Source organism: Corallococcus sp. AS-1-12, assembly GCF_020036995.1.
Lineage (GTDB): Bacteria > Myxococcota > Myxococcia > Myxococcales > Myxococcaceae > Corallococcus.
The window spans coordinates 1-57671 of the sequence record NZ_JAIQDD010000029.1; the positions used below are offsets into that span (position 1 = coordinate 1).

Genomic DNA, 57671 nt, shown 5'->3' on the forward strand with positions numbered 1-57671 from the left:
GCTCCTGTCCCCCTTGTCGCTTGGCAGCCGGCCAACTGGCCTCGCTATTCCGCGCAGACCTCCTGTCGGACAGGTTTCCGCGGCCCAGGTGCGCTCATGAGCCGAGCCCCTCCAATCCGTTCCGATTGTCGGACCGGTTTCCGCGGCCTATGGACCGGAAGCTCCCGTGAACCGAGGCCCTCCAACTTGTTCGACTGTCGGACCGGTTTCCACGGCTCGGGTGGACCAGCAGCCCACCAGAGGTCCTTCAAACCTTTATGACGGGTCGGAGTGGCTTCCGCAGCCCGTGGACCGAAAGCGCCCGTGAGCCGAGGGCCTCCAAACTTGTCCGACTGTCCGACAGGTTTCCGCTGTGCCCGGGTGGACCGGGAGCTCTCGTGAGCCGAGGGCCTCCAACTTGTCCGACTGTCCGACAGGTTTCCGCTGTGCCCGGGTGGACCGGAAGCTCTCGTGAGCCGAGGGCCTGTAAACTGGTCCGACTGTCGGACTGGTTTCTGCGGCCTGTGGACCGGAAGCTCCCGTGAGCCGAGGCCATCCAAACTTGTCCGACTGTCGGACAGGTTTTCCGCCGCCCGGGTGGACCGGGAGCCCTTCAGCAGAGGTCCTTCAAACCTGTATGACTGGCGTGGCTTCCACGGCCCGGTGAGCCAGGAATTCCCGTGCCGGGGTCCTTCAAACTTGTCCGACTGTCGGACAGGTTCGTGGGGTGCACCGCTGCCGGGCAGCCTGAGCGGGGTTCTCCCTCCCCTGTGGACAGCGTGACGCTCAAGGGACCTGGCGCGGTGCTCATGCTCGCGCGCACGAGCACGCCGGCTCAGCGCCCCGTACGACGCCGCGCCCGCGCTCGCGCGGCCTCCAGTGCGGAGTCCACCCCAGCGGGCGGTTTCGGAGGCTCGGGCTTCTGCTCGGCGGGTTCATCCTGGACAGGCCTGGGCGGCGTCGTGGTGGGCTTCACGTCCGTGCGGGGTGCTGCCATGGGCTCACTTGCGATGGCTTCCTTCACGGGCCTCTCCCGCGCTGCTCGCACTCGCGGCGCGGAGAGGAACCTGCGCACCGCGACCTCCGCCAGCATCGCCGCCAGCGCGAACGCGACCAGCCAGGGCGCCAATGCCACGCGGCCCTCCGACTCCGGCGCCTCCGCGAACAGGCCCGTCATCGACAGCCGCTCCTGACCTCCACCCACCGCCGCCAGCGCTCGCAGGAGCTTGAGGCCCTCCTTCGCGCTGCCCGGCTCGAACTCCGGCGCGTACGGCAGCGCCACCGGTGGCGCCCTCAACACGCGCCCCCCCCACTTCACCACCGGGTGCCAGGTGCCGCTGCCCGTCAGCGGATACTCGACCACCAGCCGGTCCTCGTCCTCCCAGTGCAGCGGCTTCTCCACCCCGGAGCGCCCGTCGCCCGACAGCAGCACCGCCGTGGGCAGCGCGCCCGGCATCGGCTCGCCCGGCGGCAGGTCCAACGTCACGCGCAGCAGGTTGCCCTGTCGCTCCGAGCGCACCACCGCCTCCTCCTTCGGCGTCGGCCGCCCCATCGACCAGCGCACCACCGCCTCCAGCGTCGCCCGCAGCGCGCTCCACTCACGCAACTCCCCCGTGTACCTGCCGTCCACCTCCGCCGTGAGCGCCACCGTGCGCCCCGCGCCATGCGGCCACAGCGCCAGCACCGGCGCGGCGTTCGTGTCCAACGTGCGCAGCGCCACGTTCGCCCTCGGCTTCAGGTAGGTGAGGTTGTAGCCGCCCACCTGCGGCAGGCCCGTCGTCGGCAGCGGCCCCAGCAGCGGCAGGTCCGGCGCCGCCTCCAGCGACGCAGGCTCGTCCACGAACGTGGCCCTCGCCACCGCGAGCGTCTCCTGGCTGAAGATGCGCGGCAGACTCATCGCGTCCTCCGCGAAGTAGATGCGCCCAGCGCCGCGCCGGGCCACCTCGCGCAGCAGCTCCGCGTCCGGATCCGTGGACTTTCCCAGGCCGATGACCGACACCGTCACGTTGGCCGCTCGCAGCGCCGCCAATGTCTCCTGGTAGTCGCCCGGCTCCTCGGAGTCCGCCGCGTCGGAGAACAACACCACGTGCCGCGTGGGCTTTTCGCTGCGGAGGATCTCCTTGCTGCCCGCGCGCAGGGCCGTGCCCACGTAGATGCCTCCGCCTCCGCTAAAGCCCCGCGCCACCTGGTCGAACGGCAGGCCCCTGCTCACCGGACTCAAGGGGAAGATTTCATGCGGCTCCGTGTCCACCATGTGCACGGAGGCCTCGTCGTTCGCGTTGAGCAGCGTGAGCGCCGCCGTGACGCCCTCGGCGGCCAGCTCCATCTTCGTGCGCCCGTCCGGCACCTGCATGCCCATGGAGCAGCTCGAATCCATGAGCACGCTCATCGCCACCGACGCGCGCCGCTGCTCCTCGCGCATCTCCAGCGACACGGGCAACAGCGGCTCCACCGGCGAGCGCCGGTAGCCGCCCTCGCCGAAGCTCGACCGCCCTCCCGTCATCACCAGCCCGCCGCCCGCCTGGTCCACGTAGTCCGCCAGCGCGTTCAACCCCGTCTCGCCCAGCGCGTTGGCGTCCACGTTCTCCAGCACCACCACGCCCACCCCGTCGAGCGCCTCCAGCGACAGGTGGAACGGCGCCTTCACCTCCAGCGCCATGCCCGTCGCCGCCAGCGCCTTCGCCAGCGTGCCCGACGGCTGCGCGGTGAGCAGCAACACGCGCGGCGGCCCCTCCACGCGCAGCACGCCCACGCCCACGTCGTTCTCCGGGACGCCGTCTCCGGGCACCTCCACCGTGAGCCGGTAGCGCACGAGCCCCGGCTCCTCCAGGAGGTCGCGCAGGGGCAGCAGGTTGGGCCCGGGCTTGAAGTCATACGGCCCCTTCACCAGCACCTTCCCGTCGCGCTCCAGCCGCACGGTGCCGGTGACGGCGGAGGTGGCCTGCACCACGGCGGAGAACTGGAAGGGCTCGCGCACGGAGACGGTGGCGGGCACGTCCAGCGACACCACGGCCACGTCCAGCGCGGGCTCCGGCCGGGACACCTGCCGGTAGTCCACCGCGATGCCTCGCGCCGCCAGCCGCCGCGTCGCGCCCCGGGCATCCGCTCCCGTGGCCCGGCCGTCGGAGACCACCAGCACCCGGCCCGTGCGCTCGGGCGGAATGAGCGCGCCCGCCGCGTCCAGCGCGGCCGACAGGTCCGACGCCTCCGCGTCCACCGGCCGCGTGAAACCTCCGAACCGGCCCACCTCCGACAGCGGGGACTCCACCCGCGCCTCACGGCCGAAGGTGATGACGCCCACGCGGTCGCCCGGCCGGCGCTGGGACTCCACCAGCGAGACGAGCTCCTGCGCCACCCGGTCCACGTCCAGCGGCATGGAGCGCGAGCGGTCCACCACCACCGCCACGTCGCTGCCCGCGTTCGCCAGCCGCAGCTCCGGCCCGGACAGCGCGCCCACGCCGAGCACCAGCAGCGCCCACCGCAGCACCATGGGCGGGCCAGGCCTCCGGCCGTAGCGCCACAAGAAGAGGCCCAGCGGCAACAGCAGCAGCCACGCCTGGGGAAGGGTGAAGGTCATGCCTTCCTCGTGACGTAGAAGTCCGCCAGCAGCGCGGCCAGCAACACCGCCAGGGGCCAGCGGGCGCGCTCATGGCCGCTGTTCCCTTCCGAGTCCTCACCCGCTTCCTTCGCGGCCACGTCCACGCTGCCCCGGCCCCGCAGGTCCGACTCGCGAGCATCCAGCGCCAGCACCTCCAGCGAGTCCACTTCACGGCCGTCGCGCTCCAGCACGTAGCGGCCGGGACGGGTGGGCGCGGGCAGGCTCAGCGCGCCCGCGCCGAACACGGGCTTGCGGCCCGAAGGCCCCTTCAGCGCGTAGCGCGCACCGGCCTCCGTCACCACGGAGAGCGCTTCGCCCAGGTTGAGCTGACGCCGGGGGAACCCCTCGCGAAGCCGCCGCGCTTCACGCACCACGTTGCCCAGGAGCACGGGCCAGGCCGTGGTCCGCTGGAGGTTGGAGCGCGCCAGGTCCACGTTGAGGTGCAGCCGTCCGCCCTCCTCTTCCGACACGAGCACGGCTTCGCCCGCAGTCATCAACGGGCGCCCCGGAGGGTTCGCGCCCGCCGTCCACCGCACGCCCGAGAGCTGCACGTCGTCCATCAGCGTGCTGCCCTTCTCCGTGAAGAACGGCCCCACGAAGGTCCGCAGCGGCCCTTCCGCGCCCAGCGTCACGCGGGCCTCCGCGCGCGCGGGGCCGACGGACAGCACCGGCGCGCCGGGAGCAGGAGGGCCATGCGCCACATCGGGCGACACCGCCAGGAAGCGCTCCAGCGCCTGCTTCGACGCGGGCGACAGGCCCTCCGTCAGCCCCACGGCCACCGGCATCACGGGGGACGGGGGCAGGCGCACGTGTCCGTCCTCGGGCAGCGCGTCGTCCGGCAGGGACACCTCCACGTCGCCGGCTTCGCGGAACGTGAGGCGCACGGTCGCGGCACCTTCTTCCGGAAGCGCGATGCGCTCCGTGCGTTCGGTGCCTTCGCGTGCGCCCGGTCCGGGGGCCGCGCGCACGCGGGCTTCAATCTCCGAAGGCCCCGCTCCGAAGCGAGCGACCCGCAGCGTCACCGTGGCCCGGCCGCCTTCATCGCGCCGCTGCGCGGAGACCAGCGCCACGTTGCCCTGGGAGCGGCCCAGCGCCGTCCAGCGCACGGAGGGAGGCACGGTCGCGTCCTCGGAGGGCGGCGCGTCGGTGAAGAAGTGCACGCGCTTGCCCGGGCCGGCCAGCTCCTGCGCCCACAGGAGCGAAGCCGTGACGTCATGATCCGGGCCGCGCGCATCGAAGGACTCCAGAGCGCCCAGGGCGCGCGACGCCTCGGCCTCCGGTCCAGCGAGGACCTGGGGTGCCACGCCGCTCGCGAGCACCGTGACATGGGTCGCGCGTTCCGACTCCACGCGCTTCGCGGCTTCGGTGCGCACGTACTCCAGCACCGTCTTGCCCTCCGGAGTCCGCGCGGACATGGACAGGCTGCCATCCACGACGAGCACCAGGTGACGACGGCGAGCGTCCTCTCCCAGCCGCACGTCCGCCAGGTACAGCGCGGCGGCCAGCACGGCGAGCGCCTCCAGCAGCAGTGACGCCTCGCGCGTGAAGCGCTCCCACCGGGGTCCGCCCTCCGCGCGAGGACGCGGCGTGCGCCACAAGAACAGCGCGCTCACCACCACCGGCTTCTGCCGGCGGCGCAGGAAGTACGCCGCGACCAGCGGCACCAACGCGCCCAACGCCAGCAGCCCCCAGGGAAGCCCGAAGCTCACGCCCCGCCCCCCGCGACACTTCGCACGCGACTGCACCCGCCATGGTGCACGTTGGCGCGAAACGCCCGGCACTCCACGCTGCTCACACCCCGCCTCCCACGACACTTCGCACGAGGGTGCACCCGCCATGGTGCACGCTGGCGCGAACCATCCGGCGCTCCATGCGGCCCTCCTCCATGCACACCCACGCCCGCCCCCTGCACGCGAATGCACCCGCCATCGCGCTCCATGCCACTCGCACCGACGCTCACGCCCCGCCTCCCGCGATGAACAACGCGCGCAGCGGCCCCGCCACCTGCGCGCGCAGCCCTTCCGCCGCGTTCACGGTGAGCAGCGTTCCCCGCGCCCGCACCGCCGCGCTTCGCAGCGCTCGCTGGTGCTCCGCGAAGCGGCGGGCGTAGGCGGCCAGCACTCCGTCCGTCAGCAGCTCCTCCAGCGCCACGCCACTCTCCGCGTCCACCAGCCGCGCTCCCTCACCGCCCGTGGGCTCCAGGTCCTCCGCGTCCAGAACCTGCACCAGGAACAGCGCCGACGCTCCTCGCGACAGCCGGGCGCACAGCGCCTCCAGGTCCGCCTCGAAGAGGAAGTCACTCACCACCACCCGCACGCCACACGGCCGCAACGGCGGCAGCCTCCCCAGCGCCGACGCCAGGTCATCCCGCGCCTCGAACTCCGCCCCTCGCAGCGCCGCGCGGCACGCCGGCCCCTGCACCCGCTCCGACCGCGCCCCTCCCCACAGCAGCGTCGGCGTCAGCCCCTGCCGCCCGCCCACCTCCACCGTCAGCAGCGCCACCTCCCGCGCCCCCGCCGCCTTGCGCGGCGACAGCCCCATGCTGCGCGAACCGTCCAGCACCACCTCCACGCGCGGCGACACCTCGTCCTGCCGCACGCGCAGCACCAGCTCTCCCGTGCGCGCCACCGCGTTCCAGTCCAGTTGGCGCAGGTCGTCCCCCGGCTGGTACGCGCGGAAGTCGTGCAGCTCCATCGCGCTGCCCGCGGACGTGGCGCGCACCTCGCCCACCCGTCCCCGCTGCGGCAGGCGCGGCAGCGCCAGGCTCAACCCCGGCGCCAGGCGCGCCACCTCCGCCTCATCCAACCTCGCGCTCACTGCTGGTGGGCCCGCCGCTCGCGTTCAGCGAGCACCCGGTCCGCGGCGAACGCCGCCAGGAACGCCACCAGCGCCACGCACAGGAGCAGCTCCGGCGGCAGCTTGAGGCCGCTCGGGTCGCTGTAGTCGAACTTGCCGAAGTTCAGCGTCCCCAGCACCGGGTTGAGCAGGTTGAGCAACTCATCACGCCCCTCCAGGTTCAGGAACACCGCCAGCAGCGGCGGCACGCCCGCCCCCAGGACTCCCACCAGGATGTAGAGCAACCGCACCGACACCGGCGACGCGAACCGCCCCGAGCGCGGCATCCTCCCCAACAGCAGCGCCACCGACAGGTACAGCACCCCGTAGAGCGCCAGCGCCGCCTGCGCCATCCCCATCCGCAGGCTGCTCGCCGACCCATCCGACAGCCACAGCAGCCCTCCGCACCCCACCGCCCACCCCACGAGCAGCAGCACCGACAGCCGGAAGCCACGCAGCGCCCCGGGCCTGAACAGCGTCCACGCCCGGGTGCCCGCGCGCAGCGGCCGCGACTGCCCGTCCACGTCCGTCGCCATGAAGAGGGTGGCGAAGATGAGGTGCAGCCCACCGAGGATGCCCATCACGCCGGGGATGTCGTCATCCCGGTCCATGAGCCACCACATCGCCGTCATCCCCACGAACGTCAGCACCACCTGCGCCACCAGCGCCCGCCGGGGATGGCGCGTGTAGTCCTCCGTCACCAGCGACAGCCGCGCCACCGCCGTCTCGAACACCAGCCACCCGTTCGACACGAGCGCCCAGAACGCCGCGCCCAGCCCCAGGAAGAAGCTCCGGTCGAACGAGAACCCGCTGCCGCGCTCGTTCGTCACCACGAAGGTGAACGTCAGCGCCTGGAAGAACGTCACCACCAGCACGCCCACCAGCGCGAGCCGCACCGCGGCCCGCCCCATCCGGCTGTCCGCCAGCGTCGCCGCGCACACCGACACGAGCGTGAGGAACACCATCCACGCGCCGCCCAACACCAGCACCATCAGGATGGTGGGCAGGTCGATGCCGTTGAGGAAGTAGCTGAACAACAGGAACGGCCCCACCGCCGACGCGTACAGCACCGCCTGCACCAGGAAGGACGTCACCTTGCCGCGCAGGATGCGCCGGGGCCCCAGCCCCGTGAGCAGGAGCAGCGACCACGTCTCGTCCTCGCGCTCGCGCGCCAGGGAGCGGTACGCGTTGAAGGGGATGAGGCCGAAGTGCACCAGCGCCAGGCACACGAAGAAGGAGAAGAAGTACGTCCGCCCCTCGCGCGTGTAGTTGCTGTCGTGCGTGTTCGCGAACGCGATGAGCGACAGCGCCAGGCACGCCGCGAGCAGCAACCCGAAGCTCACCCAGAAGACGCGCGTGCGCAGCCCCTGCCGCACCTCCTTCACCACCAGCGGGTTGAGCCGGTCGCCCCACTTCTCCCACCGGTCGGACGCCACGGCGGGGACTCCCGGAGCGGGGGCGGACTCGGCCGCGCCCGACGCGGGACTCGCTTGCGTGCTCACGCCACCCTCCCCTTCGTCACCGTCATGAACGCGTCCTCCAGGTTGCGCTCGCGCGGGCTGAACGCGCACACCGGCAGCCCCTGCGACACCAGCGCCGCGAGCAGCGCCGCCGCGGCCGCCTCCGCCTGCGCCGGCCCCGCGTCCGCCTCCAGCTCCAGCCGCACGCGCAGCGCGCTGGCCTCGCGAGCCACGTCCTTCACGCGCGGCTGCTCCAGCAGCGTGCGCTCCGTGCGCGACCAGAGCGCCTCGGCCTCGTCGCCCTGCGTGGCCAGTCGCACCGTCAGCTCCATCACGCGGGACGAGCCCGCGCTCTGGCGCAAGAGGTCCTCCACCTTGCCCTGGGCCAGCAGGCGCCCCTGCTCGATGATGACGCAGCTATCGCAGATCTCCGCCAGCTCCGTGAGGATGTGGCTGGAGATGATGACCGCCTTGCCTTGGTCCGCCAGCGCGCGCAGCAGCTCCCGCAGCTCGATGCGCGCGCGCGGGTCCAGCCCGTCCGCCGGCTCGTCCAGCAGCAGCAGCCTCGGGTCGTGGAGCAGCGTGCGCCCCAGGGCCACGCGCTGGCGCATGCCCTTGGACAGCTCCGTGGTGAGCTTGTGCGCCAGCGGCCCCAGCCCGGTGAACTCCATCACCGACTCCACCCGCTGCTTTCGCAGCGCGCCCTTCAGCCCGTACGCGCGCGCGAAGAAGTCCAGGAACTCCCTCACGGTGACGTCGTCGTAGGTGCCGTAGCGGTCCGGCATGTAGCCCAGGAGCGGCCGGGCCCGGTCCGGCGCGTCCACCAGCGACGTGCCGTCCAGCAGCACCGTGCCCGCGGTGGGCACGTCCAGCGTGGCCAGGATGCGCAGCGTGGTGCTCTTGCCCGCGCCGTTGGGCCCGATGAAGCCCAGGATGCCGCCGGCCTCCAGTGAGAACGACACGTCGTCCACCGCGCGCAGCGCCCCGTAGTCGCGCCGCAGCCCCTTCACCTCCAGCAGGCTCATCGTCGTGCCTCCTCGACCTGACCGCGCACCACGTGCAGCGCGGCCTCCAGCTCCACGTCCAGCGCCGCCGTGGGCGTGAAGCCGCGCCCGCCCAGCCGCGCCACGAACGTCCCGTCGCCCAGCTCCCGCACCAGGGGCGTCACCCCGCCCTGCAAGCGCATGAGCGGCTCGTGCGCCAGGCCCAACAGGTCCTCGTCACCGACCTCCGTCTCCCGCGGCGTGGCCAGCCCCTCCGCGCCGTCCGCCAGCTCCGGCAGCGTCCAGAGCCGGCCGTCCAGCTTCAACGTGCCGCCCTGGAGCGGGGCCCCCAGCGCGTTCTGCACCCGCACGCCGCCGTCGGCCTTGCGCACCGTCAGCCGCGCGCGCGAGGGCACCACCGCGACCTCGCCCCACTCGCGGTAGCTGCGCGAGGGCAGGAAGCTGTTCTTCACCACCAGCCCGTTCGTCCAGTCCAGCAGGCGCGGCGGCTCCTCCGGACCCGACGAGGACTCCGAGGTCAGCAGCACGCTGGAGGCGGGCATGCGCACGCTGTCCTCCGCGAGGTTCGCGTACCAGGCGTTGAGGCCCACCGTCACCGCGCGGGACCGCTCGCGGTCCAGCAGCGTGAGGCTGTAGCGCGCGGCGTGCACGCGGAAGCCGTCCACCAGCACGGACCACGCCACCAGCCCCAGGCTCGTGAGGAGCGCCAGCGCGGGCACGGCGATGAGCACCGCGAGCGGTCCCTTGCGCCGCGCCAGCACCCACCCGCCGGGCCCCACCGCCATCACGAAGAGGAAGATGAGCAGCAGGAAGCGGCCCACGGGCGCGCGGGCGCTCGACAGCAGCGGCAGGCGCCCATCGTCGAGCATGCTGTAGCGCTGCCACCGGGGCGGCGGGCCCGCGGGCACCACCACGGCCGGGGACTGCTTCGCGTCCTCCCCGAGGATGAAGCCGCAGCCAGGGGCCTGCTTCCGGCAGTCGCGGAACTGGCGCACGAAGCCGAAGCCATAGGGTGACAGCTCCGCCTTCTCATCCTGGAGCAGCGGGAAGCGCAGGCGCGGATTCGCGGGGGGCTGGTCGAGCACCAGCCTGCCGCCCGTCACCGCGAACGTCTCCAGCACCGCCCAGACGTCGTCGGGCACCTGGTCCGCCGGCACCGCCACCAGCACCGCGTCATAGCCCGCGTAGGCCGCCAGCTCGCGCGGCGCGGTGTGCGGCTCCACGAAGCGCGTGGCGACGAGCGGCTCCGTGTTCTCGGACGCGCGGCTCAGGCCGGTCGCGGCCTCGAAGGCCTTCACGTCGCCCAGCACCATCACGCGGGCGCCCCGGTAGCCGTCCAGATAGAAGCCCCGGGACACGGTGTCCATCCCGGGCGAGTCCAGGTGGAGGGTCCCGGACTGCAGGTCCGCGGGCACCATCAGCCACGTGACGGTGCGCTCGCGAGGGCCCAGCTCCAGCGAGCGCTCCATGACGCGCCCCTGCGAGTGGATGGACAGGCGCACCGGGCGCGGCTGGCCGCCGGTGTTGTGCACCGTCACCTGGATGGGCGTGTAGCCCCGGTCCGGCACGAGCGTGACGACGCGCATGGAGGCCTTGAGGTCGCCCTGGGTGGCGAGGCTCTCCGTCGTCTCCACCACCTCGCGGTAGCCGCTGCCCTCAGGCTCCGCCTCCCGCGCCTCCACCGCCGGGCTGGTGGCGAACGCCGCCGTCCCGCCGGGAGCGCCCGGCAGCCCCGTCCAGAGCAGGGCCCCCAGGAGCACGGCGAAGGCCAGGGGCGCGCGCCTAGCCACGGGGCACCTCCGGGGTGGCCTTGAGCAGTTCGCGCACCACGTCCGGCGCGGACACCTTCTCCAGCGACGCCTCGTAGGCCAGCACCAGGCGGTGGTTGAGGGCGGCGGGCGCGGCGGCCACCACGTCGTCGAAGCCCACGTTGGGCCGGCCCTCGAGCAGCGCGCGCGCGCGGCCCGCGGCGGCCAGGGCCAGCGCCGCGCGAGGGCTCGCGCCGAAGCGCACGAAGCGGCGCACGGGCTCCGGCGCGGAGGGCTGACGCGGGTCGGACGCCTCCACCAGCCGGCCGATGAAGTCCGCCACCGGGCCGGGCAGGTGCACGCGGTCCACGGCGGCGAACAGGCGCGACAGGCCTTCGGCGTCCAGCACCGGCTCCTGCGCGGGAGGCGCGCCGCGCACGCGCGTGGTGAGCAGGGTGCGCAGCGTCCTGGCGCCCACGGGCGGCACGAGGATGCGGAAGAGGAAGCGGTCCAACTGCGCCTCGGGCAGCGGGTACGTGCCTTCGAGCTCGATGGGGTTCTGCGTGGCGAGCACGAAGAAGGGGTCGGGCAGGGGCCGCGTCTGGCCCAGCACCGTCACGGACCGCTCCTGCATGGCCTCCAGCAGCGCGGACTGCGTCTTGGGGCTGGAGCGGTTGATCTCGTCCGCGAGGACGAGGCTCGCGAAGAGGGGACCCTCGCGAAAGACGAAGTCTCGGCGCGCTTCGCCCTCCAGCACGTAGGTGCCGGTGATGTCGCCGGGCAGCAGGTCGGGGGTGAACTGGATGCGGCGGAAGGGCAGCGACAAGAGCCGCGCCAGGGCCTTGCACAGCTCCGTCTTGCCCAGGCCGGGCAGGCCCTCCAGGAGCACGTGGCCCCGGGCAAGCACCGCCGTCACGACCTGCTCGACGACCGTCTCCTGGTCGAGCATCACCTGGTTGAGCCCGGCCTTGAGCCGGGACGCCACATCCGCCGCGCCCTGCGCTTCGGCGGGACTCAGAAGCTCCGCTGCCACGTCGTTTCCCCCTTCTGGACTACGGACCACCGAAGTACCGCTTCACCAGGTCGCGGTTGCGAGGCAGCAGCGGACCGGAGGTCGGTCCCGCCGTCGCATCGCCCGTCGCGCCCGTGCCCTTCGCGCTGGACGGCCCCGCCTGCCCCGTCCGGGCCCGCGGATCCGCTGCGCGAAGGCCCCACAGCTCCTCCGCCTCGCCGCCGTTGCCTTCCGGCAGCGGCTGGAACGCGAGCCGGTTCGGATCCATCTCCGCCTCGCCGCCGAAGACGAGCGGCTGGCTCTCCCCGCCCCGGCCCACGCCCGCGCCATCGCCCGTGCCCTGCCGTGTGTTCCGGCTCGCGTGCTGGCTGCCCTGCTGGCCCTCGCCGTCGCCCTCTTCCCCTTCGCCCTGGCCTTGCCCCCTCTGGCCCTGCCCCCTCTGTCCCTGTCCGGACTGCTGCCGCCGGGTGGGACGCCGGGCCTGGGCGCCGCGGGTCCCTCGCGCTGCGTTTTCCTCACCGAAGCGCTGGGCCAGGGACTGCTGCCGGCGCTCCAGCGTGCGGCGCAGGTCGGCGAGCTGATCCGGCGAACCGGAGGCCTGCGCGCGGGCGGAAGCGCGGGCCTGGGCCTCGCGGGACGAAGCACCCGAGCCCTGCGTGTCGCCGCCCTGCCCCTGCGTGTCGCCCTCCTGCTCACCGGCGCCCTGCCCCTGGCCGTTCCGCTCGGACGTGGGAGCGTCCTGCTCACCGGAGGCGGAGTCCTCGGCGTTCCCGTTGGCGCGAGCCTCCAGCGCCATCAGCGCCTGCTCCAGCGACTCGCGCTCCCGGGTGGCGGCCTCCGCACCGCCAGCGGCGGCGAGCGCGTCCTCCAATTCAGCGGCGGCCTCGGAGGCGCGGTTGAGCTCGGCGGCGGCCTCGGAGGCGCGCTCGGCGAGCCGCTGCTCCAGGGCATCCGCGGCCTCCCAATCCGCGGAGTCGAAGCGCCCCTGCGCCACCTCCTCGGACAGCCGGCGCAGCTCCTCCTCGACGTCGGGCCCCAGGGGCTCCTCGCGGGCCAGGGCCTCGGCCTGGGCCTGCACGGCGGCGACCTGGGTCGCGGCGGCGGCGTTGATGTTCGACGCGCGCGGCGCCGGCAGCGGCACGAGCAACCCCACGGCGAGGAACACGAGCGCGCCCAGCAGCGCGCCCACGGGCCGGCGCCAGGGAACCTCCGGAGGCTTCACCTGCTGGGCGAACTGGTTGAGGCTCAGCTCCCACTCGCCGACGGGCCGCTCCAGCCGCGTGAGCAGCAGGCCGCCCGCGTTAGCCGAGCGGTCCGCGAGCACCGCCGCGTACTCCAGCGACACGCCGCGCGACCGGGCACGAACGAACCACCACGCCAGCCCCGCGACGACGAGCGGAGGCACGGCCCACACAGCCAGGTGGCGCAAGAGCAACCGCGACACCACGCAAGCGGTGGCCAGGGCCCAGAGGGGGGCGATGCCCGCGCCCGTCCAGGCGACCACGTTGAGCCGCCGCTGCACGCGCCGGATGGGCGCGAGCACGAGAGACTGGAAGCGGCGTTCGTCACTGGCGGCCATGCGTGGAAGCCAGTGTCGGACACCCGGCCCACCGTTCACAAGCGACGCCCGGGAACGGTCGAATCCCGCCGTGGACGGTCGGGAGGACGGAGCGGGCAGCCTCTCGCGTCATGAGAAACCGTGGCCGGTTCCGCTGTGCTAGAGGGACGGAGCCTGCCTCTGCCGGAGCCTCCCCATGCTGACGTCCCTGCGGATCCAGAACTTCCGCTCCCTCCGGAACCTCACGGTTGAGGGACTGACCCGTGTCAGCCTGCTAGTGGGAGCCAACAACACGGGTAAGACGTCGGTGCTCGAGGCCGCTGAACTGGCGCTGGCGGGCAGCTCGCCTTCCGTAATCGCGCGTGCGCCTTCGAGGCGAGGGGAGGTCAACGTCCGCATTGAGGACGGGACTGGAGTGGTTTCGCGTCTAGAGGTTGCCCACCTCTTCTTCGGCCACGACCTCAAGCTTCGCCCTACGTTTCGAATCGAGGCATCCACACCCGAACCATGTTTCTTTGAAGGACGCATTGAGCCGTATTCACCCAATGCCGCGCTCACCGTCGCGGAACAGGTTGCATCCGGGCTGCAACTTGAGGCTCCCCTTGGACTCACGGTGGAGAGCGATCGGTTTGTCGCGGTAAGTCAACCTCTCTCAGAGCAGGGGTTGCTGCCCAACGCGTTCCAAACCGCTCGAAGGCTGGCAGTGAACCCAGCCGCTCCTCCCCCACGAGTGCATTTCATCCAGACATCCGCCCCGCCGCTGATGACCATTCGAGAGCTCTGGGACGATGTTGTCCTGACTCCAGAAGAAGCATTGGTCACCCAGGTTCTCCAGATCATCGAACCTGGCATCGAACGGATCGCCGCACTCGCTGGAAGTTCTGGTTTTTCGGCAGCGACCATCTTTATCAAGCTGAAGGACTCCGACCAGCGCATTCCCCTTGCCAGCATGGGTGAGGGAATCAACCGGCTGTTGGTGTTGGGCTTGAACCTCGTTAACGCAGCGGGCGGCTATCTGCTCGTGGACGAAATCGACACGGGCCTCCATCACTCCGTGATGGTGAGGATGTGGCGGCTCGTGACGGAAGCTGCAAAGCGACTGAACGTGCAGCTCCTCGCGACGACCCACAGCCTGGACTGTGTTCGAGCTCTCGCTGCGCTCTACGAAGAGCAGCAGGGACTCCGAGACATTATCTCCGTTCACCGCATTGAACGGAACGCCGAGCACAACGTGCCGTACTCGGCGGACGAACTCCTCGCCGCCGCACGACACGAAATGGAGATCCGGTGAGCCCGCCGTCTCCCAAGAGCCCTTACCGCTTGATGGTCGAGGGGCCAGACGACAAGCACACCCTCGTCCATCTATTGAAGCGGCACGGCTACGACTGGGACGATGCAACGCTCAAGCGTCCCTATGTTGAGGACGTGGGTGGCGTGGAGAAGCTGCTCGAAAAAACACTCCTGTCCACCGCGCTCAAGACACATGACCGGCTCGCACTGGTCTTCGACGCGGATTTGCCTCCGTACAACCGCTGGCACCAGCTCAAGACCTGCCTCGAACAACTCAGCATCACGGTCCCTGATGCCCCCGAGCCCGGAGGAACCCTCCTCTCCGGCCTTCGTCCCAACTCCCGACTGGGCATCTGGGTCATGCCAGACAATGCCCTGCCCGGCCGGATCGAGGAGTTCATCGAGAAGCTCGTCCCTGCCGATGACACCCTCTGGCCCCACGCACGAACAACCACCACGGATGCGCTGAATCAAGGCGCTCCACTGCGTCCCCAGGACCACGTGAAGGGCGCCCTCCATGCATGGCTCGCATGGCAGTTGGACCCGGGCCTCCCATTCGGCGTCGCCCTCGCCAGCAAGGTCCTGAGCCACGACTCGCCCGAAGCTCAACGTTTCGTGGCCTGGTTCCACCGCTGCTTCTCCTGAACCCGTGCGACCTCCAAATGCGGCGGTTACTGTGCCGCCCCCATGAACTTCCGATTCCTTGGTCGCAGCGGTCTGAAGGTCAGTGAAATCTCCTTTGGCAACTGGCTCACCCACGGCTCCCAGGTGGAGGAGGACGCCGCGGTCGCGTGCGTGAAGGCGGCGCTCGACACGGGCATCACCACCTTCGACACCGCCGACGTCTACGCCGGCACCAAGGCGGAGGCCGTGCTCGGCCGCGCCCTCAAGGGCCAGCGCCGCGAAGGCTACGAGCTGTTCACCAAGGTCTACTGGCCCACCGGCCCCGGCCAGAACGACCGCGGCCTGTCGCGCAAGCACATCATCGAGTCCATCCACGGCTCCCTGCGCCGCCTCCAGACGGACTACGTGGACCTCTACCAGGCCCACCGCTTCGACGCGGAGACGCCCCTTGAAGAGACCATGCTCGCGTTCGCGGACATCGTCCGCCAGGGCAAGGCGCTCTACATCGGCGTCTCCGAGTGGACCGCCGAGCAGATCTCCGCCGGAGCGAAGCTCGCCCGCGAGCTGCGCGTGCCCTTCATCTCCAACCAGCCCCAGTACTCCATGCTCTGGCGGGTCATCGAGTCCAAGGTCATCCCCACCTCCGACGCCGAGGGCCTGGGCCAGATCGTCTGGTCCCCCATGGCCAAGGGCGTGCTCTCAGGCAAGTACCTCCCCGGCAAGCCCCCGCCCGCGGACACCCGCGCCGCCACCCAGCAGGGCGCGTCGTTCATGACCAACTTCATGACGGACGACGTGCTCACCCGCGTCCAGCAGCTCAAGCCGCTGGCCCGGGAGGCCGGCCTGTCCATGGCGCAGCTCTCCATCGCCTGGGTGCTCCAGAACAAGAGCGTCTCCTCCGCCATCATCGGCGCCACGAAGCCGGAGCAGGTGCTCGACAACGTGAAGGCCACCGGCGTGAAGCTGGACGCGGAGCTGATGCGCCGCATCGACTCCATCCTCGGCCCCGTCGTGGAGCGCGACCCCGCGCAGACCACCAGCCCCAGCCGCAGGCCCTGAAAGTCGTACGGCCGCCCACCCCGCAGGACAGGCGCTCCCACGCCCGCCCCGCCCCGTGCCCGCCATATGACATCCGCGCCCTGGTTTCGCCGCGCCCGTCCCACGGCACGCGACAGCGGGGTGAACTCCCCCCCGTTCCATTTGACTTTTAAGTCGGGGGGAACAAGAGACTGCGCCGCGCGTTAGAGCGGTCCCACTCTTGAACCGGGCATTTTCCACATGACGTCCTTCCTCCTCCTGGCCCAGGCGGCCCAACCCGAACTCGGATGGTTGAGCAGCAAGCTGCTCGGGGTGACGCTGGGCAGCGCTGAGTGGGTGCTCTGGCTGCTCGTGTCGCTGTCCATCCTCTCCATCGCGGTGATGCTGGAGCGCGCCGTCTACTTCTCGCGCCACCGGCTGCCCAACTCGGAGGCCCTGGCGGTGCGCCTGGCGCGCGGCGAGTTCGACGCCGTGGCCGGCGAGGTGAAGAACCAGAAGGGCATGGAGGCCGCCGTCATCCGCGAGGCCCTGGCCTCCGCGCCCCAGGGCCCCGACACCGTGGAGCAGGTCATCGCGTCCACCGTCGCCCGCGAGCGCCCCCAGTACGAGCGCGGCCTGTCCATCCTGGGCACCCTGGGCAACAACGCCCCGTTCATCGGCCTGTTCGGCACGGTGCTCGGCATCATCAAGGCCTTCAACGACCTGGGCGCCATGAACGCCAAGGGCGGCGCCATGCAGCAGACGGTGATGGCCGGCATCTCGGAGGCGCTCGTCGCCACCGCCGTGGGCCTCGCCGTCGCCATCCCCGCCGTGGTCGCCTTCAACATCTTCAACCGCCAGTTGAAGACGCTCACCAGCCGCACCACCGCCCTGGGCCACGCGCTCGTGGGCGCCATGAAGGCGCGCAAGCCGGGCGCCGCGGGGGGCAACTAGCCCATGGCCGGCGGCGCGAACGACAGCGACGAGGAAATCTCCGGCATCAACGTCACCCCGCTGGTGGACGTGGTGCTGGTGCTGCTCATCATCTTCATGGTGACGGCCAACTTCATCGTCCGCGAGACGGTGGAGGTGGACCTGCCCCGCGCCGCCAACGGCGGTGAGACGGTGCAGGGCCTGGTGAACGTCGTCCTCGACAAGGAGGGCAAGCTCTACTTCGACGGCGCGGAGGTGACGGAGGCGGACCTGTCCCGCCGCGTGACGGAGGCCGTGGCCAAGGACAAGGACACGCGCGCCATCATCAGCGCGGACCAGACGCTCGCCTACGGCCGCGTGATGCGCCTCATCGACGTGGTGAAGGGCCAGGGCATCGCGAAGTTCGCCCTCAACATCGAGAAGGACGCCGCCCCCGCCCGGGCCGCGCCCGCCACGCCCTGACACGAGGCTGAGCGACGATGAGCCAGGCGGTCCTCGACCCTTCTCCCCTGCCCCAGCGCGACCGCTCCACGCGGTTCCTGCTCGTGTTCGTCCTCGTGTCGCTCGCGCTGCACGGGGTGGGCTTCGGCCTGCTCTCCACCCTGGAGGGCCGCAAGCTCGCGGCCATCCAGAAGCCGGTGGAGCTGGTCATGGTGGAGGTGCAGAAGCCGCCGCCCCCGCCGCCTCCGGAGGAGAAGCCGGAGGAGCCCAAGCCGCCGCCTCCGCCGCCCCCGAAGGTGAAGGTGAAGCCGCCGCCCATCAAGGTCGCGGAGGCGCCCAAGCCCCCGCCCCCCACGGAGGCCCCGCCGCCGCCCAACGACACGCCGCCGCCGGAGCCGTCCGCGAAGCCGCCGCCCCTGGTGGTGGGCATGACCCTGTCGTCCACCACCAGCGCGGGCTCCTTCGCCGCGCCCGTGGGCAACACCGCCTACGGCAAGGCCAACGGCCCCGCGAAGGCGCCCCAGGACGTGAAGGGCTACTCCGCGCCGAAGTACGTGCCCGTGTACCAGGTGGACACGGAGCCGTCGGTCGCGTCCGAGGTGAAGATTCCCTACCCGGACGAGGCGCGCCGCGCCGGCATCGAGGGCACCGTCACGCTGTCCATCAGCATCGACGCGGAGGGCAAGGTGAGCAACGTGAAGGTCATCTCCGGGCCCGGCTACGGCCTCAACGAGGCCGCGCGCGACGCCATCCGCCGCTTCCGCTTCAAGCCCGCCATCAAGGGCGGCGAGCCGGTGGCCACGGAGATGAAGTACTCGTACACCTTCCTGCTGGACTGAAGGCCGCGCGCTACTGCGTCTTGAGCGCGCGGCGCATGATGTCGCGCAGCGCCGCCAGGTCCTCGTCCGGCATCGCGGCGATGAGCGGCGGCGGCGAGACCAGCCGCGCCATCAGCCGGCCGCGCAGCTCCGCGCCCGCCTCCGTCAGCACCAGCATCTTCACGCGGCGGTCCTGCTCGCTGCTCTTGCGCTCCACCAGCCCGCGCGCCTCCAGCCGGTCCACCAGCCCCGTCACGTTGGACGCGTCACACGACAGGTAGTGCGCGAGCGTGCTCATCGCGAGCGCGCCCTCGCCCAACTGCCTCAGCACGTGCGCCTGCACCGGAGACAGCTCGAACTCCGCCGCCAGCGCGGGGAAGTTGCGCATGTGCGTGTGCATCAGCTCGAAGAGGAGCGTCCACGCCTCCTCGGGCAGCCCACTCCCGCCCTCCGACACGTCGGTGGACGCCGGCCGGCGCGTCACCTGCTCGCTGGAACCGTCGCTGAAGCCGTTCATAGTGAAGTTACGTTAAGTCATCAGACGCACATAAACAATTGACATCATCAACCATTGACCGCTACTACATTCCGCATATTCCAACATCCGACAGTGCGGATTACTTCAACGCCGCGCCAAGGTCGGGTAGAGGACGCAACGCAGTCGTCCCCAGGACGGATCCGCCTCGCGCTTCCGCGGGTCGGTGAGGAGGTCGAGCGGTATGAGTCCCTTTCTGGCGCTGTCCCTGTCGGCCACCCTGGCAGCGGCGCCCGTACTGACGCTGGATGAGGCGCTGGAGTCCGCCCGCCAGCAGAACCTCGATTTGAAGATCGCCCAGGAGCGCTTCGAGCAGGCATCGCTCGCGACGCGCAAGGCCTGGTCGGGCTACCTGCCGAACATCAGCGTGGGCGCGTCCATCACGCGCAACAACGTGGCGGCCATCATCCCCGCGGGCCCCATCGCCCCGGTGGACATCACCATCCAGCCGCTCATCCAGCAGGGCGCGCAGGCGGAGATCCGGCAGGCCATCATCGCGCCGCAGTTGTGGGCGGGCATCGCGGCCTCCTACAAGTCCGTGCGGCTGGCGGAGCTCAACACGCAGACGGCGCGCCGGCAGGTGCTCTTCGGCGTGGCGCAGGCGTACTACGGCGCCGCGGCGCAGCAGGAGGCGCTGCGCGCGCAGGAGCGGCTGCTGGAGCTGAACCAGGCGCGGGAGAAGGACACCCAGGCCCGGTTCGACGCGGGCACGGTGACGCGCGTGGCGCTGCTGCGCGCCCAGTTGGACCGCTCGCGCGCGGAGCAGGACCTGGTGCGCGCGAAGAACGCGCTCGCGGGCCTGAAGCTGGCGCTGGGCACGCTCATCCAGCGCGAGCCGGACTTCGACCTGGCCCCGCCGCCGGAGCCGACGGTGCCCGCGCAGGCGTCGCCGGACGAGCTGGTGAACCAGGCCATCCAGGACCGCTCGGACGTGCAGGCCGCGGAAGTGGGCCTGAAGCTCAGCCGCATCAACAAGACGGGCGTCATCCTGAGCTACCTGCCCACGCTGGGCGTCACGGGCGCCTACCGCATCGCGAACGCGGCGGGCTTCACCGGCCAGAACGAGACCTGGGCCATCACCTTCGGCGCGAGCTGGACGCTGTTCGACGGCGGCCTGCGCGAGGCGAACCTCTCCGAGGCGTCGTCGCGCGTGCGCGAGGCCACCGTCACCCAGGCGCTGGCGCAGGCCCGCGTGAAGGAGGAGGTGCGGCGCTCCAAGCTGGACCTGGAGAACGCGCTGGCCAACCGCGCCAAGGCCGAGGAGGCCCTGGAGCTGGCGCGCGAGTCCAACCGCCTGACGGACGTCAGCTTCAAGGCGGGCGTCGCCACCTACCTGGAGGTCGCGGACGCCAACACCGCGCTCACCAACGCGGAGGTGGGCTTCGTGTCCGAGCGCCTCCAGGCGTCGCTCGCCGCGCTGCGCCTGCTCAACTCGCTGGGCTCCTTCGAGTCCGGTTCGGTGAGGAAGGACGCGGCCGCCCTGGGCGAGCAGCCCGGCGCGGGCGCCCCCCGGCAGCCGCAGCCCGCCCAGGAGCAGCCGGCGGCCCCGCAGCAGCCCGCGCCCCAGCAGTAGGCATGGCGTGAGGTGGAATTCCCGGCGCCTGCTTGAGGGCGCCGGGTCCCCTGCCCTCCCGGGCGGGAAGCAGGTGCTTCGTTGTGGGGGTTCGTCACCGGCCCCACCCTCCTCTGTAGGACCCGTTTCCACGAGGAGGGAACCATGGCGGATGCATCCTGGGGCAACTGCAAGAACTGCCGTTTCTTCGCGGGCAACAGCGACGAGCCGAGCGACGACGCGACGCAGAGCTGCAACCAGCCGGAGCTCAAGCAGTTCGCGCTCGTGGTCTCCGGCGACAGCGGCTGCAACGCCTACGAGGCCCGCGCGGGAGAGACAGTGCCCGTCTACGAGGAGCCCGCGCCCATGCACTGAGGGCCCACCGGTCCTCGCGATGCCACGGCGGCCCCTGGCGTTCAGGTGCCGGTGGCGTCGCGGACCTGGGGCAGCGCCGGTTCAGGCGGGTGCGCGTAGTAGATGCGCTCCATGAGCTTGCGCTGGTGGACGAGCGGCTTGTCGTACTTGTCCAGCCGCATGCCCTTGTGGCTGTAGGGCGTGTCCGCCACGGTGGGGATGAAGCGCGCGTCATCGCGCACCTCCCACCAGGTGAGCCCCAGCGCGGCCTTCGCCGCCACCGGCAGCAGGGGCCTCAGCGCGGGCACCGTCGTGCGCAGGAAGGAGAAGACGTGCAGGCGCGTGGTGCGCGCCGTCTCCGGCACGAAGAAGATGTGCGCCTGCGTGATGAAGGGCCGCGGCGCCCCTGAAGGCGTGACCCAACTGACGGTGTAGACGCTGCGCACCGGGTCGAAGCGCGTCACCCAGTCATTGCGGAAGACGTCCCCCCGGCCCACCGCGAGCAGGCGCATGATGGGCGCGGGCCGCTGCGGGGCGCGGTAGTGCACCTCCGTGTGGTCGTCGTGGTTGTGCGCCTCGAACTCCACCGCGCCCGCCTGCGCGCCGCTCCACCCCAGCCGGGTGTGGACGAAGGGCGTGTGCTCGTCCTCGCTGAAGTTGTCGAGCGCCACGTGCAGCGGCGCCTGGAACAGCGTGGAGAACGTCCCGCCGAAGACGTAGTCCCCGCCGGACAGCTCCGGCATCGCGGACTCCGGGGTGTCCGCGTGCGCGAGCCAGAGGTAGCCGTGGCGCTCCACCACCTGGAAGCTCCTGGCCTCGCAGTGGCGCAGCTCCGGCTGGCTGGGGTTGGTGCCGTGGCCGCGCGCGTCGAAGCGCCAGCCGTGGTACGGGCACTGGAGCTGCCCGTCCTTCGTCACGGTGCCCTTCGACAGCGGCGCGAAGCGGTGCGGACACGCGTCCGACAGCGCCGCGGCCCGCCCGGAGGCGTCCCGGAAGAGCGCGTAGGCATGGCCGGCCAGCTCCACGCGGACGGGCTGGCGGCGGAGCTGGCGGGAGGGAAGCACCGGATGGAAGTGCCTGACGACGTCGGGGGTAGGCTCCATGGCGCGCGCAGTATAGCGGTCTGTCGCGGCGGACCCAGGTGGGTGGCGTAGACTGCCTGGCCGTGAATGCTCCCGTCCCTCCCCGCCTCCGCGTGCACTGGTTCGCCGTGGCGACCCTGGCCGTGCTGGTGGCGCTCGCCGCGGGAGCGTGGCTGTACGTGCGCGGCGCACTGCCGGCGCCGGTGCCCCCCGCGTCCGGCCCCTTCGGCTACGCGGACTATGCGCAGGCGCTCAACCACGTGCGCCCCAGCGGGGACCTGGACTTCCAGGGCCTTCAGCGCGACCGCGCGGCGCTGGAGCGCTTCGTCGCGTCGCTCGCGGCGGTGTCGCCGCACCGGCGGCCGGAGCTCTTCCCGACGACCCAGGAGGCGATGGCGTATTGGATCAACGCGTACAACGCGCTGGTGCTCCTGCAACTCGTGGAGCGCTACCCGAGCGGCGTGGAGGCGTCCTGGTTCGGACGCTTCTACTGGGGCCGCACGTGGCCGGTGGGGGGCGAGCGGCTGACGCTGTACGCCCTGGAGCAGCGCATCCTCCTGGGCAGGTACGCCGACCCGCGCGTGCACTTCGCCCTCTTCCGGGGGACGCGCGGCGGGCCCCGGCTGGACGGCGCGCCCTACCAGCCGGAGTTCCTGGACGCCCAGCTCAACGACGCCAGCCGCCGGTACATGGGGGACGCGCGGAACGTGAAGCTGGAGGACAAGACCGTGCGCCTGGCGCACCTGTTCGAGGAGCGGAAGCAGGACTTCCTCAACGCGCTGCCGGAGGGCCGGGGCGGCAACGTGCTCCAGTTCGTCTGGGCCTTCCTGCCGGACACCTGCGAGGAGCGCCCGGGCTGCGACACGCGCGGCGACCTGGACCGCGCCTGCGGTCCGGACCTGGACAGATGCCGCATCGACTTCGTCCCCGAGGACACCTCGCTGCCCGACGCCGCGAGCACCGCCGAGCAGCGGCGCTGACACGGCCCCTTCTCGGCTAGCGTCCCGCCATCGCGGAAGGAATACGCGGGAGGCACCGGGACATGACGATGGGAGCGGTGTGGCTGGCGACGTGGCTGGCCCTGGGGAGCGCGGACCTGAAATGGGAGCCGCAGGCGAGCGGGACGACGGTGCGGCTGCGCGGCGTGAGCGCGGTGGACCCCCGCGTGGCGTGGGCCAGCGGCGACAAGGGCACCGTCGTGCGCACCTCCGACGGCGGCAGGACGTGGACGCGGGCACCCGTGCCGGACGCGGAGGCGTTGGACTTCCGCGACGTGGATGCCTTCAGCGACCGCACCGCCTACGTGCTGTCCATTGGCGCGGGCGACAAGTCGCGCATCTACAAGACGACGGACGGCGGCGCGCACTGGACGCTCCAGTTCACCAACGCCGTGCCCGGGGCCTTCTTCAACGGCATGGCCTTCTGGGATGAACAGCACGGCATCGCGTTCAGCGACCCCGTGGACGGGCACTTCGTCGTCATCACCACGGAGGACGGCGGCGCGACGTGGAAGCCCGTGCCGCCAGGGGCGCTGCCAGCGGCGCTCGCGGGCGAGGCGGGCTTCGCGGCCAGCGGCACGAGCATCGCCGTGTACGGCAAATCCGACGTCTGGTTCGGGCTGGGGGGCTCCGCCGCGCGCGTGCTGCACTCGGCGGACCGGGGCAGGACCTGGGGCATCGCGCCCACGCCGCTGGCCACGGGGGAAGGCGCGGGCGTGTTCTCGCTCTCCTTCTGGAGCCCCATGGCGGGCATCGCCGTGGGCGGCAACTACAAGCAGCCGGAGGTGGCCACCGGCAACGCGGCGCTCACGCTGGACGCGGGCAAGCGCCAGTGGACCGTGCCGGAGAAGCCGCCCGGGGGCTACCGCTCCTGCGTGGCGCAACTCACGCGCGAGCGGAAGATGTGGCTCATCGCCGTGGGGCCCACGGGCTCGGACGTGTCGAAGGACGCGGGCAGGACGTGGGAGCCGCTGGACGCCACCGGCTTCCACGCCGTGTCCACGCCGCCGCGCACGCGGGACACCGCCTGGGCCGTGGGTGAGGAGGGGCGCATCGCGAAGCTGACCTTCGCGGCGCCACCGGCTCCCGGGAAGCGCTGAACCGGAGGCGATGGGCGCGGGGAGCCTCCTCCCCGCGCCGCGTGCGTCACTTCACCAGCAGCGCCGCGCCGATGATGCCGCTGTCGTCACCCAGCTCCGCGTCGGCGATGAGCAGGCCCTCGCGCGACACGCGGGAGGACCACTGCTGCACGCCGTCCAGCACCTGCCGCTTGATGCCCGGGCAGTGCGTCAGCACGCCGCCGCCCAGCACCAGCCGCGACGGGTTGAGCACCGTCACGTAGTTGGCCACCGCGAGCGCCAGGAACTGCGCCGCGCGCGAGTGGATCTCCTTCGCCTTCACGTCCCCCTCGTCCGCCGCCGTCTCCAGCGTCACCGGGGTGATGGTGTCCGGGTCGTCGTGGGTCAGCTTCTCCAGCACGCGCGAGCTGCCGGACGCCAGCAGCTCCTTCGTCTGCGCGATGAGGTTGTGGCCGCCCGCGTACGCCTCCAGGCAGCCGTGCTCACCGCAGCCGCACAGCCGGCCGCCGGGCACCACCTTGATGTGGCCCAATTCGCCCGCCACGCCGCCGCCGCCGTTCACCAGCCGCCCGTCCGAGATGATGGCGCTGCCCACGCCGGAGCCCACGAACACCACCAGGATGTCCTGGGCGCCGCGCCCCGCGCCCGCGTGCAGCTCGCCCCACGCCGCCGCGGACAGGTCGTTCACCACCTTCACGCCGAAGCCCAGCCGCTTCGTGAGCATCTGGGCCAGCGGCACGTCCCGCCAGCCCAGGTTGGGCGCCACGGAGATGACGCCCGTGTCCTTGTGGATCTGCCCCGCCGCGCCCACGCCGCAGCCGTCCACCTTCACGCCGGACTTCTTCACCGCCTCTTCCGCCGCCTGCGCGATGGTCTCCACCACGCCCTGCGGCTTGCGGTCCTGCACCGCCACCTTGGCGCTCGCGAGGATTTCACCCTTCCCGTCCACCACCGCGGCCCGGGCGAACGTCCCGCCCAGGTCGATTCCCAGCGTCGGCATGTCCCGCTCCTCCGTTACGTGCGTGCGTGTGCTTCGCGTGGCGCACCGGCGCTCAGACGCCGACGTCCTTCTGCGCCTGGGCGACCGTCTTCTCGATGAGCGCCTGGATCTCCTTCACGCGGGCCTCCGTGCTGGCCTCGTAGCGCAGCACCAGGATGGGCTGCGTGTTCGACGCGCGGATGAGCCCCCAGCCGTCCGGGAACGTCACGCGCACGCCGTCCACGTCCACCACCTTGTGGCCCGCGTCGCGAAGGATCTCCGTGGCGCGCTTCACCATGGCGAACTTCTTCTCCTCCGTCGTGTCGAAGCGCAGCTCGGGGCTGGCGAAGGTCTTCGGCACGTCGGAGAGCAACTGCGACATGGACTGCTTCTCGTGCGTGAGGATCTCCAGCAGGCGCGCGGACGCGTACACCGCGTCGTCGAAGCCGAAGTAGCGGTGCTTGAAGAAGATGTGGCCGCTCATCTCACCGGCCAGCTCCGCGTGCTCCTCCTTCATCTTCGACTTGATGAGCGAGTGCCCGGCCTTCCACATCACCGGCTTGCCGCCGTGCTTCGCGATGTCGTCGTACATCGTGTAGCTGCACTTCACCTCGCCGATGATGGCCGCGCCCGGGGCCTCCTTCAGCACGTAGCGGCTGAAGAGCACCATGAGCTGGTCACCCCAGAGCACGTTGCCCTGGTCGTCAATGACGCCGATGCGGTCGCTGTCGCCGTCGTACGCGATGCCGACCTCCGCCTTGACCTCCTTCACCTTCTGGATGAGGTCCTGGAGGTTCTCCACCACCGTGGGGTCCGGGTGGTGGTTGGGGAAGTCCGCGTCCATGTCGCAGAACAGGGGCACCACGTCGAAGCCCATGCTCTCGAACAGGGGCACCGCGATGGCGCCGCCCGTGCCGTTGCCCGCGTCGATGACGATCTTCATCCCCTTGCGGCCCACCTTCACCGTCTGGCGGATGAAGTGGTTGTAGGGCGTGATGATGTCGAAGGGCGAGACCTTGCCGGGCTTGTCGGAGGTCGCGAAGTCCTTCGCCTCGATGAGGCGGCGCAGCTCCTTGATTTCGGGGCCGTGGAAGGTCGTCTTGCCGGCGCCAATCTTGAAGCCGTTGAACTCCTTCGGGTTGTGGCTGCCGGTGATCATCGCCAGGCCGTCCACGGGCAGCGTGTTCGCCGCGAAGTAGGTCAGCGGCGTCGGCACCACGCCCACGTCGTAGACGTCCAGGCCGGTGGCGGTGAGGCCCTTCGCGAGCGCGTCGCGGAAGCGCGTGGAGGACTCGCGGCAGTCGCGGCCCACCACGATGGAGGTGCCGCCCTTGCGGCGGATCATGGTGCCCAGGCCCAGGCCCAGGAGCTCCACCACCTCGATGGTGAGGTCCTTGTCCACCAGACCTCGGATGTCGTACTCGCGGAAGATGTGCGCGTTCATGGCAGTGTCCCCACCCTCGACAGGAACCGGGAGGGCGTAACGGAAGGCGTCGGACACTACACGAGCGGGCCCGGGGGCTGCACACACCCGAACGGGCCCGGCTGACTGTTGAACGCCCGGCCCCCCGGGGAGGGCGGAACCTACCCCCGGCGGAGGCTGATGGCCCCCATCAGGCCATGGCCCCGGGGGCCTGGGCTCCGCCACCGGCCGGCACCCGCCGCCGCAGCGCCTGGTAGTGCTTCAGCCAGGACGTGTTCAGCGGGTCCAGCTTGAGGGCCTCCGCGTAGCGCTCCAGCGCGGCCGGGACGGCCCGTTGGACCTCCAACGCGTGCCCCTGGGTGAAGAGGGCGCGGGCCTTCTTCTCCACCTCCGGCCGGGCGGCGAGGAAGGCGCTGCGCAGGGCCTCCATGGTGGGCTCCGGGACACCCGCGGCCACGCAGCGGGCCAGGCCGCCCAGGTTGCCCCGGGTGGCGTCGTAGCCGACGCGGGAGATCGGCTCACCGAGCATCCGCTGCGCGGCCAGCACGCGCACGCGCAGGGCCTCCAGGGCCTGGCGCTGGCCGGTGGGCAGCGGGCGGTGCTGGAAGGCGAGCAGGCGGCGCAGGGCGGCCTGGGCGCGGCGGTCGATGTCACCGAAGTCGGCGTCGTGCTTCGCGCCCAGCAGCGTGTAGGGGTCCCGGGCGACGGCCTCCGCGCGGGACAGCAGCCGGGCGAGCTCCGCGTCGGGCGCGGGCTCCGCGTCCTCCATGAGGGCGCGGGAGAGCAGCCGGCCCAGCGCGGGGAACTCGTCGGAGAAGTGGACGAAGACGCCCGCGGGCACGTTCCAGGTGCGCGCCTCGTCGAAGGTGACGTGGCGGACGACGTCGCAGGCCCCCAGGGCCGTCTCGCCCCGGAAGGACACCTCCACCGTCAGCCGCGCGGCGAGCGGGGGCAGCGAGCCCTGGCACTCGGCGAAGAGGCCCTCGGGGGCGACGTCGCTCACGGAGACGGGCTGGAGGACCTCGCCCGGCGTGAGGCCCAGGCGCACGCGCAGGTCCGCGGGCGCGTCCGTGCGGGGCGCGGAGGCCTCCAGCGGCGGCACGGGGTTCACCAGCGGGATGGGCGCGGCTTCAGGGACGACGTCCACCAGTGGAATGGGCGGAGGCGACAGGACGGACGCGGGCTCCAGTGAAGGCGCCAGGGTCATGAACGGGATGGCCGCGGCGCCCAGCGTGGACGTGGGGTTCACCGCGGCCTGCGCCGTGACGTCCAGCGGCGACGCCGGATCCACCAGCAGGATGGGCGCGGCCGTCTGGAGCGGGTTCGGCTCCACGAGGCCAAGCTGCATCGTCCTGGCCGGCGCCTGGGACGCGGCAGGCTGCACCAGGAGGATGGGGGCCGGCGTGGCACCAGCGGCGGCGGAGCCCGAGGAGCCGGCCTGGGAAGCGCGCGGCGGCTCCGCTTCGGCGTCCCCCAGCAGCGCCACGGCGGAGGCCCAGAACGCGGCCACCTCCGCGCGCATGCCGCCTTCACCGGGGCGTACGTCAGGCGGCGCGCCATCCGCCGCGCGCAGCGCCGCGTCCTCCACGGACGTGGCGGCCATGCCCCATTCGGGCACGTCCTCCACGATGTCGAAGTCGTCCGCCGCGTCGCGCGCCCTGGCGGTCTCCTCCGCCGCGGCGACCTCCTCTACTTCGGACACGTCCTTGGGAGCATCCGCGGACGCGTCGCGCACCGGCGCCTTCATGCCCAGCGCCTCCGCGAGCGCGACGCGGAAGGCCCACGCGCTGTCGAAGCGCTCCTCCGGCTTCGCGGCCAGCGCGCGCAAGAGCACGGTGGACAGCGCGGGCGGCACGCTCGCGTTGAGGGCGTGCGGCGGGAACAGCGTCACGTCCGCGGAGCGCCCCAGGCCGAACGGCAGCCGGCCCGTCACCAGCAGGTAGCCCGCCACGCCCATGGCGTGCAGGTCCGCGCGCGGACCGCCACTCATCCCCGCGCACTGCTCGGGCGCCATGAACGTGGGCGAGCCCACCGTCACGCCCTGCGCGCGCTCGTCCTGCGACAGGGCCGCCTCCCGCACCGCGCCCGCGCCGAAGTCGCGCACCCGCACGCGCCGCTCGCCCTTCGCGTCGCGCGTGACGAACATCGAGTCCAGCGTGAGGTCCCCGTGCACCACGCCCCGCCCGTGCGCCGCCTCCAGCCCCGCGAGCGCCTGCTCCAGCACCTCGCCCGCCTCGGCCGGCGACAGCGGCAGGGGCATCGCGCTCAGCGACTCACCCTCCGGCGCCTCCTGGAGCACGCACGGCAGCCCCTGCGGGCCGGGGCGCACGTCCAGCACGCGCGCCACGTGGCGGTGCACGACGTTGCGCTGCGCCAGCGCCTCCGCGATGAACCGCGCGCGGACGGCGGGACGGGCCGCCAGGTGCGCGTGCAGCACCTTCACGGCGAACCGGTGCCCCGTGGGCACGTACTCCGCCAGGTACACCGACGCCACCGCCCCCACCTCCAGCCGGCGCTTCAAGAGCAGCGGCCCGTGCCGCTGACCCTCCAGCGAGTCCCCCGGCACCGGAGGCCGGGCAGCGACGGGGCACGCCTCCCCATCCCGGTGTTCGCTCACGCAGCGCTTGCAGCCCATCGCCATCCCCGCCTGTCGCCCCGGAAATGGGGCGGACCCGGCATGGACTTGCAACCCGCGCGCCTCGTGCGTGGGGCCCGCTTTCGTCCGCGCGGCGACACTCCAACACCCGCGAGTGCCAGCGAACCCCGCAAAACGAACCAGGGCGCCCTGTAGAAACGACAGGGCACCCCGGGAAGAAACGTGTGGAGTGAAACAGGAGGCGGAGTCGCCTCCAGGCCTACAGCAGGCGGGTGCGCTTCTTCGCCTTGAGGGCCTCGACGACCTTGCGGACGTCCTGGCTCCGGTCCTTGGGGACCACGAGCACGGCGTCACCGGAGTCCACCACCACCACGTCGTGCATGCCCACGACGGACAGCGTGCGCTTGTCGGACAGCACCACGCAGTTGGTGCAGTCCACCAGCACCGCGTCGCCGGAGACGACGTTGCCCTGCGCGTCCGCGGGGCGCACTTCGGGGATGGCGGCGAAGGAGCCCACGTCGGACCAGCCGAAGTCGCCGTCCAGCACCGCGATGTTCTCCGCCTTCTCCATCACGCCGTAGTCGATGGAGATGGAGGGCAGCTTGGGGAAGACGCGCTTGAGCACGGCCGGGAAGGTGCGCTTGCCCGCGGCCTTCTGGAGCGCGTCCAGGCCCTTCTGCATCTCCGGCATGTGCTTCTGGAAGGCCGCCAGCATCACGTCCGCGCGGAAGACGAAGATGCCGCCGTTCCACAGGTAGTCGCCGCCGGCCAGGTACTCCTGCGCCGTCTTGAGGTCGGGCTTCTCCTTGAACGCCTTCACGCGGCGCCCGCCGCCCTCCAGCGCGTCACCGACCTGGATGTAGCCGTAGCCCGTCTCCGGGCGCGCGGGCTTGATGCCCAGCGTGACGATGTGGCCGCCTTCCGCGATGCGCGCGGCTTCCGCGAGCGTGCGCTGGAAGCCCTTCACGTCCGCGACGTGGTGATCCGACGGCAGCACCGCGAGCACGCCCTGGGGGTCGCGCGCGGCCACCTGGAGCGCGGCGAGCGCGATGGCGGGCGCGGTGTTGCGCGCCACGGGCTCCACCAGGAGGTTGCCCTTGGGCAGCCCCTTCACCAGCTTCGCGGCCGTCTTCGCGTGCACGGGGCCGCACACGATGAAGGTGTTCTTCACCGGCGCCAGGCCCTTGAGGCGCTGGGCGGTGTCGGTGAGCAGCGGCTGCTTGGAGGCCAGCGGGAGGAACTGCTTCGGACGGGCCTGGCGGGACAGCGGCCAGAAGCGGGTGCCGGAGCCTCCGGCCATGATGACGGGATAGAGGGCCATATGCGGGTGCGAGCTCCTAGGGGCACGTCGGGCCCGGCCCGGCGCGCACGGCGGCGCACCATAGCGCTTCGCGCCAGCGGAGGAAGGGGGCTGCTCGCCGCTCAGGCTGGCAGGACCGCGATGGCCTCCACCTCGAAGAGCATCCCGTCCAGTGCCAGCCGGGGGACGGGAATCAGCGTGCAGGTCGGCTTCATGCGGCCGTTCCAGGCCGCGTCCAGTTCAGGGCCGATGATGCGCAGCTTCTCCTCCGTGTGGTCCACCACGAGCATCGTGAGCTTGGCGACGTCACCGACGCCCGCTCCCACGGACTCGAGGGCCGTCCGGATGTTCCTGAACGCCTGCCGCACCTGGAGGCGGAAGTCGGGCTCGAGCGCGCCCGTCTCATGCTCTCCCCCCTGCCCCGCCAGGAAGACCAGCCGGGTGCCGGGCGCGACCTGCGCCACGTGTGAGAAGCCATAGGGCGCCGGGTCGAACAACCCCTTCGGATTCGTCAGCACCACGGTCGGCGTCTTCGAGGAGTCTGAGCTCTGTCCCATGCCCCACCGTCTCCCATCTGGCCCGACGATGTGAAGGGGGCCCGGCCGCCTGCCCTCCGAGGGATGGGGCGCGACAATGTGGGCAGAGTTTTGACCCGCCCCCGAAAAGCCAGTCTCATGCCCCGGCGTTGAGCCTCAAGCCCACATCCACCGGATGGACGCTGGCCTTCACCGTGCTGCTGGCGGTGGGGTTGTCCCTGGCGCCATTGCCGGAGAAGTACCGCCCCCTCCCCAGCCTCCGTCAGGAAGGTTCGCTCGGGCCCAAGCTGGCGGCGATCGCGCTGCCCGCGTCCCTGCGCGGCGTGAAGGCCCCGCGCCCGCCCTCGGACACGATGGTCCCGGACGCCCCGCCCGCCGCGGTCGCGGAGGCGGACACCGCCGCCAACGACACGGATCCGCGGGCGGGCCCGCAGGTGGGGGAAGCCCCGGCCGTGCCCGGCATCGGCCTGGAGGAGCTGAGCGCCCCCACGCTGGCGACCGCGCGGGAGCTGGAGGCGCTGCGCGAGCGGATGGGCGCGAAGCACGTGGACATCGAGCTCAACTGCCGCAAGACGCGCGCGGACGGGACCTGTGAAGAGGACGGCCTGGCGCCGTTCATGAAGGCGCTGGGAGACCTGCGCGCGGACGCGCGGCGCACGCCGGTGCGGGTGGTGCACCTGGGCGATTCGCTGATCGCCTCCGACTACATCACGGACGTGGTGCGCGACCGGCTCCAGGAGCGCTTCGGTTCGGGCGGCCCGGGCTTCCTCTACATCCACCGGCTGGCGAGCGCCGGCCGCGCCACGCGCGCGGGCACCGCGAGCACGGACGGCTGGAAGATGGAGCGGCTGGTGGACACGCACTGGCCCAGGGACCGCGTGGGCTGGACGGGCGTGGCCTTCTCCACGAGCGGCCCCGCGCAGGCCACCCGCTACTCGGTGGAGGGCGCGCGCGAGGCGGAGCTGTTCTTCCTGGCCCAGCCCGCCAACGGCGCCGTGCAGGTGGCGGTGGACGGAAAGAACACGCAGCGCATCCAGACGCGCGCGTTCGGGCCCAGGGCGGAGGCCGCCTTCGCGCGGCTCCGGATTCCCGAGGGCGCGAAGACGCTGACGCTCACCGCCAGCGGCAAGACGGAGCTGCACGGCGTGTCGGTGGAGTCGGGCACGCCGGGCGTCGTCTACGACACGGTGGGCCTGCTGGGCGGCATGGCGGAGGTGTACCTGCGCGCGCAGCCCCAGGCGTTCCGCGCGCAGCTCAAGCACCGCAAGCCGTCGCTGGTGGTGCTGATGGTGGGCGGCAACGAGGCGTTCTTCCTCTCCCGCGAGCGCACCACGCTGGACGAGGTCCGCACGCAGATGAAGGAGCTGGTGTCGCGCGTGCGCTCGGCGGTGCCGGACGCGGCGTGCCTGGTGATGTCGCCCATCGACGCGGGCGTGCGCACGCTGAGCGGCGAGCTGATCACCCGCCGGCACTCGGCGGAGGTGGCGGAGGTGTTCCGCGAGGAGGCGCGCGCGGGAGGCTGCGCCTTCTACGACACGCTGGCGGCGATGGGCGGCGAGGGCTCCGCGCTCAAGTGGCTGGAGTCCGGCCTGATGCTGGAGGACCTGGTGCACCCGCGCGTGCGCGGCTCCAACCTGCTGGGCCACCTGTTCGACCTGGCGCTGCAGCGGGCCTTCGCGCGCACGCATCCGCCGCGCGTGCCCGGCACGGACATGACCGGCCTGCGGGACGCGACCCCGGCGCTGCGCCGCACGTTCGAGTCGCTGGCCCGCCGCGAGTCCGGCGCGAAGCTGCGCGTGGGCATCGCGCAACTGGGCGCGTCGCACACGGCGGCGCACTACTTCTCCGACAAGGTCCGCGACGCGCTGACGAAGCGCTTCGGTGACGCGGGCCGGGGCTTCATCGCGGCGGGCAAGCCGTCGTCCCGGCTGGAGGCGGCGCGCGTGACGCGCACGCTGGACGGCGCGTGGACGGTGGAGGACGCGAAGAGCACGCCCGGAGGCGCCTCCGGAAGCATCTGGGGGCTCACCGGCATCCGCGCGGTGGGCGCGCCCGGCGCGAGCCTGGGCATCTCCTTCTGTGAAGGCTGCGCGGAGGACAAGAACCGCCAGGGCCGGCTGGACCTGTACGCGCTGGACGCGCCGGGGGCCGCGGCGCCTGAAATCACGGTGGACGGCGAGGAGCTTCCGCCGGAGGCGCCGCCGCCGGAGCCGCTGACGCAGCCCACGGTGCGCATCCGCTCGTTCCCGGTGACGGGGGTGGCGCACTCGGTCCAGGTGAAGGTGCCGGAGGGGGGCGGGAGCGCGACGGTGCTGGGCGCGTCACTGGAATACGACACGCCGGGGCTGGTGTACGACGCGCTGGGGTTGCCCGGGGCCACGGCGTTCACGGCGCGGGACATGGATGCGCCGGCGATGGACGCGCAGTTGACCGCGCGCCGTCCGGACCTGCTGGTGTTCTGGTACGGCACCAACGAGGCGGAGCTGCCGGGGCTGGACGCGAACGGGCTGCGCCAGGACTACGCGGCGTTGATTACGCGGATGCGCAAGGCGACGGGGGCGGAGTGCCTGCTCATCGGGCCCACGGACCGGCTCCAGCAGGACGCGAACGGCCGGTGGGATGAGGCGCCGTCGCTCGCGAAGGTGCTGAACACGCTGCCGCTGGTGGCGAAGGACGCCGGGTGTGCGTACTGGTCCGCGCGCGCGGCGATGGGCGGTGAGCGCTCCATGCAGCGCTGGCAGCGCCAGCCGGAGCCGCTGGGCCACGCGGACGGGGTGCACCTGACGCCGCAGGGGTACGCGGTGCTGGCGAACGCGTTCGTGAAGGACCTGATGGCGGCGTACGAGTCCACGAAGAAGGGCGGCGAGCCGACGGCCTCCGCCGCGGGAGCGCCCTGAGCCGTGCTGTCCCACAGCCTCCAGTACGTCGTCTTCGTCATCGCGGTGTTCGCGCTCTACTGGGCGGTGCACCGGCATTACTGGCCGCGGATGCTGTTGCTGCTGGCGGCCAGCCTGCTGGTCTACGTGTCGTTCCTCCAGGTGCCGCTGACGGCGTTCGTGGGCGGGATGCCACCTGGCGAGCTGGTCGTGAAGCTGGTGCCGCTGTTCATCTTCATCGCGGGCGTGACGGTGGACCACCTGCTGGTGAAGGGGATGGGGGCCACGGAGCGGCCGGGGCTGCGCAAGGCGCTGGTGGTGCTGTCCATCGTCTCCAACCTGGGGCTGCTGGCGGGCTTCAAGTACCTGGAGCTGCTGCGCAGGACGGTGGCGTCGCTGTTGGGTCCGTGGGGCGTGGAGGTGCGGCCGGAGCCGTTCCATCTCCTGTTGCCGGTGGGCCTGTCGTTCTTCGTGTTCCAGTCCATCAGCTACACGGTGGACGTGTACAAGGGGAAGGCGAGCTCCGAGCACTCGTTCGTGGAGCACCTGCTCTACATGTTGTTCTTCCCGCGCGTGTTGAGCGGTCCGATTGTCCGCGCGTCGGAGCTGATGGCGCACTTCCGGGAGGTGCCCACGCTGTCGTCGGACGACGGGAACAAGGCGTTGTTCCGCATCGCCGTGGGGCTGGTGAAGAAGCTGGTCATCGCGGACGTGCTGGGCAGCGGCATCGTGGATCCGGTGTTCGGCAGTCCGCACGCGTACTCGTCGGCGGAGTGCGCGGTGGCGGCGGTCGCGTACACGTTGGAGCTGTACTACGACTTCTCGGGGTACTCGGACATCGCGATCGGGGTGGCGTCGCTGTTCGGGTTCAAGTTCCCGGAGAACTTCGCGCGGCCGTACCTGGCGAAGAACCTGTTCGAGTTCTGGAACCGCTGGCACATGAGCCTGTCGTCATGGCTGCGGGACTACCTGTACATCCCGCTGGGCGGCAACCGGCGGTCGAAGCCGAGGGTGTGCTTCAACCTGATGATGGTGATGGTGCTGGGAGGCCTGTGGCACGGGGCGGACTGGCGCTTCGCGGTCTGGGGCGCGGTGCACGGCGTGGCGTTGTGCGGGGTGCGGTGCTGGTGGTGGTTCAAGGGCAAGCAGCAGGAGCCGGGCCCGGTGCGCGTGGCGGTCGGGATGTTGGCCACGTTCACGCTGGTGGTGTTGACGCGAGTGGTGTTCCGGGCGCCGGACATGGCGCACGCGGGTGAGTTCTACGCGCGGATGCTGGCGGGAATCCCGGGCCTGGCGAACGTGGGCCCGCTGGTGTGGAGCATGCTGGCCATCGCCGTGATTGCGCACACGCTGCCCATGAAGCTCTACGACACGGCGGCGCTCGTCTTCCTCAAGCTGCCCGCGCCCGCGAGAGCGGTGGTGCTGGTGCTCCTGGGCCTGGGCATCCGCCAACTGTCCACGCTGGAGACCCGGCCGTACGTGTACCTGCAGTTCTGAGGACGCACCGTTCGCTCAGGGCACGTACGGATACCGCGCCAACACCTTTCCCTCGGGTGAGACGGCGTACAGCTCGAATTCGTCGAACGCGAGCACGGTGCCGGGTGCCCATCCGCACCTGTCAGGTCGAGGGTTGATGCGGACGAAGTACATCCCCCGTTCCTCACCCACGATGACCTCCATTCCCTTCGCCGAGAAGGCGCAACTCCTGGCGTACTCCTTGGGATAGCGGGAGAGCCTCCGCTGCAATGCTGCGTGCGCGGCCAGGACCGCGGGCCCGTCCAGGGTCGCCAGGGGCTGAAGGTCGTCAGGCCACTGGATGCCTTCCGCGACAATGGGCGCGCGCACTCCCGCATCCGAGCCTGCGGAGGCAGCGGGAAACGCGGGGTTCTTCACGATGGAATGCGCTGACCGGGCCGGCTCCGTTCCTCCGTCCTGGAGAAGCGACACGAGGAGAAGCAGGGCGTGGGGTCTCAGCATGGGTGTCTCCTCGAGTGGAGCCGTGAACCTTCTACCACTCCAACGCGGGGATGCATTCCGGAGGACCTCCACGAGGGCTGAGAGGGCCAGGAGGCGTCCCGGGCTGGCAGGTCGATACCCGTTCCCAGTCCCTGCGTTGCTCATGCCACCGGTACATCCAGCCGGCCTGATTCCACTTGTAGAAGCGGGGTGAGTCCCGATGCCCTGTGGCAAGCCATCCCCAGGCCGGAACCAACTCACCACGCGAGTCCCTGATCAGCTTCCCGCTGGGGGTCGCGCCATAGGTCACGACCACCCATCCGCCCTGCTCCATCCTCATCGCGGGAAAGACCTTCAGGTCGCGGCTGCTGACAGGGGTTCCGCAGGGATGGTTGTGAGCGAACCCGAAGATGGGCACATCGGATCCGAACTCCTCGTCATCCACGCCGCCATAGGCAGGCCGGCAACCGGAATCCTCTCCCACGAAGCTCCGGATGGGCCAGGAGACACGCCAGTCTTGCGGCGTCTTGTAGATGGAGACGCAGTATTCGACGGCATCCCGGCGCTAACGCCCCGTGTTCGAGTCGCAGGCATCCGCCAGTTGTCCACGCTGGAGACCCGGCCGTACGTGTACCTGCAGTTCTGAGGACGTTGCCATCCTCGACGGAGCCGGGATGGCAACTTGTAAGCCGCAGTTACAAGTTCGCTTCAGTTCACCTGGAGGGTGAACAGGGTCACCCGGTTGTCGGCGGTCAGGCCCACGCGGTACCGCCACGTCGCGGTGCCGAACTGCACCAGGTACGTGTAGATGCGGTCGTCGCCCTTCGTCTCCCGCTTCGCCAGCACCAGCGGCCCCGCGGGTCCGAGCGTCTGCAACAGGGACTGGAAGACCGGCCCGGCCTCCTCGAAGTACCGGTCCGGCACGTAGGCGAACATCGACGGCTCCCAGGCTCCCTGCCGCGTCTTCTCCAACAGCTCCGTGAGAAACGCCGTGACCTCCGGCTCCGTGTCCGGAATGGGCTTGAGCGGCGGCACCGCGAGCGCCGGATTCACGATGGCCGCGATGCCCTCCACGAACAGCATCGGGTTCGACCGGTCCATGTTCGCCAGCACCACGATGGACAGCCCGTCCCCCAGGAAGCGGGCGTAGGCCGTCCGGAAACCCTGCCACGCTCCCGTGTGCTGGTGCAGCGGCTGGCCGTTGCGCTCCAGCACCTCCCACCCGAAGCCGTACGGCCAGGGAGCGCCGCTGTTCAACTTCGCCGGTGACAACATCTCCTTCCAACTGCCCCGCGACAGGACGTCCCGCTTCTCCACCGCCTCCTCCCAGGCCAGCATGTCCTTCAGCGAGAAGTAGAGCGCGCCATCCCCCGTCGTGTTCAACGACTGCGACACCCAGCGCTGGTTCCTCACCACGCCACCCACCAGTTGGTAACCCGCCGCGCGGTTCGGGATGACGTCCGCCTCGCTGATGCCGCGCGCCGTCTTCATGCCCGCGGGCTTGAAGACCTGGCGCCCCAGGACCTCCTGGTACGTCATGCCCGCGACGCGGTTCACCAGGATGCCCAGCAGCACGTAGCCGGAGTTGCTGTAGCTCCACCGCAGCCCCGCCGGGAACTGCAACGGCAGTGAGTAGATGAACTCCGCGAACTCCTGCTCCGTGTAGTCCTTGCGCTCGTCGAGCAGCCCCTCCAGGTCCTTGATGCCAGACGTGTGCGTCAGCAGGTGGCGCACCGTGATGGGCTTCCACGTCGCGGGCGCGTCCGGAAAGTACTTCGTCACGCTGTCGGACAACGACACGCGCCCCGCCTCCACCTGGAGCATCACCGCCGTCGCGGTGAACATCTTCCCCAACGAACCCGACTGGAAGAGCGTGTCCGTCTCCACCGGGACCTGGTGCTCCAGGTTCGCGAACCCATATCCCTTCGCCAGCACCACCCGTCCGTGACTCACCACCCCCACGGCGAGCCCCGGCACGCCCAGCCGCTTCTGCTCCGCGCGCACGAACGCGTCGATGCGCTCGCGGAGCGACTCACGTCCACGGAGCGGGTCCTGGGCCTGGGCGGGACGGGCCACCAGCAGGCCCATCAGGAAGACCACCGTCAACGCGAGCGACTTCAGGGAAGGGCGCATGGGTTTCCAGTCGGGGTTCCCCTTCAGGAGTCCGCGTCCACGCGAACGATGCACGCTCCGCGATATGAACAGCTCGCCATGAGCCGTGCGCCATCCAGGGGCCCTCCCCCGCCTCCGTTCCGCTTCCGCCGGCGCCTGCTGGCGGTGATGCTGCTCGCGGGCCTCATCCCCCTGGCGCTGCTGGGCGCCCTCGCCCAGGGCGTGCTGGAGCGCGTGCTCTCCATCTCCATCGCGCCCGTGGAGGCCGTGCTCGACGACGTCTCCGACGAGCTGAGCCGCCGGGGGCTGCCGCCGGACGCGCTCGACGAGGCCCGGTTGAACCTGGCGCAGGCGGAGCTGGCGCGGCGGGCCCTGGTGCGCCGCGTGCCCGTGTTCATCGCCGCGGTGGGCGCGTTCGCCGCCGTCGTGCTGGCCGTGTCCGCCGTGCTCCTGGGCCGCGTCCTCACGCGCCCCATGGCCACGCTGTTGGACGGCATGCGGGCCTACTCGCGCGGAGACCTGTCCGTCCGCCTGCCCGTGCCCGAGCCCGCTCGCGACGAGCTCCAGTTCCTCCTGGGCCAGTTCAACCGCATGGGCCAGGAGCTGCTGGACCAGCGCGAACACCTCAAGGCCGCCGAGCAGATCGCCGCGTGGCAGGACGTGGCCCGGGCGCTCGCCCACGAGCTGAAGAACCCCCTGACCGCAATGAGGTTGTCGCTCGCGCGTCTGTCCCCTCGGGATGCCGACACCCCGCCAGACCCGACGCGCCTCGCCGAAGCCGTGGCGCTCCTCCAGGAGGAGGTGGACCTGCTCATGCGCATGACCCAGAGCTTCTCCACCTTCGCGCGCCTGCCCGCCCCCCGCTTCCAGGACGTCGCGCTGCGTCCGCTGCTCTCGGAGGTGTGCGCGCTGTACGCGGGCACGTCGCCGGTGCCCGTGGTGCTGGACCCCGGCCAGGAGGTGTCCCTGCGCGCGGACCCGGACGGACTGCGCCGCCTCTTCGGCAACCTGGTGAAGAACGCCACCGAGGCCTCTCCACCAGACGCCCCACCCGTCCACGTCGCGCTGCACGAAGCGGCGGACGGCCGGGTGCACGTCACCGTGAGCGACGGCGGCAGCGGCGTCCCGGGCGTGCTGGAGGGCCCTGCCCTCACCCGGGGCCTGTTCAGCACCAAGCCCGGCGGCAGCGGGCTGGGTCTGCCCATCGCGCAGAAGATCGCCCACGAGCACGGCGGCACCTTGAGATTGGAGCCGGGCGCCCAGGGTGGCACCCGGGCCCAGGTGGTGCTGCCCTCCGACGCTTCCCAGGTGACCGCATGAAGACCGGCGCCCGCATCCTCATCGTCGACGACGACCCCGGCGTCATCCGGGCCGTGCGAGGGCTGCTGCAGGACGGAGGCTTCTCCACCGTGGAGGCCCGCTCCACGGCGGAGGCCTCACGCCTGCTCGAAGCCCCGGACGCGACGCCCGCGCTGATGCTGTTGGACCTGCGCATGCCCGGTGAGACGGGGCTGGAGCTGCTGGCGCGCCTGCCCAAGCCACTGCCCGTCCCGGTGGTGGTCCTGTCCGGCGAGGCGTCCCCTTCCGAAGCCGTGCAGGCCCTGAAGCTGGGGGCCACGGACTTCGTGGAGAAGCCTCCGTCCCCCGAGCGCCTCCTCACGGCGCTGCACAACGCGCTGGCCCTGGGCGCGCTGCGCGAGGAGCGCGAGCGGCTGCTGGACGCGCTGGCCCAGCCAGGGAACCTGGTGGGCGAGAGCCCGGCCATGGAGTCCCTGCGCCAGCTCATCGCGCGCGTGGGCCCCAGCGACACGGCGGTGCTGATCACCGGCGAGACAGGCACCGGCAAGGAGCGCGTGGCGCAGGCGCTGCACAAGGCCTCCGGGCGCAAGGGCCGGCTGGTGGCGGTGAACTGCGCGGCCATCCCCTCCACGCTGCTGGAGAGCGAGCTGTTCGGCCACGAGCGAGGCGCCTTCTCCGGCGCGGTGGCGCGGCGCGCGGGCCGCTTCGAACAGGCGCAGGGCGGCACGCTGTTCCTGGACGAACTGGGGGACATGCCGCTGGAGCTCCAGGCCAAGCTGCTGCGCGTGCTGGAGACACGTCAGGTGGAGCGGCTGGGCGGCACGCTGCCGGTGCCGGTGGACGTGCGCATCCTCGCGGCCACGCACCAGGACCTGGGCCGCGCCGTGAAGGAAGGCCGCTTCCGGCAGGACCTCTTCTTCCGGCTCAACGTGTTGCCGCTGCACCTGCCGCCGCTGCGCGAACGCCCCGAGGACCTGCTGCCCCTCGCGCGAGTCTTCGCCGCGGAGCTCGCGGGCCCCAGGACGCCGCTCGTGCTCGCGCCGGGAGCGGAGGCCGCGCTGCGCGCCTACCCGTGGCCCGGCAACGTGCGCGAGCTGCGCAACGTCATCGAACGGCTGAACCTGCTCCGGGGCGACGGTCCGCTGGAGCTGGGACCGGACGCGGTGGCGGCTCCCACGGGCACCGCGCCCATGCCGCGCAGGGCGCTGGGGGACAAGAGCTACCGCGAGCACGTGGAGGACTTCGAGCGGGACCTCATCCGCGCCGCGCTCCGCGAAGGTGAAAGCATCGCCGGGGCCGCGCGCCTCCTCCAGGTGGACCGGGGCAACCTCTACCGGCGCATCAAGGCCCTGGGTCTGCCCGTCTCCTCGTGAGCCGCGCGATGTCACGGCCACAACCGCCCGACACATCCGGATGTGTCCATGACATCCGCCCGTCCGCTCGCCCTCCGTCGTTCCGGGCACTTGCCGTGAGGCCCCACCTGGAACGGAGCATGCTCCTGCCGCCCTCCATGAACCGTCTCGCACTGGCGCTCTGCTTCATCTCGCTCACGGCCATGGGCCAAACCCCACCGGATGCCGGTGGCTCCTCCGCACCTTCGGACCGCAACGCGGCCGGCACCTCCACCGCCGACGACACGCTCCGCCACGCTCAAGAGGGCAACCCTTCCGGCACTTCATCCGAGGGCAACGTCACCGCGCAGGACTCCAGCGACTCGACGTGCCCGGAGGGCTTCACCGAGGACGATGGCGACCTCTCGGACTCCACGGTCCTGGGGGCCCTGCAGGTGGAGGTCGATGGCCGGGGACTCACGCCCACGGGGCTGGAGTTTCGCGGGCTCCAGCGGCTCACGGATACGCAGGTCCGCAAGCTCGTCGGCGCGCCTCCCACGGAGGAGACCTCGCGTCCCCTGACGGCCACGCAGGTGCAGTCCCTGCTGCACCGCCTGGCACGCACCGGCCTCTTCGCGCGCGTGGAGCCCCGCGTTCGCGTCAGCGACCCCGGTCCGGCCCTGCTCGAGGTGACGTTGCAGGAGAACCCCACGCTCACGTCGGTGGAGTTCGAAGGCCTTCAGGACCTCCGGCCCGACGAGCTGTGGGATGCGCTGTTCGAGCGGTCCTCCCCTCCCCTCGACGAGGACGACGCGGAGGACGAGGTCACCACGCTGCGCGTCCACAAGCGCCACGGGAGGGTGAAGGTCGTCAGCCCCTGCCCCGCGCCGCGCCCGCCCCGCACGTGGCTGGCGCGGAGGGAGGGCGGTGCGTTCCGTCCCGGCATCATGCTGGGGGGCCTGGACGCCGCGCTCGACCGGCTCCTCAAGACCCTCCGCGAGGACGACGGCTACCTGCTCGCGACGGTGTCCGCCACGCTGTCCCCCGCGGGCCGGCTGGTCGTGACGGTGGACGAAGGCCGGTTGGAGTCCGTGGAGGTGCGCGGCGTGGACGAGCCGATGGCCTCGCGCGTGCGGGAGGCCCTGGGCCTGGAGCCCGGCGACGTCTTCCTCCGGAGTGACGCCCGCCGCGCCATGGAGCGCATGGAGTCGCGGCTGCCCTTCCTGCGCGCGGTGGACAGCGAGGACCTCCAGGACGACCGCACGCGCGTGCGCATCGTCGAGGAGCGCGAGGCCGACGGCACGCGGCACTACAGCACCAAGGAGGAGCCCCGCCGCGGGTCGCGGCGCCACGAGCGCGTGGAGTTCGAGCTGGGCTGGAGCCGGATGTTCCACGGAGGCTCCGGCGCAGGGAGCGACGGCCTCTCGCTGGAGGGGAAGCGGCTGATCGTGCACGTGCGCCCGCGTCCTCCGGACCTGGACGTGGACCTGCTGCCGGTGCACACGCAGGTGACGGGCTTCGCCCCGGGGCTGTCCGCGAGCCTCCGCATCTTCGACCCGCGGGACCGCGTGCACACGACGCTGGAGGGCGCGTTCTTCATCCCGCTGCGGCTGGGCGGACAGCGCATCCCGGACGACCCGGAAGGCACGCGCAGCCAGCGCCGCGTGAACCTGCTGGGCGGCGCCAAGGTGCAACTGCCCGGGCTGGGCCTCGAGGAGCTCGGCGCGCAGGTGCACGACTTCATCGACACGCTGGACCGCTGGCGGCTGGGGGACTTCGACTCGTACTTCTACTCGTTCCTCATCAACCGGCCGGACCGGGACTACTTCCGCCGTCAGGGCTTCACGGCCTTCGCCACCTGGCGCTGGGCGGAGTCGTGGCTCGCGGGCGTGGAGGTGCGCGGTGACACGATGAGCTCGCTCCAGTCCTTCACGCCGCCGCTCAGCCTCTTCCGGAGCGACGACCCGCCGTTCCCGAACGCGCCGGTGGACGAGGGGCGCTTCCGCTCCGCGGTGGTGCGGCTGGAGTACAGCGGCGCCGCGGAGCGTGGCACGCGCGTGGGCTCCCTCTTCCGCACGCCAGAGACGTCCCTCTTCGAGCGCCACAAGAGCTGGAAGCGCGAGCCCGCGCTGCGCGGCTTCGTGACGCTGGAGGTGGGTGAAGGCCCGGGCGCGGGCGGCGCGGACGCGCGCTTCTGGAAGCTGGTGGGCGACGTCGCCATGGACGTGCCCATGAACTGGCACACGGGGCTGAGCCTGCGCCTGCGGGCCGCGACGGGGCACGACCTGCCGCTCCAGAAGCAGGAAGCGCTGGGAGGCTGGACCGCGCTGCGAGGCTTCGGCTTCAAGGAGTTCCGGGGCGGAGACAGCTCGGTGCTCGCGAGCGCCGAATACCGCTGGCACGGCCTGGGCATCTTCGCGGACCTGGGGTCGGTGCATGCCGCGAGCGCGTGGTCGGATCCGCGGCTGGGCCTGGGCGGAAGCCTCCACCTCGGTGACGCCGTGCGCTTCGAGGCCGCATGGCGCATCGACGAGAAGGCCCAGCTCACCCCCGAGGCGCGCCTGCTGTTCAACCGGACCTTCTGAGCCATGGGAAGGCACGCCACAAAGCGCGGGCAAGGCGCGGCGCTCGCCGTCGCGGCGGGCCTGCTCGCGTCCGGCGCGCGCGCGGAAGAGGCGTCCGCGGCCTGCACCGCGACGCTCTCCGGGAAGCGCGTGATGGTCCGGCCGGAGGCACGCGCCTTCATCTCCCCGGAGCTGGACCGGCTGGTGCGGCTGGGCCTCGCGGGAAAGCTGGAGGTGGAGCTGACGCTCTGGCGGCGCCGCGCCTTCTGGTTCGACGCGCACCTGGACAGCGCGCGAGTCACCCAGGTGCTCGCCTTCACCCGCGACGGCTACGTGCTGGACGGGCGTGAGCTGACGGGAGGCGTGGGCACGCTGGAGCTGGAGCGCGTGGCCTGGACGCTGGACGCGAGGCCCGGAGCGGACGAGCACTTCGTGGTGCAGGTGGAGGTGCGGCTCCAGGTCGTGACCGCCGCGAGCCTGGGCCGCATGGCGCGCTGGCTCACGCAAGGCGAGGCCTCGTCCTCCGGCACGCCCGTCCTGGGGAGCCTGCTGCGCTCCGTGGCGGAGGACCTGGCGCGACAGGCCACCGGCCGCTGCGACGTGAGCCGGCCGCCCTGACGCGGCCCTCAGCCCCGCCGCGCCACCAGCGCCACCAGCGCCACCAGCGCGATGCGCTCCACGCCCGCGTACGGCGCCTTCTCCAGCTCCTCGCCGAACACGTCCGGGTCCAGCTCCTCGTAGCGGACCTCCGCGAGCGGCGCTCCCCGCCACACCGGCTCCAGCGCGGTGCGCAGCAGGTCCTCGCCGTCCACCACCGGCGCGCCCGTGTAGAGCACCAGCGTCCCGCCCGGCTCCAGGCGCTCCACGCCCTCACGCACGATGCGCACCGACAGCTCCGTGCCGTGCGTGCCGCCACCGTCCCGGTACGTGCGCTTGTCCGTGTCCGCCAGGTACGGCGGGTTCGCCATGATCAGGTCGAACCGGCCGGACACGTCCCGCAGCAGGTCCGACTGCACCGCCTGGACCGCGCGCGCGTCGTTCAGCCTCGCGTTCACCCGCGAGTACTCCAGCGCCAACGGGTTCAGGTCCGCGAGCACCACCTGCGCGCTCCTCGCCGCCACCGACAGGCCACCGGCTCCGGAGCCACACCCCAGGTCCACCACGCGCCGGAAGCTGCCCGGCACCCGCTGGAGCAACGCGCAGAACCGGTAGGTGTCCGGCCCGAAGAACACCGCGTCCTGCTGCGACGTGGGCCACGCGGAGTGGACATACAGGCCCGCGCCCAGGCTGGAGAACCGGACCCGGCTGCGGTGCGTCCCGTCCTCGCAGTCCACCAGCGCGCCCGCCTCATCCAGCAGCGCCACCATCCGCGGCTCCAGCACGCCCGGCCCGAAGGGACGGCTCCACCCGAACACGTCCCGAACCGAATGGGCCACCTTCGCCCCCGGCCGCGCGTTCACCCGCCGGTGCGTCTCCGGAGTCACCGTCGTGAAGGCATACCCCCTGGCGCGCAGGGCTTCTCCCAGCGCCACCAGCGCGGCCTCCCTCACCTCCATGGCCCCGCCCCCATCGCCACCGTCCACGTACGCGCCCTTTCGAAGGCTTCCCCCTCAACGTGGGAACGGCCCTCCGGAGCGACAAGGCGCTCTCCGCGGGGGCCGCCCGCCAGCACGGCCTCGTGGCTCAGCGGCCAGCAGGCGGGGGAGCGTCCAGCAGGTCGTGGATGCCCGGCACCTCCGCCACGAACTGCAGGAAGTTGCGCAGGATGCGCCCCGTGGCGCCCCAGATGACGTGCTCGCCGTGCGTGTAGAAGTGCACGTCGTGCTCCATCCCCTCCCACGTGTGCCGCTCCACCCGGAGGATGGCGGGGTCCAGCAGGCGCGCCAGCGGCACCTCCAGCACCAGGTCCACCTCCACCGGGTTGGGCACGTACCGCCCGTCCCCCGGGACGACGCCCACGTAGGGGCGGATGCGGTACGCGGACGTGGTGGGCGTCTCGTCCAGCAGGCCCAGCACGCGCACGTGGGTGCGCGCGATGCCCAGCTCCTCCTCCGTCTCGCGCAGCGCGGTCTCCACCGGGGTGACGTCCCGGGCCTCCTGGCCTCCGCCCGGGAACGCGTACTGCCCCGCGTGCGTGCGCAGGGTGGCGGGCCTCCGGGTGAAGACCACGTGGGGCACGCCGTCCCGCTCGAAGAGGGGCACCAGCACCGCGGCCTCTCGCAGCGCCCGGCCCTTCCACTCGAACGTCCGCGCCGGCCTCGCCGTCAGCCGCGTCTCCAGCGCATCGAACAGGGCCTGCACGCGCACGACCTCCCCCTTCCTCAGTCCGTGATCTGCTTCTCCACCGGAGGCTTCGTCGGAGCCTCGGGCGTCGCCAGGTTCTCCACGCCGGACATCGGCTTGAGGACGTTCGCCTGCAACAGCCCCAGCAGCAGCAGCCCCAGCGCGATGCGGTACACCACGAACACCAAGGTGGTGCGCCGCTTCAGGAAGCTCAACAGCCACGCGATGGCCGCCATGCCCGACAGGAAGGCCACCAGCGTCCCCACCACCAGTGCCACCGTCGACGGACGCTGCGTGGCCTCCAGCAGGTGCTTCAACTCGAAGATGCCCGCCAGCGTCGTCGCCGGAATGGACAGCAGGAACGAGTAGCGCGCCGCGTCCTCGCGCTTGAGCCCCAGCGACAGGCCGCCCGTGAGCGTCGTGCCGGACCGGGACGACCCCGGCACCAGCGCCAGCGCCTGCCACAGGCCGATGAGGATGCCGTCCTTCCACGTCATGTCCGCCACGGTGCGCTGGTGCGACGCGCGCTTCTCCACGACGAACAGCACGATGGCCAGCACGATGAGGCTGCCCGCGATGACGTAGAGCGAACGGAACTGCGTCTCGATGAGCTTCTTGAACGCCAGCCCGCAGATGCCGATGGGCAGCGTGCCCACGCCCACGAACCACGCGAGCCGCGCCTCCAGCGTGCCGAACGGGTCCCGCTTCACCAGCCCCACGACGAACGCCTTCACCAGCGCGACGATGTCCTTGCGGAAGTAGATGAGCACCGCGGCCACCGTGCCCAACTGGATGATGGCCGAGTACGCCGCGCCCGGATCCGGCCAGCCGAACAGCTCCGGCGTGATGCGCAGGTGCGCGGTGGAGCTGATGGGCAGGAACTCCGTGAGACCCTGGACCAGACCCAGGACGATGGCTTCGAGCAGGCTCATAGGGGGCGTGGCCGCCAGGGATATGCCCTGCCCCCCTGCCCCGCAAGCGCGAAGGTTCCCCACACCGGGGTCCGGGTCCGCCATTCGACCGTCCACGCGGGGAAGCCGGGTAGGCTTGGCCCCCGCCATGCCCCCCGTCCCCCTGTGTCCCTGCTCCTCCGGCCAGCGCTACAAGCAGTGCTGCGCCCCCTTCCACAAAGGCGAGGCGGAAGCCCCGGACGCCGAGCGCCTCATGCGCAGCCGCTACAGCGCCTTCGCGCAGCGCGACGCCGCCTACCTCTGGAAGACGCTCCACCCTGAACACCCGATGAGGGCCCGTCCGGAAGCGGACGTCGTGCGCGAGCTGCGCGCCTTCGCCCAGGCCCACCAGTACCCGGGGCTGGTCGTCATGGGTCACCAGCCGCCGGACGACTCGGGGCTCGCCCGCGTCCTCTTCTTCGCCAGGGTGTTCGAGAAGGGAAGGGACCAGTCCTTCGTGGAGCGCTCGGACTTCCGCCACGACGGCACCGGCTGGCGCTACCTGGACGGCGTCCTCAAGCTGCCGCGCGAGCTGAAGGTCCCGCCGGAGTCCCTCACGCTCGAGACCTTCCCCACGGACTGAAAGGGCGCCGCCGCGAAAATCCCCGTCAGGATTTTCGCGGCGTTTGCGTCCCTGGAGGTGCTGCCCGGCCGGAGAGGCCCTACACGCTCTGGTAAGGCTCCACCACCATGGGGCTCGCGGTTCGAATCCGCTCCTGGCCTGAAACGCCACCCAATCGTGGCTTCTCCACTCGGGCAGCACCCTTTCCTCCTCACGTCACCCTCGGGACCGCGCGTCCCGGTCGAGCGACGAGAGGTCCCGGTCATCCCCGTCGCCGCCCGGCGCGCCATCCGCGCCCAGTGACACGATGGCCGGCACGCCCTTGTCCAGCGTGTACACGTAGTCATTGCCCCACGGGTCGCGCGGCAGCTCCGGGAGGATGTTCTCCTCCACCAGCGCGCGCAGCCCCGTGGAGGTGTCCGGCAGCCGGCCCTTCTTCATCGCGTACAACTGGAGGCCCTGCCCCAGCGAGCCGAAGTCCAGCCCCACGCGCTGCTGCTTCGCCTGGCCGAACTGCCCCATCACCGACACGCCCACGGCGGCCGCGATGAGGCCCAGGATGGTGATGACAACCATGATTTCAATCAGCGTCATGCCGCGCTGACGTCGCTGCTTCTTGTCCATGTCTGTCTCTCTGGCACGCGGACCGGCACGGGCCGCTGTCAGCGTGTCCCTCACGGAAGGCCCCTCTGCCTTCCGGGATGACTGCCATTGCAACCCATGGGCCCACGTCACTCCGCCCCAGGGCCGTGCGGCAGCGGCCCGCTCAGGCGTCCTCCGGCGCGTGCGACACCACCCAGAGCGGCGTGTCTCCACACTGCACCAGCAGCTCATCCCCCTGCCGGGCCAGCAGCGTGCCCGGCCGCGCGTGGGGGTCCTCGCCCCGCCACGCCCGCGTGCGCTGCACCCGGACCCAGCGGCCCTGGAGCACCGCCCTCGCCTCGCCCCGCCCCTCGCGCCAACAGGCGAAGCGGCACGCGCGCACCTTCAAGTGCACGGCGCGCGCGCTGTCGCGCCAGTCGATGTCCCGGTACGCCGGCTCGAAGAAGGGCGCGAAGGTGGCGTCCGCCTCCGCCTGGAGCTCGCCCGCCTCTCCCCGCGCCACGCCCTCCACCACCCCGGGCAACAGCCCGCGCGCCGAAAGCAGCAGCTTCTCGAAGAGGACCTCCTCCGTGTCCTCGTCCACCACGGGGAACGTCCCCCGCGCGAGCACGGGGCCGGTGTCGAAGCTCGCGTCCATGCGGTGGAAGGTGAGCCCCAGCTCGCGGGCGTCCTCGCGCAGCGCCCACCCCAGCGGACAGGGCCCCCGGTAGCGCGGCAGGAGGGACGGGTGCACGTTCACCGCCCCCAGCCTCGGCAGCGCCAGCGCCTCCGGCGACAGCTTCCACGGGAAGAAGAAGCACAGGAGGAGGTCCGGCTTCAGGCCCGCCAGCCGGGGCGTCAGGTGCGCCCGCTCGCTCACCCACAGCACGTCCACCGGCGGCGGCGCGGCCTCGAAGAGCCGCCCCAGCTCCGCCCACCCCTCCAGGTCCAGCGGGCGCAGGCCCCGGAGTCCCGCGGGCACCACCAGCGCCACCACGTCATGCCCCTGGGCCCTCAGCGCCAACGTGAAGTCGTGCGCCACCGCGGGGGCCACGGTGAGCAGCACGATGCGCCAGCCAGACGCGGCACCCGGAGTCGGCATGGCCGTGTCCTAACAATTCACCCGCCGTGCGCGCCCGGCCAACGCACGCGCGATGCCCGGAAATGAAAACGCGCTCGCCCCCGGGAAGGAGACGAGCGCGTGGGCTCAGCCGGAGTGCGGCCGGTGCGTCAGACCGCCTTCAGGCGGGGCGTGCGCGCCTTGGGGGCGGGGGCGGCGACGGCCTCACGGAGCGCGTCCTTCTTGTCCGTGCGCTCCCAGGTGAACTCCTTCTCGGAGCGGCCGAAGTGACCGTACGCGGCGGTCTTCTGGTAGATGGGCCGCAGCAGGTCCAGGTGCTCCGTGATTTCGCGCGGGCGCAGGCCGAACACCTGGCGCACGGCGCGGGCGATCTGCTCTTCCGGCACGGTGGACGTGCCGAAGGTCTCCACCATCACGCTGACAGGCTCCGCCACGCCGATGGCGTAGGACACCTGCACCTCGCAACGGCTGGCCAGGCCCGCCGCCACGACGTTCTTCGCGATGTAGCGGCCCATGTACGCGGCCGAGCGGTCCACCTTGGACGGGTCCTTGCCGCTGAACGCGCCGCCACCGTGACGGCCCATGCCGCCGTAGGTGTCGACGATGATCTTCCGGCCCGTGAGGCCCGAGTCGCCCATGGGGCCGCCGATGACGAAGCGGCCCGTGGGGTTGATGAAGAACTTGGTCTTGTTGTCGATGAGCTTCTTCGGCAGGACCTTCAGGATGACGTCCTCGCGGATGGCCTCCTGGATCTTCTTGTTGGAGACGTCATCCGAGTGCTGCGTGGACAGCACCACCGCGTCGATGCGCAGCGGCTTGCCGTCCTTGTACTCCACCGTGACCTGGCTCTTGCCGTCCGGGCGGATCCACGGGTGGTTCTTGCGGCGCACCTCCGCCAGGCGGCGGGTGAGCTGGTGCGCGTAGTGGATGGGCGCGGGCATCAGCTCCGGCGTCTCGTCGCACGCGAAGCCGAACATCATGCCCTGGTCGCCGGCGCCCTGGTCCTTCTTGTTGTCCACGCCCCGCGCGATGTCCTGGCTCTGGCCCTCGATGGCCACCATGACGCCGCAGGTGTGGCCGTCATAGCCCATGGAGCTGTCGGTGTAGCCAATGCGCGTGATGGTCGAGCGGACGATCTTCGGGATGTCCACGTAACAATTCGTCGTCACCTCGCCCGCGACGATGGCGAGGCCCGTCTTCACGAGCGTCTCCACGGCGACGCGCGCCTGCGGATCCTTGGCGATGATGGCATCGAGCACACCGTCGGAGATCTGGTCGGCGATCTTGTCCGGGTGGCCCTCGGTGACGGATTCAGACGTGAACAGGAAGTCGGTAGGCATGTCTTCTCGGGCTTCGCGCTAATTCGGTGACGCAGCGCAGAGGGCGGACACTAAACGTGCGGTCCCAGCAGAGTCAAACCTGTCGCCACGCGGGTTTATTCGGCGCAAGCGCCCTTCGGGCAGGCGGACCTGACGCCCCAGGTGTGCCCGCCCGCCGGATGAATTTAATGGTTCGCGCGGCGTTCCCCTGGGCTACAGGACCCGCGCCCTTCTTCCGGAGGTCACCGACCCATATGAACGTGAACGCACGCATTCGCACCCTTCCCTTCCTGGTTGCCCTCACCTTCGCCGTGCCCGCGCTCGCCGCGCCCAAGGCTTCCGAAGCCATCACCAAGCCGGTGAAGACCGTGGTGCAGTCGGTGCGCTACGAGAAGGACCTCAAGGCCCTGGAGAACCTGGGCGGCGACCAGCAGGGCCTCTTCCTGCTGGGCGACGAATGGACCAAGGCCACGGACGCCCAGCGCAAGGAGTTCACCCAGCTCTTCCAGAGCCTGTTCGCGAAGATCGCCTTCCCCAAGGTGCGCGAGAACTTCAAGAACCTGGACTCCATCACCTACGACGAGCCGCAGGTGACCGGCGACAAGGCGCTCGTGGGCTCCACCATCTTCATCAACCACCCGCTGAAGAAGCAGGAGATGAAGCTCAAGTACGCGGTGGAGAAGGTGGGCTCCAACTGGAAGGTCGTGGACGTGTCCGTGCTGGGCGACTCCATGCTCACCGGCATCCGTGACGACCAGGTCCGCCCCCTCTTCAAGGAGGGCGGCTGGGACGGGCTGCTCGGCGCCATGCGTGCCAAGAACAACGAGCTGGGTTCGGTGAAGCTGAAGTAATCCAGCCGTCCGCCCCCCGGGCAGCCGGGCGACCCGGCCCTCGCCGCTCCTTCGGATTCCCGGGGGAGGCGCGGGCCGGGTAGGCTGGGGCGCTCCCCCTCCCCCGGAGCGCCTGGCGAATGAGTGTTTCGACCCCCGCCCCGCGGCTGCAGCTCCGGGGTGCCCCGTCCGACCGTGAGATGGACGCCTTCTGCGTCCAGTACGCGCCCCGGGCCCCCGGCCACCCCGCGGTAAGGGACCTGCTCCGGCTGCTGCTGGAGGTCCCCGGCGAGGGCCTGGAGCCGCGCCTGGAGTGGGTGGAGCGGTGGATCCACTGGATGCGCGACCGCATCCCCGCCCACGGCCTCACGGACGTGGACGACGGCGCGCTGTCCCCCGCCAACTCCCGGCTGTCCCTGCTGGTGCGCGTGCTGGAGGGCGAGAGCGCCCTGCGCGCGTCCGTCACCCGGCTGGTGGCGGGGGTGTGCGCGGGCAGCCGGGGCCTGAAGCTCTTCGCCCAGGTGGGCCTGAGCGCGGGCAACGGCTTCTTCTCCGAGCTGACGGACCGCTTCGTGCGCGGCGTGCTGCCCGCGCCGCCGGAGCCGGGCAAGCTGTCGGAGCTGCTCCTGCGCCTGTTCCCGGTGCCGGAGGACGCGGAGTGGCTGGGCGCGCTGTCCCCCATGCTGCTGGCGCGGCTGACGGCGCTGGTGGGCGAGCCGCCCCCACCGGAGCCCACCCCGTCCTCGCGCGTGCGCGGGGACCTGATGGACGCGCTGCTGCTGCTGGGCGTGCAGGTGGCGGGGCTGGGGCTGGCGGAGGACGTGCGCGACCGCACCCCGGACCTGGCCTTCCGCGCGTCCCCCTTCCTGCGGCTGCGGCTGGTGTCCGACGCGGTGCTGGCGCGCGACGGGGCCCAGGAGGCGCTGGCGGACCTGGCCCGCGCGGTGGAGGACTGCCGCGGCGTGGTGCGCACCGTCACCCGGCACCTGGAGGACTCGGGCGTCAGCGTGGACCTGGTGTACCGGCTGGAGCGCATCCAGCGCGGCCTGGACCGGATGGAGGCCATCGCGCGGGTGCTGGGCGCGCCCCGCGGCGAGCCCCGCTGGCGCGAGGCGCTGGCGCTCCTGTCGGACCTGCTGCGGCTGGCGCACTCGGACCGCTCCGTGCGCGCGCTGGTGCGGCGCAACTCGCGGCTGATGGCGCGGAAGATCATCGAGCGCACCGGCAACACCGGTGAGCACTACATCACCTCCACGCCCGCCGAGTTCCACCACATGGTGCACTCGGCCGCGGGCGGCGGGTTGCTCACCGCGTTCGCCGCCGCGATGAAGTTCGTCCTCACGGGCCTGCCGCTGGCCCCCTTCTTCGCGGGCCTCTTCGTCGCGCTCAACTACGCGGGCGCCTTCGTGGTGATGCAGTTGCTGGGCCTCACGCTGGCCACCAAGCAGCCGTCCATGACGGCCTCCACGCTGGCGGCGGCGGTGGGCGAGGACACCGGCCCGGACAGCCGCGCCCGGCGCATGGAGCGCCTGTCCGCGCTGGTCCCGCGCGTCACCCGCTCCCAACTGGCGGCCATCCTGGGCAACCTGGGCTGCGTGCTGCCCGTCGCGGTGGCGCTCGCGCTGGGCTTCCAGTCGCTCACGGGCCACACGTTCCTGTCGCAGGAGAAGGCCCGCCACGTCGTGGACACGCTCCACCCCTGGAAGAGCGCCACGCTGCTCTACGCCGCGCTCACCGGCGTGCTGCTGTGGGCGTCCAGCGTGGCCGCGGGCTGGTTCGAGAACTTCATCGTCTACCGCCGCCTGCCGGAGGCGCTGGCCCACCACCGGGTGCTGCGCGCGGTCTTCGGCGTGAACGGCGCGCGCAGGGTGGCGGACGCGCTCGAGCACCACGCCGCGGGCGTGGGCGGCAGCGTCACCCTGGGCGTGCTGCTCGCGGTGGCGCCGGGCGTGGGCGGCTTCTTCGGCGTCCCCCTGGACGTGCGGCACGTCACCTTCGCCTTCGGCTCGCTGGCCCTGGCCGGGTGCGCGCTGGGCCCCTCCGCCGTGCTGGAGCCGGGCTTCCTGGCGGCCGCCGCGGGGGTGCTCATCGTGGGCGTCGTCAACTTCGGCGTGTCCTTCGCGCTGGCCCTGGGCGTGGCCCTGCGCGCCCGCGACGTGCCGGTCCGCGAGGGCCCCCGCTTCCTGGGCGCCGTGTTCCTGCGCTTCCTGCGCAGCCCGCTCCCCTTCCTCCTGCCGCCCCGCGACGCGCCCGCCACGGGTGGGACCGAGGAGCAGGTCGTCCCCCTGGCGGCGCCCCCGGGGACCTGACGCGCCGAGGGGTTATTCCCGAGAGCCAAGAGGCCCTGTCTCGCGCGGAGGTAGGGCGGACAGGCATCCCGGGCTTTGCTTCCGGGCGGGGACGTTCGGCGGTAGGGTCCCGCGCCCATGAGCGGCAATCCTTCCTCCCATCCCCCGCCCCGCCTCGCCCTGGCCTACGCAGAGATGCTGGTCCGGCGCCCCGGCACCGTGATGACCGTGCTGTTGCTGCTGCTCGGCCTGGCGGTGTGGGGCACGTCGAAGCTGACCATCAACTCCAACCAGTTGGACCTCATCTCCCAGGACCTGCAGGAGGTGAAGGACGTCAAGCGGGTCATCGACATGGTGGGCGGCAGCGGCTTCTTCATGCTCACCTTCCGCGGTGACGACGAGGCCACGCTCAAGAAGGTCGCGGACGACGTGGCCGCGATGGTGGGCAAGGACAAGCAGAACGCGCGCTCCGTCACCTACAAGATTCCGGTCGAGTTCGTTCAGAACAACATGGTGTTGTTCGTGAAGACGGAGGACCTGGCCGAGGGCAAGCGCCGCATCATGGCGTTCCTCAAGGATCAGATCCGCCGCGCGAACCCCTTCTACATCGAGATCAAGAAGACGGAGCCGGTGAAGCTGGACCTGCAGGACCTGGTCGACAAGTACTCCAGCGTTGGCAACAAGAGCATCGCGGACGACTACTACATCTCCCAGGACCGCAAGCTGCTGCTGCTCCTCATCAAGCCGATGTGGGACACCAACCAGATTGGCCAGACGAAGCAGTACGTGGACAAGCTGCGCGTGGACCTGGAGCAGTACTCCAAGAGCAACGCCGCGGGCGTGCAGTTGGTGGAGGACTACTACAAGATGGGCGACAAGAAGACGGTCGCCTACGGCTTCACGGGCTCCTACAAGACGGCGGTGGACGACTCGTACGCCATCGAGGACTCGCTCCAGCCGGTCACCATCATCGCGCTCGTCGCCATCTTCGCCATCACCATCGCGTTCTTCCGCAAGTGGGCGCCCACGCTCATCGTGGTGAGCGGCACGGTGGCGGGCACGCTGTACACGCTGGGCTTCACCTACGCGACGCTGGGTGAGCTCAACATGATCACCTCCATCCTGGGCGGCATCCTGATGGGGTTCGGCATCGACTACGGCATCCACTTCATCTTCCGCACGCGCCTGGAGCTGGGCGCGGGCAAGCGCTACGACGTGGCCATCCGCGACGCGGTCATCAACGCGGGCCGCCCGGCGCTGGTGTCCGCGGTGGTGGTGGCGGGCTCCTTCTACGTGCTGATGGTGAGCGAGTTCAAAGGCTTCTCCCAGTTCGGCTTCCTGGCCGGCACGGGCACGCTGATGCTGGGCTTCACGCTGTTCTCCTGGTGCCCGGCGATGCTGGCGCTGGCCGGCCGGCGCGACCCGGAGCTTCCGCAGAAGCTCATCGGCATCATGAAGCCGCCGCCCGCGGTCAGCGCGACCGGCAAGGAGCTGCGCATCCCGCGCCCCGGCCTGGTGCTGGCGGTGGGCTGCGTGATTGTCGCGGTGGTGTGCGGCGCGGCCATCCCGTGGAAGAGCGGCGAGCCCCCGGCGGACGCGGGCTTCTTCGCGCGGCTGCCGTACGGCGTGCGCTTCAACTACAACACCCGCGCGCTGATGCCGGCGAACCAGCCGTCCGTGGTGCTGCAGGATGAAATCAACGCGCGCTTCAAGATCGCCAGCGACCCGCTCGCCGTCTACACCAAGGACCTGGCGGAGACGGAGGCCCTCTACAAGGAGCTGACGACCGACCCGAAGAAGCGCCCCGCCATCTCCCAGGTGATGAGCCTGTTCACCTTCGTGCCGCCGGAGGGCATCGCGCAGGCGAACACGAAGATCCTGGAGGAGTGGCAGGAGGAGCTGAAGGACATCGACGTGAAGGCGCTGCCGCCGGAGACGCAGGAGAAGGCGGCCCTGTTCTTCAAGATGCTGGAGGCGCGCCCCTTCGACGTGCACCACGTGCCGGAGATCTACGCCTCGCAGTTCCGGCACCTGCCCACGACGAGCCCGGAGAACCACGGCTACCTCACGTTCATCTACCCGAGCGTGGACCTGTGGGACGGCAAGCAGATGCTCCAGTTCGCGGACCAGACCAGCTCCATCAAGGGCATGGTGACGCCGGGCAAGTTCACGGACGCCGGCCCTTCCGGCCCGCCGGTGGAGAAGGAGTTCCGCGCCGCGGGCGCCACGCAGCTCTACGCGTCGCTGGCGCGCATGGTGCTCAAGGACGCGAAGCTCACGGTCATCCTCACCGCGCTGTGGATTCTCGTGATGCACTTCGCGGACTTCCGCAACGCGAAGCTGGCGCTGGCGTCCGTGATTCCGCTGACGGTGGGCCTGGCGATGATGATGGGCTTCATGGCGCTGTTCGACCTGCGCCTGAACTTCATGAACATCATCATCCTGCCCATCCTCCTGGGCTTCGGCGTGAGCCACGGCCTGTACCTCTTGCACCGCTTCCTGGAGGGCACGTCCCCGCTGGTGGCGCTGCGCAGCGTGGGCGCGGCGGTGGCGTCCTCCACGCTGACGGCGGTGGCGGGCTTCGCGGCGCTGCTGGTGGCCAGCCACAACGGCCTGCGCTCCATGGGCCTCGTGGCCTGCATCGGCCTCATCACCACGCTGCTGGTGTCCTTCACGGTGCTGGCGGCGGTGATGCAGCTCATGCACGACAAGCGCCAGAAGGACGCGGGACGTTCGCAAGAGGGCGGTTCCGCCTCCGGCGGTGACACGTCCTCCACACGCGCCGCCTGACAGCGCGGAGGAAGCGCTTAATATCCGCGCCGGACCTTTCGGCCCCGCCTTCCCTTGAGGGAAGCGCGGGGCCGTTCTTTTCTTCGGGAGCTTCAAGCCATGGGGACGTTCAAGCGGGTGGGCGCGGTGCTGGGCCTGATGGTGCTCACGGGTTGCGCGAGCACGGTGAAGAGCCAGCGGCTGCGTCCCGACTACGCGACGGTGGACCGGCTGCAGGTGAAGCGGCTGGCGGTGGTGACGCAGCCGTTCCCTCAAGGGCAGCAGTACATTGGCGACCTGTGGAGCCTCATCGCCCGGCAGTGGCTGAACCAGAACCGGGACTACATCGTGAAGGCCAACACGTCCCTCCCCGAGCGCCCCACGGACCCCACCTTCAAGGACCAGTGCGTGGAGGGCATCGAGGGCGTGCTCTGGCTGGACCCGGCGGTGAAGCGCGTGGGTGACGGCGCGGAGGTGGCGGTGCGCGCGCAGCTCATCCGCTGCCGCGACGGCCAGGAGGTGTGGGCCGCGGAGGCGGGCGGAAGCTGGGACTCCGAGGACAAGAAGTACGTGGAGCGCAAGGAGCAGTACGTGACGGAGCTGGGCCAGGAGGTGGAGCCCTACGTGGTGCCGTCCTACAAGCTGCTGGTGGCCACGCTGGACACGCTGCCCAATCCCGAACTGAACGACGCGGACAAGGACGAGAAGATCGACCTGGGCGAGTAGCCTCGCGGTCCGGTGGAAACCCACGTCCTCATCGGCAGGCTGATGCTCGCGACGCTGCTGGGCGGCGTGCTGGGCGTGGAGCGCGAGGCGCGCAACCAGGCCGCGGGGCTGCGCACGCACACGCTGGTGGCGCTGGGGGCGTGCTGCTTCACGCTCTCCAGCGTGTACACGGAGGAGCTGCTCCGGATGGGGGCGGACCCCACCGGCACGCGGGCGGACATCAGCCGCATCGCCAGCCAGATTGTGGTGGGCATCGGCTTCCTGGGCGCGGGCGTCATCCTGCGCCACGGGGAAGCGGTGCGAGGGCTCACCACGGCGGCGAACCTCTGGTTGACGGCGGCGGTGGGCCTGGCCTGCGGGCTGGGCCTCTACGTGGCGGCCGGCGTCACCGTGGGCCTGGCGCTCCTGTCGCTGGTGGTGCTGCGCCCCCTCTCCCGACTGCTGTCACCCGAGGCAGGACGGCACGGAGGAGGCGGGCGGCACGAGCAGCCGGCAGAGGGCAAGAACAGCGAGGACGGGCCCCCCACCGGTGAAGGGGAGTCCCGTCCCGAGTGACGCGAGCGGTGCGTGCGGACGCCCGCTACTCCATGGGCACCAGCGCGCCCGTCAGGTCGTGCGTGTAGACCACCGGCCGGTGCGGCGCGTGCGAGGCGTCTTCCATGTTGTGGCGCGCTTCATCGTCCAGGTCCAGCGCGCCCTCCGCCAGGATGGCGCCCGGGAGGCTGGCCAGGTCCCGGCGCAGGTAGACGTCGTCCCCGTCCAGGTCGTCGACCTCGGAGAAGCGCACCGGGTACTCCCGCTCGAAGATGCGCCCCTTGCCGATGGTGAAGCCGCGCGGATCCACCGCGACGATGCCGCCGAGCGCTTCTCCGTCCCGGTCCCGCACCACCATTCCCCGCTGAATGTCCGTTGGCTTGAACACGCTGCTGCCTCCTGCATTCGTGTCCGGCGAACGTGTGCACTCCGCCTGGAAACGGCGACCCCCTCCCCCCACGCATTCACGCGGGGGAGCAGGGCCTACACGGACTCAGGTTCAACATCACGCACCGGTGACAGCAGCGAGCCTTCCTGGCCGCCGCCGAAGCGCCGGTCCATCTCCGTGCGCACGAAGCGCTCGATCTCCTCCGCGGTCGTCAGCTCCATGGCGCCCTGGAGCATCTCCACCGCTTCGCTCCGGCTCACCCGGCGCATCAGCCGCTTCACCACCGGGATCTGCCCGGACGTCATGGACAGCTCGTCGAAGCCCAGCGCCAGGAGCACCAGGGTGAAGAGCGGGTCGCCCGCCATCTCGCCGCACATGGAGACGGGGATGTTCGCGGCCTTCGCCGCGTCCACGATGTTCTGGAGCATGCGCAGCACCGACAGGTGCAGCGGCCGGTAGAGGTACGCCAC

47 protein-coding genes (1 of these 47 running past the window's edge) are annotated in these 57671 nt (G+C 71.3%); 22 read left to right on the plus strand and 25 right to left on the minus strand.

All coding sequences use genetic code 11. The features are described from left to right. Positions 1-814 precede the first annotated feature (814 nt). The 8 genes from K8556_RS31895 to K8556_RS31930 form a co-directional block, all read right to left on the minus strand. Entirely contained in the window at positions 815-3556 is a 2742-nt protein-coding gene (locus tag K8556_RS31895) for a VWA domain-containing protein (RefSeq protein ID WP_223743883.1), read from the minus strand. Continuing rightward, positions 3553-5286, minus strand: coding sequence for a BatA and WFA domain-containing protein (locus K8556_RS31900; RefSeq protein ID WP_223743884.1), 1734 nt, complete (start codon positions 5284-5286; stop codon positions 3553-3555). The genes K8556_RS31895 and K8556_RS31900 overlap by 4 nt, the downstream gene beginning before the upstream one ends. A gap of 247 nt (positions 5287-5533) precedes the next feature. After that, positions 5534-6394, minus strand: coding sequence for a DUF58 domain-containing protein (locus K8556_RS31905; protein ID WP_223743885.1), 861 nt, complete (start codon positions 6392-6394; stop codon positions 5534-5536). Continuing rightward, a complete protein-coding gene (locus K8556_RS31910; protein ID WP_223743886.1) occupies positions 6391-7914 on the minus strand; it encodes an ABC transporter permease in 1524 nt (507 codons plus the stop codon). The genes K8556_RS31905 and K8556_RS31910 overlap by 4 nt, the downstream gene beginning before the upstream one ends. Beyond that, a complete protein-coding gene (locus K8556_RS31915) occupies positions 7911-8897 on the minus strand; it encodes an ABC transporter ATP-binding protein (RefSeq protein ID WP_223743887.1) in 987 nt (328 codons plus the stop codon). The genes K8556_RS31910 and K8556_RS31915 overlap by 4 nt, the downstream gene beginning before the upstream one ends. Continuing rightward, complete coding sequence (locus K8556_RS31920) at positions 8894-10666, minus strand: hypothetical protein (RefSeq protein WP_223743888.1); 1773 nt, start codon at positions 10664-10666, stop codon at positions 8894-8896. The genes K8556_RS31915 and K8556_RS31920 overlap by 4 nt, the downstream gene beginning before the upstream one ends. After that, on the minus strand, positions 10659-11657 hold the full coding sequence (locus tag K8556_RS31925; protein WP_171423440.1) for an AAA family ATPase: 999 nt from the start codon (positions 11655-11657) through the stop codon (positions 10659-10661). Before K8556_RS31925 ends, K8556_RS31920 begins: the two co-directional genes overlap by 8 nt. Before the next feature lie 19 nt (positions 11658-11676). Beyond that, positions 11677-13215 carry a hypothetical protein gene (locus K8556_RS31930; RefSeq protein ID WP_223743889.1) on the minus strand — a complete coding sequence of 513 codons (1539 nt, stop codon included), beginning with the start codon at positions 13213-13215 and terminating at the stop codon, positions 11677-11679. A gap of 175 nt (positions 13216-13390) precedes the next feature. Here K8556_RS31930 and K8556_RS31935 point away from each other — a divergent pair, with 175 nt between their 5' ends. The 6 genes from K8556_RS31935 to K8556_RS31960 all read left to right on the plus strand — a co-directional run bounded on the left by K8556_RS31935 (position 13391) and on the right by K8556_RS31960 (position 18338). Next, positions 13391-14485: an ATP/GTP-binding protein gene (locus K8556_RS31935; protein ID WP_223743890.1), complete on the plus strand. Its 1095-nt coding sequence runs from the start codon at positions 13391-13393 to the stop codon at positions 14483-14485. Positions 14486-14517: 32 nt separating this feature from the next. After that, on the plus strand, positions 14518-15129 hold the full coding sequence (locus tag K8556_RS31940) for a DUF3226 domain-containing protein (RefSeq protein WP_306799749.1): 612 nt from the start codon (positions 14518-14520) through the stop codon (positions 15127-15129). A 42-nt stretch (positions 15130-15171) separates the two neighbouring features. Further along, a complete protein-coding gene (locus K8556_RS31945) occupies positions 15172-16167 on the plus strand; it encodes an aldo/keto reductase family protein (protein WP_223743892.1) in 996 nt (331 codons plus the stop codon). Positions 16168-16386: 219 nt separating this feature from the next. After that, positions 16387-17079, plus strand: a complete 693-nt coding sequence (locus tag K8556_RS31950; RefSeq protein WP_223743893.1) for a MotA/TolQ/ExbB proton channel family protein — start codon at positions 16387-16389, stop codon at positions 17077-17079. 3 nt (positions 17080-17082) lie between these two features. Then, positions 17083-17520 carry a biopolymer transporter ExbD gene (locus K8556_RS31955; RefSeq protein ID WP_120589507.1) on the plus strand — a complete coding sequence of 146 codons (438 nt, stop codon included), beginning with the start codon at positions 17083-17085 and terminating at the stop codon, positions 17518-17520. Between the two features lie 17 nt (positions 17521-17537). Continuing rightward, complete coding sequence (locus K8556_RS31960; RefSeq protein ID WP_223743894.1) at positions 17538-18338, plus strand: energy transducer TonB; 801 nt, start codon at positions 17538-17540, stop codon at positions 18336-18338. Positions 18339-18348: 10 nt separating this feature from the next. Here K8556_RS31960 and K8556_RS31965 read toward each other — a convergent pair whose 3' ends face one another. Continuing rightward, a complete protein-coding gene (locus K8556_RS31965) occupies positions 18349-18834 on the minus strand; it encodes a MarR family winged helix-turn-helix transcriptional regulator (RefSeq protein ID WP_223743895.1) in 486 nt (161 codons plus the stop codon). Between the two features lie 202 nt (positions 18835-19036). Here K8556_RS31965 and K8556_RS31970 point away from each other — a divergent pair, with 202 nt between their 5' ends. Both K8556_RS31970 and K8556_RS31975 read left to right on the plus strand, forming a co-directional pair. Then, positions 19037-20425, plus strand: coding sequence for a TolC family protein (locus tag K8556_RS31970; protein ID WP_223743896.1), 1389 nt, complete (start codon positions 19037-19039; stop codon positions 20423-20425). Between the two features lie 144 nt (positions 20426-20569). Next, positions 20570-20779 carry a hypothetical protein gene (locus tag K8556_RS31975; protein ID WP_223743897.1) on the plus strand — a complete coding sequence of 70 codons (210 nt, stop codon included), beginning with the start codon at positions 20570-20572 and terminating at the stop codon, positions 20777-20779. Positions 20780-20820: 41 nt separating this feature from the next. On the opposite strand, the gene K8556_RS31980 is transcribed toward K8556_RS31975, so the two are convergent. Beyond that, entirely contained in the window at positions 20821-21822 is a 1002-nt protein-coding gene (locus K8556_RS31980) for a Rieske 2Fe-2S domain-containing protein (protein WP_370639997.1), read from the minus strand. Between the two features lie 101 nt (positions 21823-21923). On the opposite strand from K8556_RS31980, the gene K8556_RS31985 reads away from it, so the two are divergent. Both K8556_RS31985 and K8556_RS31990 read left to right on the plus strand, forming a co-directional pair. Continuing rightward, positions 21924-22820, plus strand: coding sequence for a DUF547 domain-containing protein (locus K8556_RS31985; RefSeq protein ID WP_223743899.1), 897 nt, complete (start codon positions 21924-21926; stop codon positions 22818-22820). A gap of 62 nt (positions 22821-22882) precedes the next feature. Beyond that, positions 22883-23938: an oxidoreductase gene (locus tag K8556_RS31990; protein ID WP_223743900.1), complete on the plus strand. Its 1056-nt coding sequence runs from the start codon at positions 22883-22885 to the stop codon at positions 23936-23938. Positions 23939-23984: 46 nt separating this feature from the next. On the opposite strand, the gene K8556_RS31995 is transcribed toward K8556_RS31990, so the two are convergent. The 5 genes from K8556_RS31995 to K8556_RS32015 all read right to left on the minus strand — a co-directional run bounded on the left by K8556_RS31995 (position 23985) and on the right by K8556_RS32015 (position 30772). After that, a complete protein-coding gene (locus tag K8556_RS31995; protein WP_223743901.1) occupies positions 23985-24917 on the minus strand; it encodes an ROK family protein in 933 nt (310 codons plus the stop codon). A gap of 52 nt (positions 24918-24969) precedes the next feature. Beyond that, positions 24970-26340 (minus strand): phosphomannomutase/phosphoglucomutase, encoded by a 1371-nt coding sequence (locus tag K8556_RS32000; protein WP_223743902.1) that lies wholly within the window; start codon positions 26338-26340, stop codon positions 24970-24972. Positions 26341-26509: 169 nt separating this feature from the next. Beyond that, a complete protein-coding gene (locus K8556_RS39575) occupies positions 26510-28954 on the minus strand; it encodes a serine/threonine-protein kinase (RefSeq protein ID WP_304504024.1) in 2445 nt (814 codons plus the stop codon). 220 nt (positions 28955-29174) lie between these two features. Beyond that, positions 29175-30236: a mannose-1-phosphate guanylyltransferase gene (locus K8556_RS32010; RefSeq protein WP_223743903.1), complete on the minus strand. Its 1062-nt coding sequence runs from the start codon at positions 30234-30236 to the stop codon at positions 29175-29177. 101 nt (positions 30237-30337) lie between these two features. Further along, positions 30338-30772, minus strand: a complete 435-nt coding sequence (locus tag K8556_RS32015; RefSeq protein ID WP_223743904.1) for a RidA family protein — start codon at positions 30770-30772, stop codon at positions 30338-30340. Positions 30773-30900: 128 nt separating this feature from the next. Here K8556_RS32015 and K8556_RS32020 point away from each other — a divergent pair, with 128 nt between their 5' ends. Together K8556_RS32020 and K8556_RS32025 are read left to right on the plus strand one after the other, a co-directional pair. Then, entirely contained in the window at positions 30901-33648 is a 2748-nt protein-coding gene (locus K8556_RS32020) for a GDSL-type esterase/lipase family protein (protein ID WP_223743905.1), read from the plus strand. Between the two features lie 3 nt (positions 33649-33651). After that, positions 33652-35124 (plus strand): MBOAT family O-acyltransferase, encoded by a 1473-nt coding sequence (locus K8556_RS32025; RefSeq protein ID WP_223743906.1) that lies wholly within the window; start codon positions 33652-33654, stop codon positions 35122-35124. 15 nt (positions 35125-35139) lie between these two features. Here K8556_RS32025 and K8556_RS32030 read toward each other — a convergent pair whose 3' ends face one another. Both K8556_RS32030 and K8556_RS32035 read right to left on the minus strand, forming a co-directional pair. Next, positions 35140-35472 carry a hypothetical protein gene (locus K8556_RS32030; protein ID WP_223743907.1) on the minus strand — a complete coding sequence of 111 codons (333 nt, stop codon included), beginning with the start codon at positions 35470-35472 and terminating at the stop codon, positions 35140-35142. A gap of 819 nt (positions 35473-36291) precedes the next feature. Beyond that, complete coding sequence (locus tag K8556_RS32035) at positions 36292-37716, minus strand: serine hydrolase (RefSeq protein WP_223743908.1); 1425 nt, start codon at positions 37714-37716, stop codon at positions 36292-36294. Positions 37717-37794: 78 nt separating this feature from the next. Between K8556_RS32035 and K8556_RS32040 the strand changes: the two genes are divergently transcribed. The 4 genes from K8556_RS32040 (at position 37795) to K8556_RS32055 (ending at position 43507) form a co-directional block, all read left to right on the plus strand. Continuing rightward, positions 37795-39015: an ATP-binding protein gene (locus tag K8556_RS32040; RefSeq protein ID WP_223743909.1), complete on the plus strand. Its 1221-nt coding sequence runs from the start codon at positions 37795-37797 to the stop codon at positions 39013-39015. After that, positions 39012-40367, plus strand: a complete 1356-nt coding sequence (locus tag K8556_RS32045) for a sigma-54 dependent transcriptional regulator (RefSeq protein WP_223743910.1) — start codon at positions 39012-39014, stop codon at positions 40365-40367. Before K8556_RS32040 ends, K8556_RS32045 begins: the two co-directional genes overlap by 4 nt. Positions 40368-40504: 137 nt before the next feature. After that, complete coding sequence (locus K8556_RS32050) at positions 40505-42910, plus strand: hypothetical protein (protein ID WP_223743911.1); 2406 nt, start codon at positions 40505-40507, stop codon at positions 42908-42910. Between the two features lie 3 nt (positions 42911-42913). Then, positions 42914-43507 carry a hypothetical protein gene (locus tag K8556_RS32055; RefSeq protein WP_223743912.1) on the plus strand — a complete coding sequence of 198 codons (594 nt, stop codon included), beginning with the start codon at positions 42914-42916 and terminating at the stop codon, positions 43505-43507. 8 nt (positions 43508-43515) lie between these two features. Here the strand turns inward: K8556_RS32055 and K8556_RS32060 are convergent, their stop codons facing one another. The 3 genes from K8556_RS32060 to K8556_RS32070 form a co-directional block, all read right to left on the minus strand. Then, complete coding sequence (locus K8556_RS32060; protein ID WP_223743913.1) at positions 43516-44445, minus strand: class I SAM-dependent methyltransferase; 930 nt, start codon at positions 44443-44445, stop codon at positions 43516-43518. Positions 44446-44572: 127 nt separating this feature from the next. Beyond that, entirely contained in the window at positions 44573-45196 is a 624-nt protein-coding gene (locus K8556_RS32065) for a CoA pyrophosphatase (RefSeq protein WP_223743914.1), read from the minus strand. A gap of 14 nt (positions 45197-45210) precedes the next feature. Further along, the gene (locus tag K8556_RS32070) at positions 45211-46104 is read right to left on the minus strand and encodes an undecaprenyl-diphosphate phosphatase (RefSeq protein WP_223743915.1); all 894 of its coding nucleotides are present in this window, start codon (positions 46102-46104) and stop codon (positions 45211-45213) included. A 127-nt stretch (positions 46105-46231) separates the two neighbouring features. Between K8556_RS32070 and K8556_RS32075 the strand changes: the two genes are divergently transcribed. After that, positions 46232-46705: a YchJ family protein gene (locus K8556_RS32075; RefSeq protein ID WP_223743916.1), complete on the plus strand. Its 474-nt coding sequence runs from the start codon at positions 46232-46234 to the stop codon at positions 46703-46705. Positions 46706-46900: 195 nt separating this feature from the next. Here K8556_RS32075 and K8556_RS32080 read toward each other — a convergent pair whose 3' ends face one another. The 3 genes from K8556_RS32080 to metK all read right to left on the minus strand — a co-directional run bounded on the left by K8556_RS32080 (position 46901) and on the right by metK (position 49687). Beyond that, entirely contained in the window at positions 46901-47308 is a 408-nt protein-coding gene (locus K8556_RS32080; protein ID WP_223743917.1) for a type II secretion system protein GspG, read from the minus strand. A 142-nt stretch (positions 47309-47450) separates the two neighbouring features. Beyond that, the gene (locus K8556_RS32085) at positions 47451-48368 is read right to left on the minus strand and encodes a methionyl-tRNA formyltransferase (protein WP_223743918.1); all 918 of its coding nucleotides are present in this window, start codon (positions 48366-48368) and stop codon (positions 47451-47453) included. Positions 48369-48496: 128 nt separating this feature from the next. Then, complete coding sequence (gene metK, locus K8556_RS32090) at positions 48497-49687, minus strand: methionine adenosyltransferase (protein ID WP_223743919.1); 1191 nt, start codon at positions 49685-49687, stop codon at positions 48497-48499. Between the two features lie 239 nt (positions 49688-49926). On the opposite strand from metK, the gene K8556_RS32095 reads away from it, so the two are divergent. The 5 genes from K8556_RS32095 to K8556_RS32115 all read left to right on the plus strand — a co-directional run bounded on the left by K8556_RS32095 (position 49927) and on the right by K8556_RS32115 (position 56834). Beyond that, positions 49927-50517 carry an ABC transporter substrate-binding protein gene (locus K8556_RS32095; RefSeq protein ID WP_223743920.1) on the plus strand — a complete coding sequence of 197 codons (591 nt, stop codon included), beginning with the start codon at positions 49927-49929 and terminating at the stop codon, positions 50515-50517. A 119-nt stretch (positions 50518-50636) separates the two neighbouring features. Continuing rightward, entirely contained in the window at positions 50637-52805 is a 2169-nt protein-coding gene (locus K8556_RS32100; RefSeq protein WP_223743921.1) for a site-specific recombinase, read from the plus strand. 117 nt (positions 52806-52922) lie between these two features. Next, complete coding sequence (locus tag K8556_RS32105; RefSeq protein ID WP_223743922.1) at positions 52923-55574, plus strand: RND family transporter; 2652 nt, start codon at positions 52923-52925, stop codon at positions 55572-55574. 99 nt (positions 55575-55673) lie between these two features. Next, positions 55674-56279 (plus strand): MXAN_6521/LA_1396 family lipoprotein, encoded by a 606-nt coding sequence (locus K8556_RS32110; protein ID WP_223743923.1) that lies wholly within the window; start codon positions 55674-55676, stop codon positions 56277-56279. Positions 56280-56291: 12 nt separating this feature from the next. Next, positions 56292-56834 (plus strand): MgtC/SapB family protein, encoded by a 543-nt coding sequence (locus K8556_RS32115; RefSeq protein ID WP_223743924.1) that lies wholly within the window; start codon positions 56292-56294, stop codon positions 56832-56834. Positions 56835-56859: 25 nt separating this feature from the next. On the opposite strand, the gene K8556_RS32120 is transcribed toward K8556_RS32115, so the two are convergent. Beyond that, positions 56860-57201 carry a hypothetical protein gene (locus tag K8556_RS32120; RefSeq protein WP_223743925.1) on the minus strand — a complete coding sequence of 114 codons (342 nt, stop codon included), beginning with the start codon at positions 57199-57201 and terminating at the stop codon, positions 56860-56862. A gap of 95 nt (positions 57202-57296) precedes the next feature. After that, positions 57297-57671, minus strand: partial view of a phosphoenolpyruvate--protein phosphotransferase gene (ptsP, locus tag K8556_RS32125; protein ID WP_223743926.1) — the final stretch only. The gene runs 1437 nt beyond the window's last position; only the last 375 of its 1812 coding nucleotides appear in the window; its start codon lies off the right edge, out of view; the stop codon is at positions 57297-57299.

Coding starts and splice junctions, on each gene's coding strand:
- K8556_RS39575 (WP_304504024.1), bottom strand. CDS start 28,954: ATGGGCTGCAAGCGCTGCGTGAGCGAACACCGGGATGGGGAGGCGTGC.
- K8556_RS31990 (WP_223743900.1), top strand. CDS start 22,883: ATGACGATGGGAGCGGTGTGGCTGGCGACGTGGCTGGCCCTGGGGAGC.
- K8556_RS31915 (WP_223743887.1), bottom strand. CDS start 8,897: ATGAGCCTGCTGGAGGTGAAGGGGCTGCGGCGCGACTACGGGGCGCTG.
- K8556_RS32015 (WP_223743904.1), bottom strand. CDS start 30,772: ATGGGACAGAGCTCAGACTCCTCGAAGACGCCGACCGTGGTGCTGACG.
- K8556_RS32060 (WP_223743913.1), bottom strand. CDS start 44,445: ATGGAGGTGAGGGAGGCCGCGCTGGTGGCGCTGGGAGAAGCCCTGCGC.
- K8556_RS31935 (WP_223743890.1), top strand. CDS start 13,391: ATGCTGACGTCCCTGCGGATCCAGAACTTCCGCTCCCTCCGGAACCTC.
- K8556_RS31940 (WP_306799749.1), top strand. CDS start 14,518: ATGGTCGAGGGGCCAGACGACAAGCACACCCTCGTCCATCTATTGAAG.
- K8556_RS31950 (WP_223743893.1), top strand. CDS start 16,387: ATGACGTCCTTCCTCCTCCTGGCCCAGGCGGCCCAACCCGAACTCGGA.
- K8556_RS32000 (WP_223743902.1), bottom strand. CDS start 26,340: ATGAACGCGCACATCTTCCGCGAGTACGACATCCGAGGTCTGGTGGAC.
- K8556_RS31895 (WP_223743883.1), bottom strand. CDS start 3,556: ATGACCTTCACCCTTCCCCAGGCGTGGCTGCTGCTGTTGCCGCTGGGC.
- K8556_RS32040 (WP_223743909.1), top strand. CDS start 37,795: ATGAGCCGTGCGCCATCCAGGGGCCCTCCCCCGCCTCCGTTCCGCTTC.
- K8556_RS31930 (WP_223743889.1), bottom strand. CDS start 13,215: ATGGCCGCCAGTGACGAACGCCGCTTCCAGTCTCTCGTGCTCGCGCCC.
- K8556_RS32050 (WP_223743911.1), top strand. CDS start 40,505: ATGAACCGTCTCGCACTGGCGCTCTGCTTCATCTCGCTCACGGCCATG.
- K8556_RS32085 (WP_223743918.1), bottom strand. CDS start 48,368: ATGCCGACTCCGGGTGCCGCGTCTGGCTGGCGCATCGTGCTGCTCACC.
- K8556_RS31955 (WP_120589507.1), top strand. CDS start 17,083: ATGGCCGGCGGCGCGAACGACAGCGACGAGGAAATCTCCGGCATCAAC.
- metK (WP_223743919.1), bottom strand. CDS start 49,687: ATGCCTACCGACTTCCTGTTCACGTCTGAATCCGTCACCGAGGGCCAC.
- K8556_RS32055 (WP_223743912.1), top strand. CDS start 42,914: ATGGGAAGGCACGCCACAAAGCGCGGGCAAGGCGCGGCGCTCGCCGTC.
- K8556_RS31975 (WP_223743897.1), top strand. CDS start 20,570: ATGGCGGATGCATCCTGGGGCAACTGCAAGAACTGCCGTTTCTTCGCG.
- K8556_RS32100 (WP_223743921.1), top strand. CDS start 50,637: ATGAGTGTTTCGACCCCCGCCCCGCGGCTGCAGCTCCGGGGTGCCCCG.
- K8556_RS32075 (WP_223743916.1), top strand. CDS start 46,232: ATGCCCCCCGTCCCCCTGTGTCCCTGCTCCTCCGGCCAGCGCTACAAG.
- K8556_RS32105 (WP_223743922.1), top strand. CDS start 52,923: ATGAGCGGCAATCCTTCCTCCCATCCCCCGCCCCGCCTCGCCCTGGCC.
- K8556_RS31960 (WP_223743894.1), top strand. CDS start 17,538: ATGAGCCAGGCGGTCCTCGACCCTTCTCCCCTGCCCCAGCGCGACCGC.
- K8556_RS32035 (WP_223743908.1), bottom strand. CDS start 37,716: ATGCGCCCTTCCCTGAAGTCGCTCGCGTTGACGGTGGTCTTCCTGATG.
- K8556_RS31965 (WP_223743895.1), bottom strand. CDS start 18,834: ATGAACGGCTTCAGCGACGGTTCCAGCGAGCAGGTGACGCGCCGGCCG.
- K8556_RS31970 (WP_223743896.1), top strand. CDS start 19,037: ATGAGTCCCTTTCTGGCGCTGTCCCTGTCGGCCACCCTGGCAGCGGCG.
- K8556_RS32010 (WP_223743903.1), bottom strand. CDS start 30,236: ATGGCCCTCTATCCCGTCATCATGGCCGGAGGCTCCGGCACCCGCTTC.
- K8556_RS31945 (WP_223743892.1), top strand. CDS start 15,172: ATGAACTTCCGATTCCTTGGTCGCAGCGGTCTGAAGGTCAGTGAAATC.
- K8556_RS32110 (WP_223743923.1), top strand. CDS start 55,674: ATGGGGACGTTCAAGCGGGTGGGCGCGGTGCTGGGCCTGATGGTGCTC.
- K8556_RS31995 (WP_223743901.1), bottom strand. CDS start 24,917: ATGCCGACGCTGGGAATCGACCTGGGCGGGACGTTCGCCCGGGCCGCG.
- K8556_RS32070 (WP_223743915.1), bottom strand. CDS start 46,104: ATGAGCCTGCTCGAAGCCATCGTCCTGGGTCTGGTCCAGGGTCTCACG.
- K8556_RS32080 (WP_223743917.1), bottom strand. CDS start 47,308: ATGGACAAGAAGCAGCGACGTCAGCGCGGCATGACGCTGATTGAAATC.
- K8556_RS32045 (WP_223743910.1), top strand. CDS start 39,012: ATGAAGACCGGCGCCCGCATCCTCATCGTCGACGACGACCCCGGCGTC.